This is a genomic window from Chitinimonas viridis, assembly GCF_030409555.1.
Classification (GTDB): domain Bacteria; phylum Pseudomonadota; class Gammaproteobacteria; order Burkholderiales; family Chitinimonadaceae; genus Chitinimonas; species Chitinimonas viridis.
The window spans coordinates 108542-163127 of sequence record NZ_JAUFPU010000002.1 but is presented as its reverse complement, the minus strand read 5'-3'; the positions used below and the strand labels follow the sequence as shown (position 1 = coordinate 163127).

The 54586-nt window shown below is 61.8% G+C and carries 59 protein-coding genes and 1 tRNA gene (2 of these 60 cut by a window edge); 25 read left to right on the top strand and 35 right to left on the bottom strand.

The window, feature by feature from the left end; translation table 11 throughout:
- Together QWZ03_RS02280 and cysK are read right to left on the bottom strand one after the other, a co-directional pair.
- A protein-coding gene (locus tag QWZ03_RS02280) for a hypothetical protein (RefSeq protein ID WP_290331245.1) crosses the window boundary here: on the bottom strand, positions 1 to 453 show its 5' portion. 489 nt of this gene lie to the left of the window's left edge; 453 of the gene's 942 nt are visible here — the first part of the coding sequence; the start codon lies at positions 451 to 453; its stop codon lies beyond the left edge, outside the window.
- A 195-nt stretch (positions 454 to 648) separates the two neighbouring features.
- A complete protein-coding gene (gene cysK, locus QWZ03_RS02275; RefSeq protein ID WP_290331244.1) occupies positions 649 to 1578 on the bottom strand; it encodes a cysteine synthase A in 930 nt (309 codons plus the stop codon).
- 237 nt (positions 1579 to 1815) lie between these two features.
- On the opposite strand from cysK, the gene QWZ03_RS02270 reads away from it, so the two are divergent.
- From QWZ03_RS02270 to QWZ03_RS02250, 5 genes are read left to right on the top strand one after another with little or no spacing between them, the layout of a single operon-like run.
- The gene (locus tag QWZ03_RS02270; RefSeq protein ID WP_290331243.1) at positions 1816 to 3039 is read left to right on the top strand and encodes a multifunctional CCA addition/repair protein; all 1224 of its coding nucleotides are present in this window, start codon (positions 1816 to 1818) and stop codon (positions 3037 to 3039) included.
- A 52-nt stretch (positions 3040 to 3091) separates the two neighbouring features.
- Positions 3092 to 3436, top strand: coding sequence for a phage holin family protein (locus QWZ03_RS02265; RefSeq protein ID WP_290331242.1), 345 nt, complete (start codon positions 3092 to 3094; stop codon positions 3434 to 3436).
- 4 nt (positions 3437 to 3440) lie between these two features.
- The gene (locus QWZ03_RS02260) at positions 3441 to 3818 is read left to right on the top strand and encodes a tautomerase family protein (protein ID WP_284194514.1); all 378 of its coding nucleotides are present in this window, start codon (positions 3441 to 3443) and stop codon (positions 3816 to 3818) included.
- 17 nt (positions 3819 to 3835) lie between these two features.
- On the top strand, positions 3836 to 4978 hold the full coding sequence (locus tag QWZ03_RS02255; protein ID WP_290331241.1) for a 2-methylaconitate cis-trans isomerase PrpF family protein: 1143 nt from the start codon (positions 3836 to 3838) through the stop codon (positions 4976 to 4978).
- A 13-nt stretch (positions 4979 to 4991) separates the two neighbouring features.
- Positions 4992 to 5933: a 2-hydroxyacid dehydrogenase gene (locus QWZ03_RS02250; protein WP_290331240.1), complete on the top strand. Its 942-nt coding sequence runs from the start codon at positions 4992 to 4994 to the stop codon at positions 5931 to 5933.
- Positions 5934 to 6070: 137 nt separating this feature from the next.
- Here the strand turns inward: QWZ03_RS02250 and QWZ03_RS02245 are convergent, their stop codons facing one another.
- Together QWZ03_RS02245 and QWZ03_RS02240 are read right to left on the bottom strand one after the other, a co-directional pair.
- Complete coding sequence (locus QWZ03_RS02245) at positions 6071 to 6640, bottom strand: glycine zipper 2TM domain-containing protein (protein WP_290331239.1); 570 nt, start codon at positions 6638 to 6640, stop codon at positions 6071 to 6073.
- A 211-nt stretch (positions 6641 to 6851) separates the two neighbouring features.
- Positions 6852 to 8366 carry a helicase HerA-like domain-containing protein gene (locus QWZ03_RS02240; protein ID WP_290331238.1) on the bottom strand — a complete coding sequence of 505 codons (1515 nt, stop codon included), beginning with the start codon at positions 8364 to 8366 and terminating at the stop codon, positions 6852 to 6854.
- A 187-nt stretch (positions 8367 to 8553) separates the two neighbouring features.
- Here QWZ03_RS02240 and QWZ03_RS02235 point away from each other — a divergent pair, with 187 nt between their 5' ends.
- Entirely contained in the window at positions 8554 to 9381 is an 828-nt protein-coding gene (locus tag QWZ03_RS02235; protein ID WP_284194509.1) for a substrate-binding periplasmic protein, read from the top strand.
- Positions 9382 to 9484: 103 nt separating this feature from the next.
- On the opposite strand, the gene QWZ03_RS02230 is transcribed toward QWZ03_RS02235, so the two are convergent.
- Positions 9485 to 10732, bottom strand: a complete 1248-nt coding sequence (locus tag QWZ03_RS02230; RefSeq protein WP_290331237.1) for a DUF1615 domain-containing protein — start codon at positions 10730 to 10732, stop codon at positions 9485 to 9487.
- Between the two features lie 80 nt (positions 10733 to 10812).
- Between QWZ03_RS02230 and QWZ03_RS02225 the strand changes: the two genes are divergently transcribed.
- The 5 genes from QWZ03_RS02225 (at position 10813) to QWZ03_RS02205 (ending at position 15811) form a co-directional block, all read left to right on the top strand.
- Positions 10813 to 11796 carry a serine/threonine protein kinase gene (locus QWZ03_RS02225; protein ID WP_290331236.1) on the top strand — a complete coding sequence of 328 codons (984 nt, stop codon included), beginning with the start codon at positions 10813 to 10815 and terminating at the stop codon, positions 11794 to 11796.
- A gap of 76 nt (positions 11797 to 11872) precedes the next feature.
- Entirely contained in the window at positions 11873 to 12379 is a 507-nt protein-coding gene (locus QWZ03_RS02220; RefSeq protein WP_290331235.1) for a DUF1993 domain-containing protein, read from the top strand.
- 152 nt (positions 12380 to 12531) lie between these two features.
- A complete protein-coding gene (locus tag QWZ03_RS02215) occupies positions 12532 to 13656 on the top strand; it encodes a sterol desaturase family protein (RefSeq protein WP_290331234.1) in 1125 nt (374 codons plus the stop codon).
- A gap of 208 nt (positions 13657 to 13864) precedes the next feature.
- Positions 13865 to 14566, top strand: a complete 702-nt coding sequence (locus QWZ03_RS02210; protein WP_290331233.1) for a DUF3592 domain-containing protein — start codon at positions 13865 to 13867, stop codon at positions 14564 to 14566.
- Positions 14567 to 14647: 81 nt separating this feature from the next.
- Complete coding sequence (locus tag QWZ03_RS02205; protein ID WP_290331232.1) at positions 14648 to 15811, top strand: AAA family ATPase; 1164 nt, start codon at positions 14648 to 14650, stop codon at positions 15809 to 15811.
- A gap of 64 nt (positions 15812 to 15875) precedes the next feature.
- On the opposite strand, the gene QWZ03_RS02200 is transcribed toward QWZ03_RS02205, so the two are convergent.
- On the bottom strand, positions 15876 to 17426 hold the full coding sequence (locus QWZ03_RS02200) for a thioredoxin family protein (RefSeq protein ID WP_290331231.1): 1551 nt from the start codon (positions 17424 to 17426) through the stop codon (positions 15876 to 15878).
- Between the two features lie 604 nt (positions 17427 to 18030).
- Positions 18031 to 19209 (bottom strand): PilT/PilU family type 4a pilus ATPase, encoded by a 1179-nt coding sequence (locus QWZ03_RS02195; protein WP_290331230.1) that lies wholly within the window; start codon positions 19207 to 19209, stop codon positions 18031 to 18033.
- Between the two features lie 243 nt (positions 19210 to 19452).
- Between QWZ03_RS02195 and QWZ03_RS02190 the strand changes: the two genes are divergently transcribed.
- Positions 19453 to 19980, top strand: a complete 528-nt coding sequence (locus tag QWZ03_RS02190; RefSeq protein WP_284194500.1) for a Crp/Fnr family transcriptional regulator — start codon at positions 19453 to 19455, stop codon at positions 19978 to 19980.
- Here the strand turns inward: QWZ03_RS02190 and QWZ03_RS02185 are convergent.
- A complete protein-coding gene (locus tag QWZ03_RS02185) occupies positions 19977 to 20624 on the bottom strand; it encodes an oxidoreductase (RefSeq protein WP_290331229.1) in 648 nt (215 codons plus the stop codon). The genes QWZ03_RS02190 and QWZ03_RS02185 overlap by 4 nt on opposite strands.
- A 3-nt stretch (positions 20625 to 20627) precedes the next feature.
- Positions 20628 to 21719, bottom strand: coding sequence for a threonine aldolase family protein (locus QWZ03_RS02180; protein WP_290331228.1), 1092 nt, complete (start codon positions 21717 to 21719; stop codon positions 20628 to 20630).
- A gap of 94 nt (positions 21720 to 21813) precedes the next feature.
- On the opposite strand from QWZ03_RS02180, the gene QWZ03_RS02175 reads away from it, so the two are divergent.
- Positions 21814 to 22251 (top strand): DOPA 4,5-dioxygenase family protein, encoded by a 438-nt coding sequence (locus tag QWZ03_RS02175; RefSeq protein ID WP_290331227.1) that lies wholly within the window; start codon positions 21814 to 21816, stop codon positions 22249 to 22251.
- A 143-nt stretch (positions 22252 to 22394) separates the two neighbouring features.
- Positions 22395 to 23234 carry a Tim44 domain-containing protein gene (locus QWZ03_RS02170; protein WP_290331226.1) on the top strand — a complete coding sequence of 280 codons (840 nt, stop codon included), beginning with the start codon at positions 22395 to 22397 and terminating at the stop codon, positions 23232 to 23234.
- 65 nt (positions 23235 to 23299) lie between these two features.
- On the opposite strand, the gene QWZ03_RS02165 is transcribed toward QWZ03_RS02170, so the two are convergent.
- Complete coding sequence (locus tag QWZ03_RS02165; RefSeq protein WP_308446967.1) at positions 23300 to 23533, bottom strand: VF530 family protein; 234 nt, start codon at positions 23531 to 23533, stop codon at positions 23300 to 23302.
- Positions 23530 to 24294, bottom strand: coding sequence for a hypothetical protein (locus QWZ03_RS02160; RefSeq protein WP_290331225.1), 765 nt, complete (start codon positions 24292 to 24294; stop codon positions 23530 to 23532). Before QWZ03_RS02160 ends, QWZ03_RS02165 begins: the two co-directional genes overlap by 4 nt.
- Before the next feature lie 132 nt (positions 24295 to 24426).
- Here QWZ03_RS02160 and QWZ03_RS02155 point away from each other — a divergent pair, with 132 nt between their 5' ends.
- On the top strand, positions 24427 to 25341 hold the full coding sequence (locus tag QWZ03_RS02155; protein ID WP_290331224.1) for a pseudouridine synthase: 915 nt from the start codon (positions 24427 to 24429) through the stop codon (positions 25339 to 25341).
- A gap of 90 nt (positions 25342 to 25431) precedes the next feature.
- Here the strand turns inward: QWZ03_RS02155 and ettA are convergent, their stop codons facing one another.
- From ettA to QWZ03_RS02130, 5 genes are all read right to left on the bottom strand, one after another.
- Entirely contained in the window at positions 25432 to 27096 is a 1665-nt protein-coding gene (gene ettA / locus QWZ03_RS02150; RefSeq protein WP_290331223.1) for an energy-dependent translational throttle protein EttA, read from the bottom strand.
- 415 nt (positions 27097 to 27511) lie between these two features.
- The gene (locus QWZ03_RS02145; protein WP_290331222.1) at positions 27512 to 28276 is read right to left on the bottom strand and encodes a hypothetical protein; all 765 of its coding nucleotides are present in this window, start codon (positions 28274 to 28276) and stop codon (positions 27512 to 27514) included.
- A gap of 28 nt (positions 28277 to 28304) precedes the next feature.
- The gene (locus QWZ03_RS02140; RefSeq protein ID WP_290331221.1) at positions 28305 to 29063 is read right to left on the bottom strand and encodes a hypothetical protein; all 759 of its coding nucleotides are present in this window, start codon (positions 29061 to 29063) and stop codon (positions 28305 to 28307) included.
- Positions 29064 to 29192: 129 nt separating this feature from the next.
- Positions 29193 to 29441 (bottom strand): YfhL family 4Fe-4S dicluster ferredoxin, encoded by a 249-nt coding sequence (locus QWZ03_RS02135; protein ID WP_290331220.1) that lies wholly within the window; start codon positions 29439 to 29441, stop codon positions 29193 to 29195.
- A gap of 171 nt (positions 29442 to 29612) precedes the next feature.
- Positions 29613 to 30380, bottom strand: a complete 768-nt coding sequence (locus tag QWZ03_RS02130) for a c-type cytochrome (RefSeq protein ID WP_290331219.1) — start codon at positions 30378 to 30380, stop codon at positions 29613 to 29615.
- A gap of 224 nt (positions 30381 to 30604) precedes the next feature.
- Here QWZ03_RS02130 and QWZ03_RS02125 point away from each other — a divergent pair.
- A tRNA-Arg gene (locus QWZ03_RS02125) sits at positions 30605 to 30681 on the top strand.
- A gap of 58 nt (positions 30682 to 30739) precedes the next feature.
- On the opposite strand, the gene QWZ03_RS02120 is transcribed toward QWZ03_RS02125, so the two are convergent.
- From QWZ03_RS02120 to cyaY, 5 genes are all read right to left on the bottom strand, one after another.
- Positions 30740 to 31450 carry a Type 1 glutamine amidotransferase-like domain-containing protein gene (locus QWZ03_RS02120; RefSeq protein ID WP_290331218.1) on the bottom strand — a complete coding sequence of 237 codons (711 nt, stop codon included), beginning with the start codon at positions 31448 to 31450 and terminating at the stop codon, positions 30740 to 30742.
- Positions 31451 to 31456: 6 nt separating this feature from the next.
- Positions 31457 to 31909, bottom strand: coding sequence for a large conductance mechanosensitive channel protein MscL (mscL, locus tag QWZ03_RS02115; protein ID WP_290331217.1), 453 nt, complete (start codon positions 31907 to 31909; stop codon positions 31457 to 31459).
- A 132-nt stretch (positions 31910 to 32041) separates the two neighbouring features.
- Positions 32042 to 32959, bottom strand: coding sequence for a porin (locus QWZ03_RS02110; protein WP_290331216.1), 918 nt, complete (start codon positions 32957 to 32959; stop codon positions 32042 to 32044).
- A 422-nt stretch (positions 32960 to 33381) separates the two neighbouring features.
- Entirely contained in the window at positions 33382 to 33822 is a 441-nt protein-coding gene (locus tag QWZ03_RS02105; protein ID WP_290331215.1) for a YqaA family protein, read from the bottom strand.
- A complete protein-coding gene (cyaY, locus tag QWZ03_RS02100) occupies positions 33823 to 34134 on the bottom strand; it encodes an iron donor protein CyaY (protein ID WP_290331214.1) in 312 nt (103 codons plus the stop codon).
- 26 nt (positions 34135 to 34160) lie between these two features.
- Here cyaY and lptM point away from each other — a divergent pair, with 26 nt between their 5' ends.
- Positions 34161 to 34307, top strand: coding sequence for an LPS translocon maturation chaperone LptM (gene lptM, locus QWZ03_RS20945; protein WP_373322326.1), 147 nt, complete (start codon positions 34161 to 34163; stop codon positions 34305 to 34307).
- A 95-nt stretch (positions 34308 to 34402) separates the two neighbouring features.
- Here the strand turns inward: lptM and QWZ03_RS02095 are convergent, their stop codons facing one another.
- From QWZ03_RS02095 to QWZ03_RS02050, 10 genes are all read right to left on the bottom strand, one after another.
- Positions 34403 to 36664, bottom strand: coding sequence for an arginine/lysine/ornithine decarboxylase (locus QWZ03_RS02095; protein WP_284194482.1), 2262 nt, complete (start codon positions 36662 to 36664; stop codon positions 34403 to 34405).
- A gap of 173 nt (positions 36665 to 36837) precedes the next feature.
- Positions 36838 to 37446 (bottom strand): glutathione S-transferase, encoded by a 609-nt coding sequence (locus QWZ03_RS02090; protein ID WP_290331213.1) that lies wholly within the window; start codon positions 37444 to 37446, stop codon positions 36838 to 36840.
- 309 nt (positions 37447 to 37755) lie between these two features.
- The gene (locus QWZ03_RS02085) at positions 37756 to 38529 is read right to left on the bottom strand and encodes a heme ABC transporter ATP-binding protein (RefSeq protein ID WP_290331212.1); all 774 of its coding nucleotides are present in this window, start codon (positions 38527 to 38529) and stop codon (positions 37756 to 37758) included.
- Between the two features lie 108 nt (positions 38530 to 38637).
- On the bottom strand, positions 38638 to 39852 hold the full coding sequence (gene glcF, locus QWZ03_RS02080; RefSeq protein WP_290331211.1) for a glycolate oxidase subunit GlcF: 1215 nt from the start codon (positions 39850 to 39852) through the stop codon (positions 38638 to 38640).
- The gene (gene glcE / locus QWZ03_RS02075) at positions 39852 to 40895 is read right to left on the bottom strand and encodes a glycolate oxidase subunit GlcE (protein WP_290331210.1); all 1044 of its coding nucleotides are present in this window, start codon (positions 40893 to 40895) and stop codon (positions 39852 to 39854) included. Before glcE ends, glcF begins: the two co-directional genes overlap by 1 nt.
- Entirely contained in the window at positions 40895 to 42343 is a 1449-nt protein-coding gene (locus tag QWZ03_RS02070; protein WP_290331209.1) for an FAD-linked oxidase C-terminal domain-containing protein, read from the bottom strand. Before QWZ03_RS02070 ends, glcE begins: the two co-directional genes overlap by 1 nt.
- A gap of 173 nt (positions 42344 to 42516) precedes the next feature.
- A complete protein-coding gene (locus QWZ03_RS02065; protein WP_290331208.1) occupies positions 42517 to 43005 on the bottom strand; it encodes a hypothetical protein in 489 nt (162 codons plus the stop codon).
- Between the two features lie 131 nt (positions 43006 to 43136).
- Positions 43137 to 43886, bottom strand: a complete 750-nt coding sequence (locus tag QWZ03_RS02060) for a UDP-2,3-diacylglucosamine diphosphatase (RefSeq protein WP_290331207.1) — start codon at positions 43884 to 43886, stop codon at positions 43137 to 43139.
- A gap of 67 nt (positions 43887 to 43953) precedes the next feature.
- A complete protein-coding gene (locus QWZ03_RS02055) occupies positions 43954 to 44448 on the bottom strand; it encodes a peptidylprolyl isomerase (protein WP_284194474.1) in 495 nt (164 codons plus the stop codon).
- Positions 44449 to 44470: 22 nt separating this feature from the next.
- Entirely contained in the window at positions 44471 to 45103 is a 633-nt protein-coding gene (locus QWZ03_RS02050) for a peptidylprolyl isomerase (protein WP_290331206.1), read from the bottom strand.
- Positions 45104 to 45365: 262 nt separating this feature from the next.
- Here QWZ03_RS02050 and coq7 point away from each other — a divergent pair, with 262 nt between their 5' ends.
- The gene (gene coq7, locus QWZ03_RS02045; RefSeq protein ID WP_284194472.1) at positions 45366 to 45983 is read left to right on the top strand and encodes a 2-polyprenyl-3-methyl-6-methoxy-1,4-benzoquinone monooxygenase; all 618 of its coding nucleotides are present in this window, start codon (positions 45366 to 45368) and stop codon (positions 45981 to 45983) included.
- 113 nt (positions 45984 to 46096) lie between these two features.
- Complete coding sequence (locus QWZ03_RS02040) at positions 46097 to 47377, top strand: MFS transporter (RefSeq protein ID WP_290331205.1); 1281 nt, start codon at positions 46097 to 46099, stop codon at positions 47375 to 47377.
- Here QWZ03_RS02040 and QWZ03_RS02035 read toward each other — a convergent pair.
- Positions 47374 to 47790, bottom strand: coding sequence for an OsmC family protein (locus QWZ03_RS02035; protein ID WP_290331204.1), 417 nt, complete (start codon positions 47788 to 47790; stop codon positions 47374 to 47376). The two genes, QWZ03_RS02040 and QWZ03_RS02035, sit on opposite strands and share 4 nt — an antisense overlap.
- 547 nt (positions 47791 to 48337) lie before the next feature.
- Between QWZ03_RS02035 and rplM the strand changes: the two genes are divergently transcribed.
- From rplM to erpA, 6 genes are all read left to right on the top strand, one after another.
- The gene (rplM, locus tag QWZ03_RS02030; protein WP_284194469.1) at positions 48338 to 48766 is read left to right on the top strand and encodes a 50S ribosomal protein L13; all 429 of its coding nucleotides are present in this window, start codon (positions 48338 to 48340) and stop codon (positions 48764 to 48766) included.
- 26 nt (positions 48767 to 48792) lie between these two features.
- Positions 48793 to 49185 carry a 30S ribosomal protein S9 gene (gene rpsI / locus QWZ03_RS02025; protein WP_284194468.1) on the top strand — a complete coding sequence of 131 codons (393 nt, stop codon included), beginning with the start codon at positions 48793 to 48795 and terminating at the stop codon, positions 49183 to 49185.
- Between the two features lie 169 nt (positions 49186 to 49354).
- Positions 49355 to 50383: an N-acetyl-gamma-glutamyl-phosphate reductase gene (gene argC, locus QWZ03_RS02020; protein WP_284194467.1), complete on the top strand. Its 1029-nt coding sequence runs from the start codon at positions 49355 to 49357 to the stop codon at positions 50381 to 50383.
- Positions 50384 to 50391: 8 nt separating this feature from the next.
- A complete protein-coding gene (locus QWZ03_RS02015) occupies positions 50392 to 51114 on the top strand; it encodes a DUF6776 family protein (RefSeq protein ID WP_290331203.1) in 723 nt (240 codons plus the stop codon).
- A 4-nt stretch (positions 51115 to 51118) separates the two neighbouring features.
- On the top strand, positions 51119 to 51535 hold the full coding sequence (locus QWZ03_RS02010) for a bactofilin family protein (protein WP_290331202.1): 417 nt from the start codon (positions 51119 to 51121) through the stop codon (positions 51533 to 51535).
- A gap of 292 nt (positions 51536 to 51827) precedes the next feature.
- On the top strand, positions 51828 to 52178 hold the full coding sequence (gene erpA / locus QWZ03_RS02005; protein ID WP_284194464.1) for an iron-sulfur cluster insertion protein ErpA: 351 nt from the start codon (positions 51828 to 51830) through the stop codon (positions 52176 to 52178).
- A gap of 91 nt (positions 52179 to 52269) precedes the next feature.
- Here the strand turns inward: erpA and QWZ03_RS02000 are convergent, their stop codons facing one another.
- The 3 genes from QWZ03_RS02000 to QWZ03_RS01990 form a co-directional block, all read right to left on the bottom strand.
- Positions 52270 to 53037: a 3-hydroxyacyl-CoA dehydrogenase gene (locus QWZ03_RS02000; RefSeq protein ID WP_290331201.1), complete on the bottom strand. Its 768-nt coding sequence runs from the start codon at positions 53035 to 53037 to the stop codon at positions 52270 to 52272.
- 112 nt (positions 53038 to 53149) lie between these two features.
- Positions 53150 to 53683 carry an SRPBCC family protein gene (locus tag QWZ03_RS01995; protein WP_290331199.1) on the bottom strand — a complete coding sequence of 178 codons (534 nt, stop codon included), beginning with the start codon at positions 53681 to 53683 and terminating at the stop codon, positions 53150 to 53152.
- Between the two features lie 109 nt (positions 53684 to 53792).
- Positions 53793 to 54586 carry the 3' portion of an ATP-binding protein gene (locus QWZ03_RS01990; RefSeq protein ID WP_290331198.1) on the bottom strand. Its footprint extends 529 nt past the window's final position, so the window shows 794 of its 1323 coding nt (coding positions 530-1323); the start codon falls outside the window, past its right edge; the stop codon is at positions 53793 to 53795.

Below are 54586 nucleotides of genomic sequence, written 5' to 3'. Positions count from 1 at the left end.
TACGGTCTGTCCCTTCAGATAGGGGTTGTCGGCCTGCAGTGCGGTCTTGGCCCACACCACGGTGAAGTTGGTCCAGACATTGGTGACAGTCCAGTCGGACAGTGACTTGGTGGCAACATCGCTGAGGCCACCATATTCCACGCCGTCCACCATCCGGGTAGAAGCCTGGATATGCTCGGAGAAAGTGTCGGAAAGCTGGTAGACCTGCTTGCTGCAACGACTTTGCGAGGCCAGGGTCAGGGTGGCTGGGTCATAGACAAAGCTCAGGCTGACCGGGTCCCACTTGAAACGCAGGCTGTAATTACCGTAGCCGGGTACGTGGAGATTGTTGACCTGCAGGCTGTCCTTGCCCGCAAACTGCACTGCGGCGCCGGTACTGTCGATGGCGATGTCGGCAGCCGCAGTCAGACTGGTGGCCAGGCAAAGTACTGCGGTTATCTTGTTGAACTGCATACGGCATCCTCCTTATTAGATGAGGCACGTATCTTAGCCTTATGTCGTCATCATTGGAGGCGCATTGAAGTGTGAATATGACACTTAACTGGCGCAAGCAACAAAGCTGTTTGTGGCTACATTGATGCGGTTTTCAGCCTGTGGATAAGTTACTGGGGTGGCGGCATGGACCTCCCTTGCCGCCACGACTTTCCATCAGTCGGTCAGTCCCTGGAACAGGGCGGTCGACAGATAACGTTCGCCAAAGGACGGGATGATCACCACAATCAGCTTGCCGGCATGCTCTGGCCTGGCGGCCACCTGCAGGGCGGCCCAGACGGCGGCGCCGGAGCTGATGCCGACCAGCAGGCCTTCTTCAGTGGCCATGCGCCGCGCGGTGGCAAAGGCATGCTCGTTGGCCACGCGGATGACTTCGTCGTAGCTGCTGGTATTGAGTACGGCCGGTACAAACCCTGCGCCTATGCCCTGTATGGGGTGGGGCCCCTTGGCGCCGCCGCTCAGTACCGGGCTGGCATCGGGTTCCACTGCAATGGCCTTGAAACCGGGCTTGCGGCCCTTGATGACCTCGGCCACGCCAGTAATGGTGCCGCCGGTGCCCACGCCTGATACCAGGATATCGACCTGGCCATCCGTATCGTTCCAGATTTCCTCAGCCGTGGTTTCGCGATGGATCTTGGGGTTGGCAGGGTTCTCGAACTGCTGTGGCATATACCAGCCATTGCTTTCGGCCAGTTCCCTGGCCTTGTTGACAGCACCGGTCATGCCTTCCGGCCCCGGCGTCAGCACCAGCTCGGCACCATAGCCACGCAGCAGGGCACGCCGCTCCTTGGACATGGTTTCGGGCATGGTCAGCACACAGCGGTAGCCCCGGGCAGCGCACACCATGGCCAGGCCTATGCCGGTGTTGCCCGATGTAGGCTCCACCAGCGTGGCGCCCGGCTTGAGTGCGCCGCTGGCCTCGGCGGTGTTGACCATGCTGACGGCGATACGGTCCTTCACACTGTGCGAGGGATTGAAGAACTCCAGTTTGGCGACCACACGTGCCCCCAGGCCTTGGGTGACACGGTTGAGCTGCACCAGCGGGGTGTGGCCTATCAGTTGGGTAATATCGTGGGCAATGCGCATGGAGGACTCCTGTAGGGGTAAGTGGCGGCCACTTGATGATCGGGCGGGCGCCTGCCTGGTGCGTGATTTTAGGCCAGCGACCGGGCAGGGATACAATAAGCTTGCAAGCCAGTTGGCGCGCTTGGGGAGGAATGCGCTTGCGTGTTGTTTACCATGGCTGCGCTGTAGATGGATATGCCAGTTGTATCAATGCTTTACTGCTGCCTGGGTGCAGCACTTGCCTGAATGAGAAGCACCATGAAGATATATACCGTGGGTGGCGCAGTGCGCGACCAGATGCTGGGTTTACCGGTCAAGGATCGCGATTACGTGGTCGTAGGCGCCACCCCTGACGAGATGCTGGCGCAGGGCTACAAGCCGGTGGGCAAGGATTTCCCGGTGTTTCTGCATCCCACGAGCCATGCCGAGTACGCGTTGGCCCGCACTGAACGCAAGTCCGGCCACGGCTACAAGGGCTTTACCGTGTATGCCGCAGCCGATGTGACGCTGGAGGATGACCTGGCCCGGCGCGACCTGACCATCAACGCCATGGCCGAGGACGAGGATGGCGAGCTGGTGGACCCCTATGGCGGCCAGGATGACCTGGCCCGCAGGCTGCTTAGGCATGTGGGGCCGGCTTTTGTGGAGGACCCGGTACGGATACTGCGGCTGGCCCGCTTTGCGGCGCGCTTCGGTTTTGAAGTGGCACCCGAGACCATGAAGCTGTGCCGCGAGATGGTTACCATGGGCGAAGTGGATCATCTGGTGCCTGAGCGGGTGTGGGCCGAGATGGCCAAGGGCCTGATGGAGGCGCAGCCATCGCGGATGCTGATGGTGTTGCGTGAGTGCGGTGCATTGGCGAGGCTGATGCCAGCACTGGACGCCTTGTTTGGCGTACCCCAGCCTGCCCAGTGGCACCCAGAGATCGATACCGGCGACCATGCCATGCGGGTGCTGGACTACGCTGCCAGCCAGGGCTGGCCGCTGGATACCCGCTATGCCGCCCTTTGCCACGACCTGGGCAAGGGCACGACGCCCGAGGCGGAATGGCCCCGCCATATCGGGCATGAGGAGCGGGGAGTGGCCCTGGTGGAGCAGCTGTCGGAACGCCTGCGCGCACCCAATGATTGCCGGGATCTGGCTTTGATGGTGTGCCGCGAGCATGGCCTGGTGCACAAGGCCCAGGAACTGCGCCCCGCCACCGTGATGGAACTGCTGGCCCGTTGCGATGCCCTACGCAAACCGGAGCGCTTTGCCCGTATGCTGGATGCTTGCGTGGCAGATGCCCGTGGCCGACCCACCTTCGAGACGGCAGCCTACCCCCAGCATGCCTACCTGCTGGCTTGCCGCGATGCCGCCGCCGCTGTGGATGCAGGCGCTTTGGCGGCAGCCACCGAGGACAAGGCGCAGATACCAGAGGTGGTACGACAGGCGCGTATTGCCGCCATAGCCGAACTGCGAAAATCGGCCGAGGCAGCTTGACGGCGAGCGGCGCCGCCTGAATAAAAACGTATGGGAGAGGGAGGAGTAGACGATGAAGCTGCTGGCGGTTTGGGTAATCAATGCGCTTAGTCTGTTGCTGGTAGCGTATCTGCTGCCTGGCATCAAGGTAGACAGCTTTCTGTCGGCACTCTGGATTGCGCTGGTACTGGGGTTGGTCAACCTGCTGATACGGCCGGTACTGCTTTTGCTGACGCTGCCGGTCAACTTTCTGACCCTGGGCTTGTTCACCCTGGTGATCAACGGTTTTTGCTTCTGGCTGGTGGCCGAGGTGCTGAAGAGTTTCGCCGTTAGCAGCTTTGCCATGGCCATAGTCGGCGCTGTGGTGTACAGCGTGTTCTGCTGGCTGGCAACGCGGCTGTTCTTTGAGAAGGACTGACAGCATGCCCGTGCTGACCATCAGCAGTCTGCCGGTCGAGGCCGATATCCCCGGCATCCTGGCCGAGCTGAACCAGGAACTGGCCGCCGTGTTTCAATGCGAGCCACAGCATGTCTGGTCCTGCTGGCATGTGCTGCAGCCGGGCCATTATGCGGTCGGTGGGCAGGTGGCGCAGTCGCAGCCGGTGGATAGCCATTCTCCGCTGGTGCGGCTGCTGGCCTTCGAGGGCCGGCCTGCCGAGACCAGGGAGGCCGCCATGCGGCTGACCGCTGCATGCTTGGAGCGCGCATTGTCGCTGGCGCCCGGCAATGTCTTTGTCGAGTATGTCGAAGGTCGTGCCGGCTATATCCTCGATGGTGGCAACATCGTCGAGCACCGTTGATCCTTGCGGGAACCACCATGCCACTCCATCGCCTACCCGCCACGCTGATGCGGGGCGGCACCTCCAAGGGGGTGTTCATTCGTGCGGATGCCTTGCCTGCCGATATCACACTGCGCGACCGCCTGCTCAGCCGGTTGATAGGTAGCCCCGACCCCTATGGCCGGCAGATCGATGGCCTGGGAACCGGGATATCGTCCACCAGCAAGGTGGCGCTGATCAGTACCTCTCGCCAGCCAGGTTGTGATGTGGACTATCTGTTCGGCCACATCGCAGTGGATAGCGGGGAGATAGACTGGTCGGGTAGTTGCGGCAACCTGTCGGCCGCTGTCGCGCCGTTTGCCTTGTTGGAGGGGCTGGTGGCGGGGCCGCATGATGGTGTGGCCACGGTACGTATCTGGCAGGTAAACACCGGCAAGGTGATCGTGGCCGAGGTGGCAATGCGAGATGGCCTGCCATGCCAGGAGGGGGATTTCGGCATGGATGGCGTTGCCTTTACCGGGGCGCCGCAGCAGTTGGTGTTTCTGGACCCGGCCGGCGGGGCATCGGGCGCTTTGTTTCCCACCGGCCGTCGTATCGACAAGCTGAGATTGAACCCGCAGCGCGAGATCGACGCCACGCTCATCGACGCTGGCAACCCCCTGGTGATACTGCGGGCTGCCGATTTGGGGCTGACCGGCCTGGAGCAGCCGCAGGACGTCAACACCGATGCCAGCCTGCTGGCGCAGCTGGAGTCGCTGCGCGCCCAGGCTGCCGTGGCCATGGGGCTGGCGGCAACGCCCGCCCAGGCCAGCCGTGAACGACCCAGCAATCCCAAGCTGTGCTGGATCGCCCCGCCGGCCGGGTTTACCGCCGCCGATGGCAGGGTGTTTGAGGCCAGCCAGCTGGATCTGCTGGCCCGTATTGTTTCCATGGGCAAGCTGCACCACGGCTTCACCGGCACCGGCACCATAGCGCTGGCAGCGGCAGCGGCCTTGCCCGGCACGCTGGTCAGTGACTTGCTGGGCCAGCCCTTGATATCTCGCCCCTTGTGCTTTGGTCACCCCAGTGGGGCGAACCAGATAGTCACCGTGCTGGACGGTGAACAGGTGGTGGCCTCCCGCCTGACCCGCAGCGCCCGCGTATTGATGCGCGGCGAGGCCTGGGTGCCACTGACTGATTGAACTGGATACCTATATGACTGCTGCAAACCCCTTGTTTTATCTGCATACCCCGAATAACGGCGAACGCTGGCAAGCCTTGTTTGCGGCCGAGCTACCGGATTTCGATGTTGTTGCGGCGCCTGCCGAGGTCGACCCGGCCCGCGTACAGTACCTTGCCACCTGGCGACCACCCGAAGGCCTGTTTGGTCGCTTTGCCAACTTGCGCGCCGTGTTCGCCCTGGGGGCGGGCATAGACCGCTTTCTGCAGCGCAGCGACCTGGCCCCTGGGGTGGCGCTGGTGCGGTTGACCGATGCCGGCATGGCGCAGCAGATGTGCGAATACGTGCTGGCCGGGGTGTTGCGCTACCAGCGCGACCTGGATCGTTATGCCCGCCAGCAGGCGGACGCACAATGGCAGCCGCTACCGGGCAGGGCCGCAGCCGACCTGCGTGTGACGGTGCTGGGCCTGGGCGAGATCGGTGGTGCAGTCGCCCGTACCCTGGCCTTGCTGGGCTATGCGGTGGCCGGTTGGAGCCGCAGCCCGCGCGAGCTGGCAGGTGTGCGCTGCCTGCATGGCTGGGACACCCTGCCCACCCTGCTGGCCGCAACCGATGTGCTGGTCAACCTGCTGCCCAACACCCCCGAAACCCATGGTCTGCTCAACCATGAGCGCCTGGCCGGCTTACCCAAGGGCGCTGCCCTGATCAATGCCGGGCGCGGCGAGCAGCTGGAAGAATCGGCACTGCTGGCCTTGCTGGATGCAGGCCATCTGCGAGGGGCACAGCTTGATGTATTGGGCCAGGAGCCACCCGGCAAGGAACACCCGTTCTGGCACCACCCGGCTATCGTGCTGACGCCGCATATTGCGGCCGCCACGCTGCCTGGCCCATCGGCCCGCCAGGTGGCCGGCAAGTTGCGCGCACTGTTGCGTGGTGAGACGGTGCCCGGCCTGGTGGAACGCGAGCGCGCATACTGAGAGTCTGCTACGGACTTCAGTCAGGGCTGGGCGGTGAGGGCCGGGTGGGCGCCAAGTTAACCCCGGCGCTCCACACGCAAAAAAAGGGGCGCACAAGGCGCCCCGAGCAGGGAGTTACAGAGAAATCAATCGGTGTATCAGTTGCGTACAACGGCTGCGGTGACAGGCGGGGCCGTGACGGCGCTGAGCATCAGTTGGCCATCCTCTACCGGGATACGGTTGCTGGTGGGCGGCTGCGCCATCCGGATCACCGCCAGTTTGTCGTCCAGGCGGTATTGCACGTCGTAGCCGCGCAGCTTGTCTTCGGTACGCAGCACGGTCTTGCAGCGTTGCTCGCTATGGCTGACGTGGTCTTTTTCCTGCATGTTCTTCTGTATGCGATTACCGGCGTAGCCACCGCCCAGCACGCCGATCACGGTGGCGGCTTTCTTGCCATTGCCTCCGCCTACCTGGCTACCTAGCGCGCCACCCAGCACACCGCCGATGACGGTGCCGGCAATCCGGTGTTCATCCTTGACCTTGGCCTGGCGACTGACCTGCACCTGCTGGCAAACCTGCACGGGCACCTTGACGGTCTCGTGTACTGCAGCGACCTGGACGACGTCAGCGTAATCCGGTCCCTTGATTGCCTGGTAGCCGGCGGCGGCGCCCAGTGACAGCGCAGCGGTGCCGCCGATGACTATCCCGGTGAGCATGGATTTGTTCATCCCGCATTGCTCCATCACTTTGGCTGATGGGGGCATTGTGACCATGGCTGGCTGAATGCAAGCTGAACTGATTATGACAAATGAAACAAGGCGATAGGGATATCGCCTTGTATTGATTGAGATTGCTTGAGATCTACGTTGTGGGCTGGGTTGTTATACACAGAGTGGCCGCGGGGGCGCAGGCAAGCACCGGTCGCGGGCAAGGCAAGGTTTAACGCTTGCGCCCACCGACGATGGAGCCCAGCACACCACGCAGTATCTGCCTGCCGACCTCGTTCGCCATGGTGCGTGCCATGCTCTTGGCCGCGCTCTGTACTACTCCATCATGCTGGCCGCCACGCGGGCCGGTACGGCCAAACAGGAAAGCGCCTAATCCATCAAGCAGGCCACCGCCCTCTGTTTCGGCAGGTGCAGCCTGGCTGGGCGACCCCGGCTTGGCCGGCGCGGCGCCATCCTTGCTGCCGCGTAGCTTCTCGTAGGCCGATTCCCTGTCCTCAGCAGCTTCATAATGGCCAGCCAGTAACGAGTTGGCGATCAGGGCCTGGCGCTCTGCCGGGCTCAGTGGGCCGAGCCGGCAGGCCGGCGGCACCACGAAGGCGCGCTCGACCACACTGGGGCTGCCCTTGGCGTCCAGGAACGACACCAGCGCCTCGCCTACACCCAGTTCCATGATGGCCGCTTCGGCATTGAAGGCCGGGTTGGCACGCAGGGTTTCTGCGGCCACCTTGACGGCCTTCTGGTCGCGCGGGGTAAAAGCACGCAAGGCATGCTGCACCCGGTTGCCCAGCTGACCCAGCACGGTCTCGGGTATGTCCAGCGGGTTCTGGGTGACAAAGTACACGCCCACCCCCTTGGAGCGTATCAACCTGACCACCTGTTCTACCTTCTCGACCAGGGCGGGCGGTGCATCGCTGAATAGCAGGTGAGCCTCGTCGAAAAAGAACACCAGCTTGGGTTTATCGAGATCGCCGGCCTCGGGTAACTGCTCGAACAGTTCGGACAGCAGCCACAGCAGGAAGGTGGAATACAGCTTGGGCGCATTGGTGAGCTTATCGGCAGCCAGGATGTTGACGACACCATGACCCTGGCCATCGGTCTGCATCAGGTCGGCGATATCGAGCATGGGCTCACCAAAGAACTTGTCGCCGCCCTGGGTCTCCAGTGTCAGCAAGCCGCGCTGGATGGCCCCCACGCTGGCGGCCGAGATATTGCCGTATTCGGTGGTGAATTGTTTGGCGTTCTCACCCACGTACTGCACCATGGCGCGCAGGTCTTTCAGATCTATCAGCAGCAGGCTGTTGTCGTCGGCAATCTTGAAAATCAGCTGCAGCACACCGGCTTGCACCTCGTTGAGGTTGAGCAGGCGGCCCAGCAGCAACGGCCCCATGTCCGAGATGGTGGCGCGCACCGGGTGGCCGGCCTCGCCATAGACATCCCACAACATGGCAGGGCAGGCGGCGTAGTCCAGCTGCATTTCCAGCTGCGCCAGCCGGGCTGACAGCTTGGGGTTGTCGCTGCCGGCGGCGGCAATACCGGCCAGATCGCCCTTCACATCGGCCATGAATACCGGCACACCTGCCCGCGAGAAACCCTCTGCCATGCGCTGCAGGGTCACCGTCTTGCCGGTCCCGGTGGCGCCGGTAATCAGGCCATGGCGGTTGGCCAGGGCGGGCAGTATCTCAATGGGCGTGGGGCCGGCTTTGGCGATCAGCAGGGCTGCGGTCATGGGATGTCCTGTAGAAAAGTATGTGCAGGGGGCAAGCATGCCCGCCTGGGCAATTACACTACCACGCCACCCCGACGGCAAGCCATGTCGATGGCCCGGGCTGGCGTATGCGACGCTGGGGCGAAAAAATCATGAACAGGCTCTAAACTGCAAGGCAACTGCCCCAGCATGCCGAGGTTGCATTGTTATGACCGGTCGTTACCTGCCACGCGTTGACACCAGGGCAACGGTGCACAGTCTGTGCCTGCTCGCAGGCCTGTTGCTGGCGGCCATGCCAGCCCTTGCTGCGGATGAACCTTGCAAGCAGTTGCTGATCTCGGGCAACCCCGAATACCCACCCTATCTGTGGCGCGACCCGGCTGACGAGAGCCGCCTGATAGGCGCCAATGCCGAAATGATGCAGCTGCTGAGCAAGGAAATTGGCGTGCCGGTGAGCGTCAAATATGCCGGCCCCTGGGGCCGTGTGCAGGAGGAAACCCGTCATGGCAAGGTGGACATGATCGCCGGCGCCTTCTTTACCCTGCCCAGGCTGGAGTACATGGACTACTTTCAGCCGCCCATCGCCACCACCCGCACCGTGATCTGGACCCAGGACACCAAGGGTATCAAGTACCGCAAGTGGTCGGACCTGAGCAGGCTCAAGGGTATTACCGTCATCAACAACAGCTTTGGCGAAGCCTTCGATACCTATGCCAAGAAGCACCTGGATATCTACAAGGTAGCCAGCGTGGAGAGCGCACTCAAGATGCTGGGGCTGGGGCGGGCCGATTACGTCATCTACGAGGAAGCCCCCGGCCTTGCCTATGCCGCCAAGCTTGGGGTGCGCGGGCTCAAGGCGGCGACTGTGCCCATCACCAATGAAGATCTGTTCCTGACCCTGTCGCACAAGTCGGTCTGCAATACCGGCGAGATGCGCGGGCGCATTGCGCGCGCCATGCACAAGCTGGCACAGGACAAGGTGATGGAGGAATTGCTGGCACGCAATATCCAGTTGTGGCGCAAGCAGGCTGACTAGCGGGCCGCTGCCGGGAACAGGCCTATCGGCGAGACACTTAGGGCAATAGTCCGCACCAGCTTGAGCTGCCAGGGGGAATGCAGCCCAAGCACTGTGCCGCTCTTCAGCTAGCGACCTTGGCCAAACAGCGCTGGTATCGCCAATCCACACGCTTGGCAAACCACTCGGTGGTCAGCTTGCGGGTGATCTTGGGGCTCGATAGCCGTATCTGTGGTGAGATGGCACGGGGCAGGGGTTTGCTGGCGGCATTGTCCGCCAGGGCAAACAAGCGCTGGTAAAGGGGGCTCTGGCCGAAGTTGCTGGTTTTTTCCAGCAGCAGGTCGCGCTCTATCTCGGCTGGGCTGAGTTTGAGCTTGCCGGCCAGGGGGCGGATGGCTTCCAGCGTGCTGCTGGGCTGTTTGCTGGGGCGGCCAGCACTGTAGCGCAGCAGGTCGCCGTCCAGGTCTATCTTACGCTTGCTGAGCTTGGCGACGGCTGCCTGGAAAGCCGCATTGCGGCTGGAATAGCGGCCGGCGTTATAGTCGGCGAAACGGAAGAACAAGGTATCGTAAGGCGCCTGGTAGTGCAGCAGGTTGGCAATGCCGAAGTAGATGCCGCCACGGCGGGTAAATACTTCACGGCGCATACTTTCCCTGACCGGGTAAGGATAAGGCCAGGCGCGGGCGTGGCTGGTGGCAAAGTCGATGCTGACCTGCATGGGGCCGCCGGTGCGTACCGGATTCTGGCTGCTGAGCGAGACGCCGAAACTCTCGGCTTCGGCCGACATTTCCTCATACAGCAGATTCATCTCGCGCTCGGTGCGGAGTTTGTCTATGCGACTGCGAAAACTCTGGCCGTTGCTGGACTTGACCTTGAGTGCGGCGGTCACCAAGGGCATGGGGATGCCTTTTTCGTCGGCCTTCAGTTCTATCTGCTTCCACACCATCTTGCCCAGCCCGGGCACCACCGGGTCGGCCTCCCAGCTGGATTCCTGCTCAATGACCGAGGTGGCGGAGCAGAAATACTCGGCGGTATAGGGTATGCGCAGGGCTTCGAAGGCGGCAAAGATATCGTTGCTCCAGCCGGCCCTGTCCTTGATCTTGTCCGGCATCAGCCGGTTCAGCAGGGCGCGGCCCTGCTTGGGGTTGCTCCAGGCTGGTGCCGTGGCGGCCGGCGCGGTGGGTGCCACCACATCGGGCCTTGCCGGCGGCGGTGGCGGCATAGGCGGAGCCTGGGCAATGGCTGGCTCGTTGCTGACAGCCGGCTGTGCCGTCACGACGGGGGCCGGCGCTTGCTGGGGATCGAGGGTGCTGGCGCAGGCGGCCAGCAAGAGGCTGGACAGCAGGGCGGTATAGAGACGCAAAGTGGACACGTTGGCTGCTAGCTAAAGATAAATGCAGGCGCATCCTACGATATGCCAGCGTCGGCGGCGAGCCTGCGTACAATGGCGGTATGTCGCTACCCCCTCCTTACGAAACCCTGACTCCCGATTGCCTGCTGACGGCGGTGGAGAATCTGGGCCTGCCTGCCAGTGGCAGCCTGCTGGCGCTCAATAGCTATGAGAACCGTGTCTACCAACTGGGCATGGACGATGCGCCGCCGCTGGTGGTGAAGTTCTACCGGCCAGCCCGCTGGACCGACGCCCAGATCATCGAAGAACATGACTTCGTGGCAGCGCTGGCAGCCGAGGAGATTCCGGTAGTAGCGCCCATGCAGATCAATGGCCAGACCCTGCACCATCATGCGGGTTTTCGCTTTGCCGTGTTTCCCCGTCGTGGTGGCCGTACGCCAGAGCTGGATGATGCGGCCGTGCTCGAGTGGATAGGCCGGTTCATGGGGCGTATCCATGCCATGGGCGCGACCCGGCCTTTTACAAGCCGGCCGACAGTGGATATCGCCAGCTTTGGTGATGAATCCGTGGCCTGGTTGCTGGCCAGCGATTTCATTCCGCAAGACTTGCGCGAGGATTACCAGGCGCTGACCCGCCAGGCGCTGGATGGCGTGCGCCGCTGTTACGATAGGGCTGGGGCAGTGGCAAGCCTGCGCCTGCATGGCGATTGCCACGCCGGCAATATCCTGTGGACCGACGCCGGCCCGCATTTTGTGGACTTTGACGACGCCCGCATGGGCCCGGCCATACAGGATCTCTGGATGTTGCTGTCGGGCGAGCGACAGGATCAAGTCAGGCAACTGGCCGACGTACTGGCGGGTTATGAAGACTTTTGTGACTTCAACCAGCGCGAGCTGCATCTGATCGAGGCACTGCGTACCTTGCGCCTGCTGCACTACAGTGCCTGGCTGGCCCGCCGCTGGGACGACCCGGCCTTTCCTGCGGCCTTTCCCTGGTTTGGCACGGCGCACTACTGGAGCCAGCGCATGCTGGAGTTGCGCGAACAGGTAGCGCAGATGGAAGAACCGCCGCTATGGCCTGTTTGAACGGTGGGCTTGATGTTTGAGCATCCGGCGCCACTTACTGGCTAGCTGACTCTTACCCACCCACCGGAGCCTTGCCGTGAGCCTGTCCATGTACCAAGCGTCTATCCCCGTCTTTATCCGCATGCTGGGCAATCTGTCAGCGATACTGGACAAGGGGGCCAAGCACGCAGAAGCAAAGCAGTTCGACCCCAGTGTCCTGGTCAACAGCCGCCTGGCACCCGATATGTTCCCGCTGGCGAGACAGATACAGATCGCCACCGATGGCGCCAAGGGCTGTGCGGCGCGTCTGGCCGGCATTGATATTCCGGTGTTCGAAGACACCGAGACCACCATCGACGAACTACAGGCGCGGATAGCCAAGACCGTGGCCTTTTTGCAAAGCGTCAGTGCAGCGCAGATCGATGGCACCGAAGAAAAGCTGGTTACCCTCAAACTACGTGGCCGCGAGGCTCAGTTTGCCGGGCAGGCCTATCTGCTGAACTTCGTGCTGCCCAATTTCTATTTTCACGTCACCACCACCTACGCCATCCTGCGCCATAACGGCGTAGAGATCGGTAAGCCAGACTACCTGGGATCGTACTGACAAATAGCTGGCTGGGCACCCTCCGGTACCCAGCCTGCGTGGTCTGCCGCCTGCGGGAACGACAGAGCCGGGGCGGAGCAATCACCGGGTTTGCCCGGTGATCGTCATTGCTACCGTTTCCAGACGTAGCCGGTTTTGGCATAGTCGCGGCCATGCTAAAACATATCAACCAGTTGGCTGAATCCCACGGGCAGCTACAAAAGGGCCGTGGCCTAGTATCCGGTGTCGTGGCCCTGTGCCTGGGCATACTGTGTTTCCTGGGCGTGCTGGCCTTCCACTTCCCTGCCTACCTCACCACCCCCGAACTACGCCAGAACTACGATGTGGGCACCATACGGCAGATCATGTTCTGGGCCATGGTGGTAGCAGGCGGGATATCGCTGGCCAACATCGTGTTGGGCCGGGTGCGCTGGCTCTCTGCCTGGGCCTTTGGCTTTGTGGTGCTTACCGCCTTGCTGGGTGGTCACAAGGTACCGGTCAGGGACTTTGCCGACCACACGCCCTATATCGGTCTGGACTGGTTCATTCTCGATCTGCTGGGCTCCAGCCTGATCTTCATCTTTATCGAGAAGCTGTTCCCGCTGCGGCGCGACCAGCCGGTGTTCCGGCCTGAGTGGCAGACGGATTTTCACCATTTCATCGTCAACCACATGGTGGTGGGCTTTGTGCTGCTGGCCACCAACCTGCTGGTACACAAGCTGTTTGGCTGGGCTACCTTCAGCACGGTACAGGATGCCGTCAAGGATCTGCCCTTCGTGGTCGAGCTGTTCCTGATCGTGCTGGTGGCCGATCTGATGCAGTACTGGACCCACCGCGCCTACCATGAAGTCCCCTGGCTCTGGCGCCTGCATGCGGTACACCACAGCGTCAAGAGCATGGACTGGCTGGCGGGATCGCGCCAGCACATACTGGAGCTGCTGATCACCCGCACGCTGGTGCTGGGCCCCATCTTTGTGCTGGGCTTCAGCAAGGAGGTCATCGACGCCTATATCGTCATCGTGGGCTTCCAGGCGGTGTTCAACCACGCCAATGTCAGTGTGCGGCTGGGGCCGCTGCGTTATCTGATCGTCACGCCCAACTTCCATCACTGGCACCACAGCCAGGATCAGGAAGCGCTGGATCGCAACTATGCAGCGCATTTTGCCTTTATCGACTACCTGTTCGGCACGGCGGTCAAGAGCGACCGGCCCTGGCCCAGCGAGTATGGTGTGCTCGGAGATTACGTACCCAACGGCTTCTGGCAGCAGTTCAAGTTTCCCTTTACCTGGAAAGGTTGAGCGCCTTATATCAACTCAATTCATTCGTGAGTGGGCGGGTTGGAGCAGGCGCCAGGGCAGCCTTAAGCAGCAGGCTCATCCCTGATTGCGCGCACTCCGCCCTCGGTACCGCCAGCATTGCCTGCGGTTGTTGGCACCATGCGACCTATCCGGCTGTATCGCCTTTCACCCACTATGCTTCAGCTAGACAGGTTGGCTAGGCTGGCATATGGCACAAACCCTCAAGCGTTCCTGGTGGCAGCGTTTCTGGCGCGGAATGGCGCCCGGCATCCTGATGTCCTGCTGCTTTGTCTTGTTGGGGCTGGCTGCATTGGGGGTGTCGTTCTATCCCATCGTCCAGCATCTACGGGCCCAGCACTGGCAACCCGTACCGGGGGTCTTGCAGGCGCTCGACTACATCAAGGCCGAGGGTAGAACCGGCAGGGCAGATCTATATCGGCTGGAAGGCAGCTACCGCTATCGCTGGCAGGGGCGGGACTATGGTGGCAGCCGTATCAGCTTCAGCCTGGTCAGCGACAATCTGGACGACGGGTTTCGCGAGCGCATTGCTGCGCGCCTGGGGCCGGCGGGCAGCCCCATCACCGTGCTGGTCAACCCTGCGCGGCCCACTGAATCTGTTGTCGTAGCCGATATACGCTGGCTGGAGTTCGGCCTGACCTTGCTGGGGTCCGCCATGTTTGGCCTACCGGGGGCTGTATTGTTGCGTGCCATGCTGCACAAGGGGCCGGCCTGGGTGCTGCCGCCGGGGCAGGTATCGTGGCCCCTGGTGCTGGGTTTGCTGGCGACGGCACCGCTATGGTTGCTGCTGGCCTGGCTGCTCTGGCGGGATGACCACCCGGTCTGGGCATTGTTGTGCACCTTGCCGGTGATGCTGGCACTAAATGGGCTTAGGGTAGGCATGCGGCGTTGAGCATTGCGGCTGCGCCATGGAACTAGGCGAGGGTTGCTGCGATCCACTACCATCCCTTCCTCCTCCTGCCTATCGCATCGCATGCTGACTACGCTAGCCATCTCCAACTATCGCTCCCTGCGCAACCTGGTGTTGCCGCTAGGGCCGTTGAATGTGATCACCGGCGCCAATGGCAGCGGCAAATCCAGCATCTATCGTGCCCTGCGCCTGTTGGCCGAAACGGCACAGGGGCGTGTGATACCGGCACTGGCGCGGGAGGGGGGCTTGCAATCGACCTTGTGGGCTGGGCCGGAGACCATTACCCGTGCCATGCGGCAGGGGGATCAGGCCGTAGAGGGGACAGTACGCAAGGATCCCATCCGGCTGCGGTTGGGCTTTGCCGGAGAGAACCTGGGCTACCTGATAGAGCTAGGCCTGCCCATACCGCGCGATACCGCCTTCAGGCTGGACCCTGAAATCAAGAGCGAGCAGATATGGACCGGGCCGTTTCTGCGGCGGGCGTCGCAGTGGGTGGACAGGCAGGGGGCCTTGGTCCGGTCCAAGGATGAATCCGGCAACTGGCAGGTCATCAGCACCCAGCTCTCCAGCTTCGACAGCATGCTGATGCAGCTGGCCGACCCACGCCATGCGCCTGAAATGCTGCAATTGCGGGAACAGGTGCGGGGCTGGCGCTTCTATGACCATTTTCGTACCGATGCCGATGCACCGGCGCGGATTCCGCAGATAGGGACGCATACCCCGGTCCTGAGTGACGATGGTCGTGATCTGGCAGCGGCCATGCAGACCATATTGGAGATAGGAGATGCCGAGGGGCTGGCGCAAGCGGTGGATGATGCTTTTCCCGGCGCGACCATCTCGGTGGGCAATCACGACAGCCGATTCGAGCTAAGCATGCAGCAGCATGGCCTGCTGCGGCCCCTGCGCATGGCCGAGCTATCGGATGGCACCCTGCGTTATCTGCTGTGGGTGGCGGCGCTGTTGACGCCCAGACCGTCAGCGCTGCTGGTGCTCAACGAGCCTGAATCCAGCCTGCATCCCGACCTGCTGCCCGCGCTCGGACGCCTGATCGCCAAGGCGGCCAAGCACTCGCAGATCATCGTGGTCACGCATGCCAGCCGCCTGATCGCCACCTTGGAGCGCCAGGCCGGCTGCCAGTCCATTGCCCTGGAGAAGTCACTTGGGGAAACCCAGGTGTGTGGCCTGCATGAACTGGAAAGGCCGCCCTGGCAATGGGCGGCCAAATAGGGGGAGCACCTGAGGAGGGGCCGGTTTGCCTGCTGTCCGTACAGCCGGCAAACCAGGCAGCCTATCAAGCCTTGGCAGGCTTGAGCAGGCCATGGCAGACAGCTTTTTGCGGATCCTTGCCCGGCAGTTTGCCGCAGATCCCTTCCAGCTGTGTCAATACCCGTTTGACACTGGCCTGGTGGGCTTGGTCCTTGTTCCAGGCATGGATCTTACCGACCAGCTTCTCCAGTGAGCGACGGTTGCGCTCATAGAAAGCGTTCTTGGTGCCGGCTACCTCGGTCAGGATGCTGGTGGCGGCTTTTTCTATCCGCACTTCGTCCTGGGGAGCCAGTTCGACCAGGCCGCTGACGTAGCTGACACCCCATTGCAGACGGGTAGCCGGGCCTTCTGAGGCGTTGTAGGCCTTTTCATACCAATCCACCGCCGTGGCCTTGTCTCCACGCTTCTTGGCATTGCTGGCCAGGCTTAGCATGAAGTAATAGGGTGAGTGCGAACGCTTGAGTTCGGCGTTCAGTAGCTTGTCCGAGTCATCCAGCAGACCGGCGCTGCTCAGGGTATAGGCCGCCGTGTTGATGACCGCCTGGCGCTCATAGCCATTGGTGGTGCCGGCATCGGCCTGGGCTACGCGCTTCTTCACCTCGCTCAGCAGTGGCTCGGGCAGGTTACCCTTGGGGCTGAGCAGGCGGGCCAGCGCAACCTGGGCCGTCACGGCGCCCAGCTTGTCATTGGCCGACAGGCTGGCATCGCCGGCCAGGCTTTGCAGCGATTTGTTCCAGCTGGCCAGGAGTGTGGCTTGCTCGGGCGTGCCGCTTGCCGTGAGCAGCTCAATGATCTCGCCTGCGTAGTTCACCAGCACATCAAAGTTGGCGCGTGACTGCTTGGGGTCGGCCAATACCTTGTTCAGCGCCAGCAACGCGGCAGCCTTGTCGATAGGTGGGGCCTTCTCGGCGTTGGCTGCTGCCGCCAGGGCCTTGAGCTGCAGGCGGGCGGCAGTGGGGCCTTCACTGGCAGGGACGGATTGCGCCAGCTTGAGCAAGGTGGCGGGCAATTTGTCTTCTGCGATCAGCTGCGCCTGGTCAGTATCCCAGGAGTAATCGGCCAGCAGCTTCCAGTCATCACTGCCCAGCTTGCTTCCCTTGAGTGCGGCGGCCAGGGTCTGCTTGACCGGCCGTGCATTGCCCAGGGCCATCTCCAGCGTATTCAGATACCGCTCGAAGTCCACCTCGCCTGGCAGACGGGTGATCTCGGTGCCGTCAGGCTTGAACAGTATCATGGTGGGGTAGCCGCGAACCTTGTACTGCGCACCCAGCTTTTGCGCCCCGGGTTGGTCGCCATCAAGGTAGACCGGGATGAACTGACGGGTGCGATCGATAAAGGCCTGCTGGTTGAAGATGGTGGCCTTGACCTGATTGCAAGGCGGGCACCATACCGCACCCCAGTACAGAAACAGCGGCTTGCCGGTAGCACGCGCCTGGGCAAAGGCGGCGGTGACATCACCCTGCTGCCAGGCGATGCCGGGAGGCAGCTTGTGATCGGCGTTGGCGGGCGGTGTGGCGGCGTAGGCACTGCTGCCAGCGATCAACAGGGCAGCGATCAGGGTGAGGCGGCGCTTCATGGGCGTCCTTATGCAGAATGGTGTGATGCAATCCTACCTATGTTTCCGCCAGGAATAAACGCTACGCCGTGCCTAGGGCTGATTCGTGGGTTGCAAGTCACAACTTGGGGGCATGAGTGGGCTCAATGGGCGATGGCCTGCGAGCGGGGGTAGGGGTGGGGCTCAATCAAGGGGGTGCCACTGCTTGAGCTGCCTCATACGGTAAGCACCCGGGTTTCCCGGGAGCCTGTACCAAGGGTAGTGACCCTGTAGCGCTTGTGAGTTCATCGCAGGCGCCCTCGAGCGTAGCGAGGTTCCCCGCCGGCGGGCGGGGGTAGGGGTGGGGCTCAATCAAGGGGGTGCCACTGCTTGAGCTGCCTCATACGGTAAGCACCCAGGTTTCCCCGGGGGGCTGTACCAAGGGTAGCGACCCTGTAGCGCTTGTGAGTTCATCGCAGGCGCCCTCGAGCGTAGCGAGGTTCCCCGCCGGCGGGCGGGGGTAGGGGTGGGGCTCAATCAAGGGAGTGCCGCTGCTTGAGCTTGCCCATAAGGTAAGCACCCGGGTTTCCCGGGGGCCTGTACCAAGGGTAGTGAACCTGTACCGCGTGTTAGCCCCACAAGGTACTCAAACGACAGCCAGCCCATCGTCGTCCTCTGGCGCTTGCTCTGCCACCAGGCTCAGGTGATCCAGCCCATCGGTGACCTTGCCACCGTCGTTGGCCTTGCTCTCCAGCTTGATCTTGAGCCGTAGCTCGTTGACGGAATCGGCGTTGCGCAACGCTTCCTCCATGGTGATCTTGCCGTTCTCATACAGGTCGAAAAGGGCCTGGTCGAAGGTCTGCATCCCCAATTCCTTGGACTTGGCCATGACGGCCTTGATACCGCCTACGTCGCCCTTGAAGATCAGGTCGGCCACCAGGGGGGTGTTGAGCATGATCTCGATGGCCGCCACCCGACCCTTGCCATCGCGGGTGGGAATCAGCCGCTGCGAGACAAAGCCCTTCATGTTCAGCGACAGATCCATATACAGCTGCGGGTGCCTCTCCTCCGGGAAGAAGTTGATGATGCGCTCTATGGCCTGATTGGAGGAGTTGGCATGCAGCGTGCCCATGGCCAGGTGGCCGGTTTCGGCAAAGGCCATGGCGTATTCCATGGTTTCGCGGTCGCGTATCTCACCGATCAGGATGACATCAGGCGCCTGGCGCAAGGTGTTCTTGAGCGCAGCGAACCAGCCCTTGGTATCGCGCCCCACCTCGCGGTGGGTAATCAGGGAGTTCTTGGCCTTGTGCACATACTCGACTGGATCCTCGATGGTGATGATGTGGCCGAAACTATTTTCATTGCGGTAGTCGATCATGGCGGCAAGGGTGGTGGACTTGCCCGAGCCGGTACCGCCTATCAGCAGTATCAGGCCACGCTTGGACATCATCACGTCCTTGAGTATGGGGGGCAGCCCCATCTCGTCGAAGTTCGGTATCTTGGTGGTGATGGTCCGTAGCACCATGCCCACCTGTTCCTGCTGCACAAACACATTGACCCGGAAGCGGCCGATATCGGGCGGCGCAATGGCGAAGTTGCATTCCTGCTCGCGCTCGAACTCGCTGCGCTGCGCCTCATTCATGATGGCGTAGGCCAGGGCGCGGCTATGCACACCGGTGAGCTTCTGGCCGCCGACTGGGGTCATCTTGCCGTTGATCTTCATGGCGGGCGGAAAGTCGTCCGAGATGAACAGGTCGGAGGCGTTCTTGGTCAGCATGGCCCGCAGCAGGTCGTGCATGTATTTTTGGGCGAGTTCAGGGGTCATGGCATAGCCTCGGGCCGGCGCGAACGTTAGGGCAGGTGAGGATTCTCGGCGCATGGTTGTTGCCGTGCGGCCAAGGTTCCGGAATGGCCGCATCCGTTGTTGCCGCCACAACACAGGTACGGGGCTGGGTGGGGGCATTCGACGTGATGGGACCTTCAATGGCTATAGTGAATCTGCGGCCTGACTACAAGCCGCATGGCTGCCGCCTGTAAGAGCCTGTGTTGCCTCAAGGAGACCAACGCCATGGTGAACCGCGTATCGCCCACCGTCCCAGCCAATGACTACGAGTTGGCGGGGGCCGGCAACGAGTATCTGGCCGAACTGCGCAATGAGTTCGGGCAATCCACCCTGCTGAAGATTTTTGATGTCGCCGCCATCGAAATACTGGCGGACTACATGCAGATATACCGGGTCTCGGCCGGCAAGCGATTGCTGAAGGAAGGGGAGCGCAGCGACTTTGCCCTGCTGATACTGTCGGGGGCCGTGAGCGTAGTGAAGTCGCACGAGGACGGCAGCCAGCATCAGATTGCCATGGTGATGCCGGGACGGCTGATAGGGGAGATGTCCTTGATAGACGGCGAGCCCCGGTTTGCCAGCTGCGTGGCCGCCACCAATACCTTGATCGCAGTGTTGAGCCGCCGATCCCTGCTGGACCTGCTGGATGAACACCCCAAGCTGGGGTCCTTGCTGCTGATGCGCCTGACGGCCTTGGTTAGCCATCGCCTACGGCTTACCAGCGCCAAGCTGGTCGAGAAAATGGCGGCAGCCTAGCCCGGTTGCTGCCGCGCCAATTGCCGTATCTCGGCCGATTCGATGATGCGTACGCCCGTGCCAAGCTGCTTGGCACAGGCATGCATGGCCAAGGCGACATCCGCACCGGCTATGGGCTTGAGGCGGGATGGCAGCAAGCCGCCCAGGCTGGCGGCAATCTTCTCGCCCAGGCGGAACTCGGGCCGCTCGCCTATCAGCACCGAAGGACGGAACAGGCTGAGCCTGGGGTAGCCCAGGGCTTGCAAGCCGGCTTCCATCTCCCCTTTAACCCGGTTGTAGAAGACCCGTGAGCCGGCATTGGCTCCCAGTGAACTGACCACCAAGCAATGCTGTGCGCCCCGCTCGCGCGCCAGGCGGGCTATGGCCAGGACGTAGTCCAGGTCAACCCGGCGGAAGGCAGCTTGCGTACCGGCGGTCTTGATGGTGGTGCCCAGGGCGCAAAACACGGTGTCGATCCGGGGCAGCGTGATGGCATCCAATTGTTCATAGTCCACCAGCATTTCGACCAGCTTGCCCTCGGTGAGCCCAGTGGGGCGGCGCACCAGGGCATGCACCTGGCCATAGGTCGGGTCGTGCGCCAGCAACTTTGCCAGATGGCGGCCTATCAGGCCGGTGGCACCTGCAATCAGGGTGGTTTGCTGCATGGTTCAGCCTTGCGCGAGTTGGGCAAACAGGGGAATCAGTGTCGCGTTGTCGATCTCCAGCAGGCGATCGCCCACATACAGCTCGGTATAGCTCCAGCCTGGCACGTCGGTGGGACGCATGCGGTTGACCAGCCAGATACCGCTGTCCTTGGCGATGGCATCGCGCCTGTCCTGCAGGACTTCGGGTTCGGCATCAAAGTACAGATGCAGCATATTGGTATGCGGCGTGGCAGGGTTCACCCGCAGGCCAGGCAAGCCTGCCAGCCCCTGTGCCAACGAGCATGTCCGTTGGTAGAGGGCATCCATCAGGGCCAGCCTGGCATCCAACTGCATGGCGGCCGAGGCTATCATGGGGCTCTGGTGCACCAGGGTGCCGCCCAGGCGACGCTGCCATAGCCTGGCCTGCGCCACGAAACCTGCATCACCGGCCAGTACGGCACCGGCTATGCCACCCAAGCCTTTATAGGTAGAGACATAGACCGAATCGAAGCCGGCTGCGATATCGGCATAGCTTTTGCCATAGTAGGCACGGCTTTCCCACAGGCGGGCGCCATCCATATGCAGCGGCAACTGCCGCTGCCGGGCCAGGGCCTGCAGTGCCATCAACTCATCCCAGGCCGGTAGCTGGCCACCGGCCTCGCGTATGGGTAGCTCTACCAGCAGACAGGCCAGGGCTTGCTTTACGTCAGCCAAGTCGGCTGCGGTCATGGGGCGCAGGCGGTCGCCTACCGGTACGGCATGCAGCCTTAGCAAGGCGGCATGGGCTTGTTCCTCGTGCAGGGCCAGGTGGCTGGTCGGGTGCAGGCCGATACGCGGCAGGCCGGCCTGTTCTGCCCATATCTGGGCGGCGATCAACTGTGCCATCACGCCGCTGGGCATGAAGACGGCCGCGGGCTTGCCCAGCAGGCCGGCAATCTTCTGCTCGAAGTGCTCGATCAGTTCACCGCTGCCGTAGTTGTCGTGCTCTACCTGGTGGGCCTCGCACCAGTCTGCCAGCGCGCGGAACTGCTCGGCCGGGCTGGGGCTATGGAATCCGTTGATGTGGTGGCGACATTGCTGTTGCAGCAGCTTGCGTTCGTCGGGCGTCAAGGGCATGGGTGGCGGGCCAGGGTGCGAAGCTGGCAGTTTGCCTGATTTCGACCCGCACTGTCGTGCGACAATCGGGCAGCCTTGTTATCGTGATACGCACATGTCCACCACCCTCAAGCCTGCGCCTGTGCAGGTACTGACAACGATATTCCACTACCACGCCCATGTGTATTACGACGCCGCCACGCGTGAGCAGGCCTTGCTGCTGCGTGAACGGGTGGCGCAGCGTTTCGCGGTGGATATGGGGTGTTTGTTTGAGCAGGCCGTGGGGCCGCATCCCTGCGCCCAGTATGAAATCGGCTTCGAACAGGCCTTGTTCGGCAGCCTGGTGCCCTGGTTGATGCTGAACCGCTTGGGGTTGCCGGTGCTGGTGCACCCCAACACCGATGCTGAACTGGCTGACCATGTGGACCACACCTTGTGGTTGGGTGGGCCACTGGCCTTGCGGACAGACAACCTGGCCGTATCGTTGCAGGCACAAGGGCAGTCGGCGCCAAGACCGGTCGTGATCAACACTGCACCGTCGCAGGAGAATTAAGTCGGGGCTGAACTTATCGGTTCAGGATACGGTCTGACTTGTCCAATCGGCATTGCGCCACCATCTTGGTATGAGGACGGGTATCATTCCTTCTCGCCACGCTGGGCGTGGTCACTCAATCTAGTCGAGGAGTTTGCAGCGAAATGAAGTCACTATTGGTAGCCCTGTTCGCATTCTTTGTGAGCTTTACCGTGCTGGTACCGGAAGCCGAGGCCAAGCGCTTTGGCGGCGGCCGTTCGTCCGGCATGCAGCGCAATACGGCGCCACAGAAGGACGCAACACCCCAGCGCCAAGGTCAGGGACAGCAAGCTGCGCCGACCACCCCCAAGCGCAACTGGATGGGCCCGATTGCCGGCCTGGCAGCAGGCCTGGGTCTGGCGGCACTGTTCTCCCACCTGGGCATGGGTGAAGGCATGGCCAACTTCGCCATGATTCTGTTGCTGGCTGCAGTGGCCTTCTTTGTCATCCGCTTCCTGATGCGACGCATGCGTCCAGCTACGGCCACCCCTGCGCAGTTTGCTGGCGCAGCCGGCGCTGCAGCGCCCATCCCGGCGCCTATGGCTTTCCAGGGCCAGCAGCAATACGCCAGCGTGACACCCAGCAGCAGTATGCCGGCCGACTTTGATCGCGAAGCCTTTGTCCGTGTGGCCAAGCTGAACTTCGTCCGCCTGCAGGCCGCTTATGATGCAGCCGATCTGGACGATATCCGCGAGTTCACCTCGCCGGAGATGTTCGCCGAGATCAAGCTGCAGATCAGCGAGCGCAAGGGTGCCGCCAACCACACCGATGTGGTGGAAGTGAATGCCGATGTGATCGATTACGCCCAGGAAGGCCGCCGCGATATCGCCAGCGTGCGTTTTTATGGTCTGATTCGTGAGAGCCAGGATGGCGCTGCCGAGCGCTTCGATGAAACCTGGCACCTCAGCCGCAACAACGATGGCCGTCAGGGCTGGGTAGTGGCGGGTATACAGCAGAACAGCTGATCAGAGGATAGTAAGCCATAAAAAATGGGGAGCTGAACGCTCCCCATTTTTTTGGCTAGCTGACGCTAGGCCGTGGGCTTGGGCTGGCTGCGGGCGTACTTTGCATACAGCGTCTCGACCTTCTCTCGCGCCCACGGGGTGCGGCGCAAAAAGGTCAGGCTGGACTTGATATTGGGATCGACCAGAAAGCAGCGTATGGCAATCCTGCGTCCCAGCTCCTCCCAGCCATAGTGTGCGACCAGCGCGTTCAGCATGGCTTCCAGAGTGATGCCGTGGCCGGGGTTGTTGGCTTGTGTCATGAGCTCTTGCCTTGGTTGAGTGCGGCCTGTGCCTGCTGCAGCCATTGCTTGTTCAGCGACTTGGCATGGCTGTGCCAGTGCCGGCTGTCTTGTACGATTTCCTGATAGAGATGGCTGGCACGCGCTTGGTCGGCGGGATGGTCATGGCCGCTCAGCCAGTCTGCGTAGCGGCACTTGGGTTCCGGGTCGCTAGCCACGACTAGGGCTGCTTCAAAGGCATCGCGAGCCGATTCCTGGCCTAGTGCGGCCAGCGTACGCGCATGCAGCAAGGCTGGGGCAGGTTGGCGGCGGCTGTCGGGCTGGGCCTCGAACAGGGTTTGCAGGCTGGCGGCCGCCGGCGCATATAGCGCATTGTCGAACTGGGCGCGGGCCAGGCCTGCCAGTACGGCAGGATCACGGGCAAAGGGGCCTTGGGCGGCCTCCTGATAGTGCTGCAGTGCCTCGGCTACGGCACCCGTCTCCATCAGGGCGGCTGCCAGCCGCAGGCGCTTGTCCAGTGTAGGTGTCAGGTCGAATGCCTGGCGGGCCTCGCGCAGCTCGCGGTTGGGGTCGACCAGCTGCTTGATGACTTTTTTGGCAACCCGGCCACCACGGCTGTAGCGCAGTTCCGGCAGGTAGATGGCGAAGAAGTAAACAATGCTGCCCAGTAGCGGGAACATGAACAGTATCATCAGCCAGTACATGTTCTGACGGTTGCGTACGGCATGGATGCCGAAGTACAGGGCGACGATGAAGTGCAGCCCTAGGCCGAGTATCGGCATGGTAAGTCCTCTTGCTGGAATGCATGAATCTGATTTGGCTGGGCATTTTACCTGCCCTGGGCGTGCGGCGGGCTACTTGCGCATTTGGGTTTGCCGGTTAGACTGCCGCCTTCTTCAGCGAGGAAGCAATACTTGAAAGCGCCTTTACCCTTACGCGATGGAGTGGCCCCCAGCTATCTCTGGCTGCCTGCCGGGCAGTGGCCGGACTTGCTCAGCTTTCTGGTGCAGCGTTTTCCGCATGTGGCGGAAACCGTGCTGCGTGGGCGCCTGGAGCGGGGGGAGCTGGTGGATGAGGCGGGCAAGGCACTGGCATGCAGTAGCGCCTACCGGCCCGGTAGCCGTATCTGGTATTACCGCGAAGTACCTGCGGAGACACCTGTCCCCTTCGAGGAGGTGATCCTGCATCGCGACGCGCGCCTGCTGGTGGTGGACAAGCCACATTTCCTATCGGCCATCCCGGCTGGCCGCCATCTGCGCGAAACCCTGCTGACCCGATTGCGCGACAAGCTGGACCTCCCCGAGCTGACTCCGGTACATAGGCTAGACCGGGAAACCGCCGGGGTGATGCTGTTCTGCCTGCACCCTCCCAGCCGTGGCGCCTATCAGAAGTTATTCGAGGCCCGGCAGGTGGAAAAGGTCTACGAGGCCATCGCGCCATTCCGCCCTGATCTGGCACTGCCCAGGGTGCATCGCAGCAGGCTGGAGGAGGGCGAGGGCTTCTTTGCCATGCGCGAGGTGGAGGGCGACGCCAATAGCGAAACCCGCATCAGCCTGATTGGGCGCCTGGGGGAACTGGGCCACTACCGGCTTGAACCCCATACCGGCAAGAAGCACCAGTTGCGGGCGCATATGGCGGCCCTGGGCATACCCATACTGCATGACCCGTGGTATCCAGTGCTGACCGAGGGCAAGGGAGATGATTTCAGCCAGCCGCTCAAGCTGCTGGCGCGGGAGATTCGATTCGTGGATCCCTATGATGGGCGTCACCATAGTTACCGTAGCATTCGCAGCCTGACTGAGGACAAGCCACAGCCGGCTACTGTTTGAGCCGCGTGGCTGCCTTGGCTGGCGTCGTGCACTGAAAAACCAACACCCCGCTTGTGGCGGGGTGTTGGTCTGTTCACGTGGTACGGCCGATCAGCGGCTGATGGGCTTGTAGCGTATGCGCTTGGGCTTGGCGCCTTCCTCACCCAGCCTGCGTTTCTTGTCGGCTTCGTATTCCTGGTAGTTGCCGTCGAAGAAGGTCCACTTGGAATCGCCTTCGCAAGCCAGGATATGGGTGGCAATACGATCCAGGAACCAGCGGTCGTGCGAGATCACCATGACCGAGCCGGCGAATTCCAGCAGGGCGTCTTCCAGTGCGCGCAGGGTTTCCACGTCGAGATCGTTGGACGGTTCATCGAGCAGCAGGACATTGCCGCCAGCGATGAGTGTCTTGGCCAGGTGCAGGCGGCCGCGTTCGCCGCCGGACAGGTTGCCGACAATCTTCTGCTGATCGCCACCCTTGAAGTTGAAGCGGCCCAGATAGGCGCGGCTAGGGGTTTCGTACTTGCCGACCTGCAGGATGTCGCGGCCTTCAGCCACTTCATCGAACACGGTCTTGTCGTTGCCCAGGGCGCCACGGCTCTGGTCCACATAGGCCATCTTGACGGTAGGGCCGATCTTCACGCTACCGCTATCGGGCTGTTCCTGCCCTGCCAGCATGCGGAACAGAGTGGATTTACCGGCACCGTTGGGGCCGATGATGCCGACGATGGCACCAGGCGGCACCTTGAAGCTCAGGTCATCGATCAGCAGGCGATCACCGAAGGCCTTGCTGACGTTCTCGAACTCGATCACTTCATTGCCCAGGCGTTCGGCGATGGGGATGAAGATTTCCTGGGTTTCGTTGCGCTTCTGGTATTCCTGCGAGTTCAGCTCTTCAAAGCGGGCGATACGGGCCTTGGACTTGGCTTGGCGCGCCTTGGGATTCTGCCGTACCCATTCCAGTTCCTTGTTCAGGGCCTTCTGGCGGGCCGATTCCTGCGACTCTTCCTGCTTGAGGCGCGCTTCTTTCTGCTCCAGCCAGCTGGAGTAGTTGCCTTTCCAGGGAATGCCGTGGCCACGGTCCAATTCCAGTATCCACTCGGCAGCATTGTCGAGGAAATAGCGATCATGGGTAACGGCCACTACGGTGCCGGGGAAGCGCACCAGGAACTGCTCCAGCCAATCCACCGACTCGGCATCAAGGTGGTTGGTCGGTTCATCCAGCAGCAGCATGTCGGGCTTGGACATCAGCAGCTTGCACAGCGCCACGCGGCGTTTTTCGCCACCGGACAGCTTGTCGATATTGGCATCCCAGGGCGGCAGGCGCAGGGCGTCGGCGGCGATCTCCATCTGGGTTTCGAGATCCTGGCCGGCTGTCGAAAGTATGGCCTCGCAACGGGCCTGCTCTTCGGCCAGCTTGTCGAAGTCGGCATCCGGCTCGGCATAGGCGGCATAGACGGCCTCCAGCCTTTGCTTGGCCTCGAAGATCTCGCCCATGCCGGATTCCACCTCTTCGCGCACGGTCTTGGTCGCGTCCAGCAGCGGTTCCTGGGCCAGGTAGCCGATCTTGATGCCAGGCAGGTGTTGTACTTCGCCCTCGAATTCCTTGTCCGCGCCCGCCATGATCTTGAGCACGGTGGACTTGCCCGAGCCATTCAGGCCCAGCAGGCCTATCTTGGCGCCAGGGAAGAAGCTGAGGGAGATGTCCTTGATGATTTGCCGCTTGGGCGGTACGACCTTGCTCACGCGGAGCATGGACATTACATATTGGGCCATGAGGAATCCAGTTGGGTGCTATGCAGAAAGTGGCGCAATTCTAGCAAACCCATGGCAAGGCCGCGCTGACTTAGCGCTGGTCATGAACTTAATTCGTTGAACGATTGAGGCTCATCCAGCGCGCGGGCAGGGGATAGTCTAGGAATCCAGGCTGCGCTGACGTCCGGCTGCTGCTCTGTCCATCGCCGACCGGCCATCCCTTGCGTTCATGCCAGGCGCTTAGAGCCTGTTCATAGCCTTTTCGCCGTGCCGTTCGCCGGCAAGGCTGCGAACCCGAAGGGCTGAGCTGGAAAACGGCCATTCACTGCGTTGTGGCGCTTGGCAATAACTTGTTATTGCCTGCGCACCACGCCTTGTGCCTGGCCATTTTCCAGATCAGCGACATGGCGAAAAGACTTTGAACAGGCTCTTACAGTCAGCTGCGTTGGCGGGCGGCCCGGAGCAGCGCATCGGCGGGGTCCAGTACCTGGTTTAGCGGGCGCTGGGGTTCCCGCACGGTGGCTGGGCTGGCTCCCTCAAGTAGTTCACGTGTCAGCTGCTCCAGCCCGGCCAGGGGGCGCCAGCGTTCGCCCTGCGCTTCTTCCGGCCAGATGCGGTTGCCATCGAAAACCAGGGCCAGCTGCGGCGTAGCGTGGGCATCGCCCTGGGGTGCCAGGCCATGTGCCAGGCGGCCTGGCCCCAGCCGCCCAATGACGCGCTGATAGGCCCGCAGGGCATCGCTGCAGCGGATAAAGCCAAAGCCCGCGGCCAGACGGCGGTACTGGTGCGCCAGGGCGGGCCAGTCATCGAATAATTGCTGTATGGCGGCCTCACGCCGATCAAAAGGCAGGCTGGGCTGGGTGGCAATGCCGGCCAGCAGGCGGAGCGGGGGCGGTAGACCGATGCCGCTAGTGCGGCAAACCTTGCCGAGGTTGCCGGCCAGTGCGGGCAGGGTGGCACGCAGATTGGCAGCGACCTCTTCCAGGTCCAGACGTCCGTCACTGTCGGGTGACACACCCCACAGCCCATAGTCGGCGGGGCCATGCTGCAAGGCTGGGTCCGGCACGGCTGGATGGGCGGCCATGGCCTGGCCCAGCCAGGCCTCAAATCCAGGTGCGGGTTCTCGACTGAGCAGGGGGTAGGGCTGGTGCTTGTCCGCGCCGGGCGAGTTGGCAACAGGGTGGATATAGGGCGGCTGCATTACGTCAGCTCACATAATTGCCGCAAGGTCATGGTGCTGCCGCGCTGCGGGATTCAATGGGCACCAGACTATTGTCATCGGCGTCTGTCGTGTCTTCGCTGGCTTGGTCGTCGGTGGCGGTGGCGGAAGTACCGGCTTTGCTGGAGACCGCCGCCATCAGGCTATTGAACAAGGCTTCTTCATCCTTGGCATAGCGCTGGGCGGCCTCGGCCAGTTCCCAGGCAAACTCGGCTTCGGTCTTGACGGGGCGCCAGCCTTCCGGCCCCTGCTCGGCGGTCTCGACCTTGAAACCGTTGTAGCTGACCGACAGGGGCGGGGCTGGGTGATCGCGGCGGTAGCGCTCGACAACGGCCTTGGCATGGCGCGGATCCTTGGCGTTGTCCGTGAAATGCTGGGCTGCGGCGGCAAAGGCTCCGGCACGGGTGACTTCCGCGCCCGACAGTACCAGGCTGATCTGATTGGCCAGTTGGTGCTCGGCCTCCAGCATGGCGTGGAAGGCTGCAGCGCGATGGTCATCGCGCAGCACTATGCCTTTGGCGCCGCCTTCCATCCGTAGGTCGGGCGGCACCCGTATACCGTACTGGCGCAGCTTGGCGGGCAGGGTGGCAGTCAGGTCGGCTGCGGCTTGGGCGGGGTCTGGCAGGCTGAGACTGCCCAGCCTGCTGGCCTGGGTGGCAAGTTGGCCGGCCAGCTCGCCGGCAAAGCCTTGGTGCTGCGCTGGCGGGGCGACTGGTGGTCGGTTGGCAGGCGGTTGGTTGGCAGGGGGGGCTGCTATAGGACTGACCATGATTTCCTCCTGTATTTTCCTATACAGGAAGCAAACCTTGGGCCATCAATGCATTACAGCCCCTAGGGGGCTGTATCAAGCACGGCATCCGGTGGGGCTGCATGGCCCCTGGCGCTACCCTGGCGGCAATCAGGCCTGGGTGATCAGCAGGTACTTCTGCTGCAGCGCTTCCTGGCTTTCCTTGCGGTCTGGGTCCAACGGGATGCAGTCTACCGGGCAGACTTGCTGGCACTGCGGCTCGTCGAAGTGTCCCACGCATTCCGTGCACAGGTCAGGGTTGATCTCATAGATCTCCACCCCTTGCGAAATGGCATGGTTGGGGCATTCCGGCTCGCATACATCGCAGTTGATGCATTCATCGGTAATCATCAGTGCCATGGTAGGGTCTCGGATAGGGCAGTCGGGGGCGGATTGTATCACTGCCCCCATGACAGACATTAGAGCCTGTTTCTTTAAGTAAATTCCTGGCCGACAGTCGGTTATGCATCGGGTCGGCAAATGCAAAGCGGCGCACCCGCAGGTGCGCCGCTCTATGCACAACGTCCTTGCTTACTTGGACGCGTTGATCAGGTACTCGGCTGCCGCGTGGAATTCCTCATCGGAACCACTATAGCCACCCTTGGCGGGCATGGCGCCCTTGCCCGCAGTCGCAATCTTGATGGCGGCTTCGCTGCCGTCCTTCAAGCGGGGCGCCCAGGCGGCCTTGTCGCCGATCTTGGGCGCGCCGGCAACACCCGCATCATGGCAGGCCATGCAGACGCTGCTATAGATTTCCTTGCCCTTGGTGGCAGGGTCTACCTTACCGCCCGCGGCCACGGCGCCTGCGCCAGCAATCGCGGGCTCAGTGAACTTGCCGCCAACGGCATTGCCCATATAGGCAACAGCGCGCGCTACTTCATCATCGGTCAGGTCGGCCGCACCGCCCTTGGCAGGCATGGCGCCCAGGCCCTTGTTGGCATGCTCGACCAGCTTGGCAAAACCTTGGGCGATACGTGGCGCCCAGGCGGCGGTATCGGCAAACTTGGGGGCACCAGCCAAACCTGCACCGTGGCAGGACAGGCACACATTTTCATATACCGCTTTGCCGTTACGGCTGCCGGGTGGGCCGGATTCGTCCAGCTTGGCAACACCGACAGGCTGTATGCGTGCGATCACCGCTTCGTTGGTCATGGTCGGACCGCCAGCATCAACCTGCATGCCACTGTTGGCCAGCTTGGCGATCAGGACCAGGAACAAGACCAGGCCGACAATCGACAGCAGGACAATGATGATCAGGGACTTTGCCGAGAAATTTTCTCCGGCGTGCGCTTCGCTCATGCTGCCATCCTTTTTTATGCGCTGTATTAAACCAGTACGGGAAAAACCCCGCGATTATAGCGGGGATTGTGGCCGCTCACCAATCCTGGCGCTGCACCGTCGGCGGCATGCCACAGCATTGCCGCGCTCTGGCGGAGATCAGTGCGGGAAAAAATACGCTGTACCCACTTCTGCCGGCTGGACGCTGAACGCCAAAACCGCTATTCTTGCCGGCCTCTCAGCGTGCGTCCGTAGCTCAGTTGGATAGAGTGTCAGTTTCCGAAGCTGAAGGTCCCTGGTTCGATCCCAGGCGGGCGCGCCAACAGATACAGCAAAAAGCCAGCTAAATGCTGGCTTTTCTGTTTTCTGCACGCCCTATTCTAGGCCTGCATGCCCCCCAGGTAGCGAGTGGGCAGGGCGATCTCTTGCAGGCTGCCATCGGCTTTCCGCTGCAGGCGCCATGCTTGTGCCAGGGGGCGTGATGACACGGCCGTGTGAAATTGCTCGTCAATGAAGTGCAGCGCGGCACCGTCATCGGCTGCCCAGCTGTCGGGCATGCTGCCGCTGGCTACCTTGTCCTGCAGGGTGGGACGACGCAAGGCCTCGCCATCGTAATGCGGACAGGCGCCACCCGGTAACCAGCCCAGGCCTTGCAGTGCAGTCAGCGGGCCGGGGATAGAATCTGTCAGCCCCTGCTGGAACCAGCAGATCATGCCGGCGCTGATCCCGCCTATGACCGTGCCTTGCTCATAGGCGCGCCGCAGCAGGATATCGACTCCCCAGGTGCGCCATAGGGCCAGCATGGATAGCGTATTGCCGCCACCTACGAAGATGGCGTCCTGCGCAAGCAGAAAGCTCTGCAGGTCTGCCGTGTGGGGCTGGAACAGGGATAGGTGGCTGGCGACGCAGGGGTAGCCAGCATGGGCGCGATAGAACTTCAGTTGGTAGCTGTCGGCATCGCCGCTGGCCGTGGGCAGAAAGCAGATACGCGGCTGTGCCTTTCCGGTGGCCGCCAGGAAGTACTGATCCAGTAGTGGGGATGGCTCCATGGAAAAACCACCGCCGCCCAGCACGATCAACTGCCTTGCCATCCAGCATCAACCCAGTTGCGAGGTGCAGCAGGGGCAGCGCGTTGCCTTGAGTGGAATGGCGCTGTAGCAGTAGCTGCATTCCTTGCTGCTGGCCTCTGCAGGCGCGGGCACCTCTTCGCGCTTGAGTTTGTTGAGGGTGCGTATCAGCAGGAAGACAGCAAAGGCGACGATAGTGAAGCTGATGACAGCGTTGAAGAAGACGCCCAGATTGACGGTCACTGCACCGGCATCCTGTGCGGCCTTGAGCGACTCATAGGGGCCGGCGGCCTTGGTGCCCTCTTTCAGCAGGATAAACAGGTTGGAAAAATCGACATTGCCCAGCACATAGCCTATGGGGGGCATGATCACGTCTTTGACCAGTGAATCGACGATTTTGCCAAAGGCGCCGCCGATAATGACGCCAACGGCCAAATCGACGACATTGCCACGCATGGCAAATTCCTTGAATTCCTTGAGCATGGTGATCCCTCGGTGTTGAAGTGCTTACCCTAGGCGAGGCAGCGTTCTGGCGTCAAGCGCGGTGGGTGACGATGGTGGAAATGAAAACAGGCAGCCTAGGCTGCCTGTTTGCTCATGCCAGCACGTGAGTGCTTAGAACGAGTGGGCCAAGCCGACGATGAAGCTGTTGTCGTTCTTGGTACCAACGTAGTTGTTGGTGTACTCGGTCAGGATGGTGGTGCGCTTGGACAGGCTGTAGTAGAAGCCAGCGGTCACTTGATCCTTGGTGTTGCGATCTTCGTCATAAATGATGCCGCCCAGTTGGACCGAAGCATTGCCCATGGCGTAGCCGACCAGCAGCAGAACATCATCGTTCTTGCCAGCAGCGTCGTCGGTGTGTTGCACGGCACCGCCCAGGTTCAGATCGCCGATGTTGGCCGAAGCGCCAACCATGTAGGCCTTGTTGGCCTTCACGCCGCTGGGCTTGTTGTTGTTCAGAGCGCCAAACACAGCAAAACCTTGGCCGGAGTACTTCAGCGAGGCGCTGACTTCGTTCGAGGCGTTCTTGCCAGCGGTCTTGTCTTCACCGAAGCTGTTGTTCACGGCAACGCTGATCGGGCCGAACTCGCCGTCGTAACGGATCGAGTTGCTGGCGCGGTAGTTGCTCATCGAAGTGTTGGTCAGGCCCAGCGACTCGTTGAAGTAGAAGGGGTCCAGTTCTTCGGTAGCCAGGGTGTAGGGGGTCTTGCCGCGACCCAGACCCACGCTGCCGAAGTCACCCTTCAGGCCAACCCAGGCTTCGCGCGAACCGAAGCTGCTGGCGGGGGCGCTGTCCGGGCCAATGCCGGTTTCGACTTTGAAGAAGGCCTTCATGCCGCCGCCCAGGTCTTCTTGACCCTTGAAGCCGATGCGCGAGGAAATGTTGGAGACCTTCAGTTGGTCGGTACCAGCGGTGGTGATGTTCAGGCCCAGGTTGACTTGACCATACAAAACCACTTCGTTGTCGGCAGCCAGGGCTGCAGGGGCGGCCACAGCAGCGGCAACGGCCAGAGCGATGAATTTCTTGTTCATTGCGTCTTCCTTATCAAGGTTGGAAAAACGGTGTTGCAAAAGATGCTCGCTACTTGCGAAGCGAATACATTACGGGCGAATGATAGGCGGCACGCACTTGTGTAAGCAATGCGGTGCTATCAAGGCTGGCAGAATGGGTTTATCGCTGTTTGATGATGCACAACATTTAATGTATTGATTTATATGGGTTTGTTGGTGATGTTGTGAATTATTCCTAGGTTGCGGCAATGCAACACAAAACCCGGCTATTGGGGAAATCCTGTCTGCGGGATTTGCGCCCAACATAAGGCTGTGGCACTCGCGGTTAAAGAAGTTGCCTAAAAAATGAACAGTTTTGCGCTCTCATCAGCCTGCTTGGCTGGCCCGTGGGCTTATATTTATTAAGCAATATGGGTATCGTGAACAACGCATTTGGCTGGGTTTTATATGAAGGGTAGAACGATCAGCAGATAACGCAGTGTCTTGCCCAGCAGAATGTAAAGAGCGCTGCGCATCGGGGGAAGGCGCAGCCAGCCCGCTGCCAGGCAGAGTGCGTCGCCTATTAAGGGTAGCCAGGCCAACAACAGGGAAGTGCTGCCATGGCGCTGCAGCCAGCACAGGGCGCGAGGCGACAATTTGGCGGTCAATGCATCACTACCCTTGTGGGACAGTCGCAGGCCAAGCCAGAAGCTGGTCAGGCTCCCCAGGGTATTGCCCAGCGATGCCACGGCCAGGGCGCTCCAGGCGGTGTCGGGCCTGGCTTGCAGCCAGAGCAGTAGCGCCAGTTCGGAATTGCCGGGCAGCAAGGTGGCAGACAGCAGGGCTGATATAAAGATACCGGCCAGGCCGTAGCTGGCCGGCAAGGGATCTAACCAGTCCAGCACCTAGAAATGTGGCCTGCGCGCGGCATGGGCCAGTACCATGTCGGCCAATTGGGTGAACAGCTCGCCCTCATCGCGGGTGCTGCGCCAGTGGCCGTCCTGATAGCGGTAATGAAAGCCACCGGAGCGGGCCGCCAGCCAGATTTCCTGATTGGCCGCGTGACGGTTGACCACAATCTTGGCGCCATCATCGAATTCGATCTCCAGCACATTGCCATTGCGGTTGAGATCCACATCGAACTCGCCATCGTCCAGGCCGTTTTCTATCCGATCGAATATCTGGTCGCTGGCGTTGAGAAATTCACTCTCGTTCATTGGCTTGCCCGGTTTGCGTTGTTAGTATGGCTATTTTACCCCCTACCCGTGCTGCCATGCGCCTCCTCTTGTCCTGCCTGATTGCTGCCACCTGTTTGCTGACTGCCTGCGGCTACAAGGGCCCCTTGTTCCTGCCGGATTCGTCGCAGGCGACCCAGCCGAAAGCGCCATGACCATCCTGCCTGGTGCGGCATGAAAAACGCCGCATCCCGGGATGCGGCGTTTGGTTTGGCAATTGCTTGATGCCTACGCTTACCTCGCGCCGGGCTTACTCGTCGATGACGCAGTCCACATAGTACTCGCCGCTGACCTCGTCCTTGATCAGGCCATGGATGTCGGTCTCGAAGCCAGGGAAGCGCTCGTTGAAGGCGCGGGCGAAACGCAGGTAGTCAACGATGGTCTTGTTGAAGCGCTCGCCGGGGATCAGCAAGGGAATGCCCGGTGGGTAGGGTGTCAGCAGGATGGCAGTGATACGGCCTTCCAGCGCATCCAGCGATACGCGCTCGATCTCGCGATGGGCCATCTTGCTGAAGGCCTTGGAAGGCTTGAGCGCCGGCACCATATCGCTCAGGTACATCTCGGTGGTGAGGCGTGCCACATCGTTATCGCGGTATACCTCATGGATCTGCTGGCACAGGTCGCGCAGGCCCACACGCTCGTAGCGTGGGTGTTTGCCCACAAATTCGGGCAGCGCACGCCAGAGCGGCTGGTTCTTGTCGTAATCATCCTTGAACTGCTGTAATGCGGTGACCAGGGTATTCCAGCGGCCCTTGGTGATGCCGATCGTAAACATGATGAAGAAGCTGTAAAGGCCGGTCTTCTCCACGATCACTCCATGCTCGGACAGGTACTTGGTGACGATGGCCGCGGGGATGCCGCTATCGGCAAAGTCGCCGCCTACATCCAGGCCGGGGGTAATAATGGTGGCCTTGATCGGATCCAGCATGTTGAAGCCATCAGCCAGGGCGCCAAAGCCGTGCCAGCGCTCGTCAGCCTTCAATACCCAGTCCTCGCGGGTGCCTACGCCTTCGTCTGCCAGGTATTCCGGCCCCCAGACCTTGAACCACCAGCTCTCGCCGTACTCGGCATCGACCTTGCGCATGGCGCGGCGGAAATCCAGTGCCTCGGCGATGGATTCCTCGACCAGGGCGGTGCCGCCGGGTGCTTCCATCATGGCGGCTGCTACGTCGCAGCTGGCGATGATGGAATACTGCGGCGAGGTGGAGGTATGCATCAGATAGGCTTCATTGAAGCGATGCCTGTCCAGTTGGCGGGTCTCGGACTCCTGCACCAGGATTTGCGAGGCCTGGCTCAGACCTGCCAGTAACTTGTGGGTGGACTGGGTGGCAAACACCATGGCGTCCTTGGAGCGGGGGCGATCGCGGCCGATGGCGTGCATATTGCGGTAGAACTCGTGGAAGGCGGCGTGGGGTAGCCAGGCCTCGTCGAAGTGTAGGGTGTCTATGGTTTCGCCCAGCACATCCTTGATCATTTCTACGTTGTAGAGCACACCATCATAGGTGGATTGGGTGATGGTCAGGATGCGCGGCTTGTTGTCCGGACGCTTGGCCAGCGCCTCGCGGGCAAACGGGTTGGCCTCGATCTTCTTCTGTATGGTCTCGGGCTGGAATTCGGACAGCGGGATGGGGCCGATGATGCCGAAGTGATTGCGGGTCGGCATCAGGAATACCGGAATGGCGCCGCACATCATGATGGAGTGCAGGATGGACTTGTGGCAGTTGCGATCCACCACCACGATGTCGCCCGGTGCCACCGTGGCGTGCCAGACCATCTTGTTGGAGGTGGAGGTGCCGTTGGTGACAAAGAACAGATGATCAGAGCCGAAGATACGGGCGGCATTGCGCTCGCTGGCGGCTACCGGGCCGGTATGGTCGAGCAGCTGGCCCAACTCATCGACCGAGTTGCAGACATCGGCGCGCAGCATGTTTTCACCGAAGAACTGGTGGAACATCTGGCCTACCGGGCTCTTGAGGAAGGCCACGCCGCCGGAGTGACCGGGACAATGCCAGCTGTAGGAGCCATCCTGGGCGTAATGCAGCAGCGCGCGGAAGAATGGCGGGGCCAGCGAGTCTAGGTAGGTCTTGGCCTCGCGCACGATGCTACGTGCCACAAACTCCGGCGTGTCCTCGAACATATGGATGAAGCCATGCAGTTCCCGCAGGACGTCGTTGGGGATATGCCGGCTGGTACGGGTTTCGCCATACAGAAAGATGGGGATATCGGCATTCTTGAAGCGTATCTCTTCCACGAAGGCGCGCAGGTTCTTGATGGCGGCGGTTTCCTCACCGACTTCGCCGCCGATGAACTCCTCATCGTCTATGGACAGGATAAAGCAGGAGGCGCGGCTTTGCTGCTGGGCAAAGCCGGTCAGGTCGCCATAGCTGGTGGCGCCCATGACCTCGAAACCTTCGGCTTCGATGGCGCTGGCCAATGCACGGATGCCGAAGCCGCTGGAGTTCTCGGCGCGGAAGTCTTCGTCGATGATGACGACGGGAAAGCGGAATTTCATCGGGGAGTACTCCGGTACGGCCATGGCCGTAGCTTGTCATTCAATCACGACGCGCTTATGACGCATCGCCAGGAAAAGCGCAAGGCCGTATCCGGCTGGATACGGCCCTGTTGGGTGCAAGGCAGATTCTAAGCCTTGACGCCCGTCATGGGTATGGCAGTTTCAAGCATTCATCAGGCCGGCGGAACCGTGTCGGCAAAAGCCGGCCGCTGGGCCAGCTTGTCGGCCAGCCGGGCCAAGTTGGCATAGGATTCGCGCCAGGTGATGTCGGCAAAGCGCAGGTCCAGGTAGCCCAGGCAGACACCTACGGCAATATCCGCCAGCGTGTAGCTCTCGCCGTTGCACCAGGGCCGTTCCCCCAGGTCTTCCGACAGGGCGGCCAGGCCGCGCGCCATCTTGAGCTGCTGGCGATTGATCCAGTCCTCACTCTGCTGCCGGGCAGGCCGTTTGCGCTCCAGGAAGATGGCGGCGGCGGCATCGCAGATGCCATCAGCCAGTGCCTCCCAGCGCTTGACCTGAATGGCTTGGCGATAATCGCTGGGTATCAGTCGCGACACCGGCGACACATGGTCCAGGTAGTCCACGATGACCCGAGAGTCGTACAGGCTGGAGCCGTCATCCAACACCAGCACAGGCACCTTGCCCAGCGGGTTGACGTTGGGCACCTGGGTGTTGGCATCCCAGGGGATATCCACCGTCAGCGGGCACTCGATGCGTTTTTCCTGCAGGACGATGCGTACCTTGCGAGCAAAAGGGCTGGTGAGCGAGGCAATCAGCTTCATGGTTTGAAACCAGTCGAATGGGTTGAAGGCCTGTAGGCGGCCGGGTCATGCTTCATTGCAACGCCGGGGAGTCGTAACGCCAGCGGTGTTGGTGGATCGCACCGCGCCGCAGGCGTGGACCATGATGGCGGCCGTGACGAGATGATCGGGGCCGATGAGGTCGAGACGATTTTTACTGCTTATGCTGCGCTGCGCAATCCTGTTTCGAATTTCTGCCGTATTTGTGGTTTTCCACCCATGACTATGCGCAGGTACGTCGCGAAAAAACGACGTAGCCAGCAGTGGGGTGATTGGCCTTGGCATGGCCGATTACCCCGGCGGCAGGCCGAACCAGATACGCCCCGCCATGGCTTGGGCAGGTAGCTGGAAGACCAGGGTGAGCCGCTCTGGCGTAAGCGCTTGCGATGGCGGCCCGGCAGTGATCAGACGGCCTTCCTGTAGCAGCCAAGCCTGGTCTGCATAATGCAGTGCCAGGTTGACATCATGCAGGCTGGCAACCACTGCCAGGGGCAGCTTGCGCGCCAGTTCATGCAGGCCGGCCAGCAGCGTGTGCTGGTGGCGAGGATCCAGGCTGGCGGTAGGCTCGTCCAGCAGCAGCAAGGCAGGGCCTTGGGCGGCGGCAGCACAGGCTTGTACCAGGACGCGTGCTAGCTGTACCCGTTGCCGCTCTCCGCCCGACAGGTGCACATAGCGGCGTTCTGCCAGGGCATCTGCATCGGTAAGCCGCAGCACGCTGTCTATCAGTCCTTCCAGTTCGGCGACAGGAATGTCGGGGAAGGGCGTACTGCCCAGCCTGGCCACTTCGCGGACACTGAAATCGAACTCCAGCGTACTTGACTGGGGCAGCAGGGCGCGACGGCGCGACAGGGTGCTGGCGTGGGTGCGGAACAGCGGCAGTCCATCGAACTCGCAGCTCCCGGCTGTCGGGGTCAGTTCGCCAGCCGCCACTGCCAGCAGGCTGGATTTACCCGCCCCATTGGGGCCTAGCAGCGCAGTCAGCTGGCCGAGTGGGGCCGTGGCACTGACTTTTTCCAGCACTTGGCGGCCATCGCGTTCGAGGCTGAGTTGGGAGAGGATGAGCATGGCGGGCGGCTGGCGCCCTTGCCAGCAAGTCGAATCAGGTTGCTTTTACTGTATAGGTGGGGTGGGGGCGCGGCAAGCCGCGGCCTCCAAACGGTCAGCCCCGGGGTATCAGCTCAGCCGCTCGGCGATCAGCTCTATCCAGTGCCGTATGGGGGTGCGGGTACCGGCTTGCAGGTGTGTCTGGCAGCCGATATTGGCTGTGGCTATCTGGCTGGGCTGGCCGGCTTGTAGTTTGGCCAGCTTGTCGCTGCGCAACTGGCTGGCGATATCTGCCTGCAATATCGAATAGCTGCCGGCAGAGCCGCAACACAGGTTGGCATCGGCTATCGGTAGCAGCACATAGCCCAGCCGCACCAGCATGGCCTCCGCCGATGTTTTCTTATGCAGACCGTGCTGCAGGCTGCAAGGAGCGTGGAACACCAACCTAGGGTCGGCGGGGGGCTGGAGTTGCGGCAGCAACTGGTCGAGATGCTGTAACACCAGGTCGGAGATATCCAGCGCGCTGGCCGAAACCCGCGCTGCGGCTGCGGCGTGCGCCATGTCGCCCGCCAGCAACTGACCATACTCCACGACACTGGCGCCACAGCCACTGGCGGTATAGACGACGCCCGCCGCGCCCTGGGCCAGAGCATGGTCTGCCTGGGCCACCATACGCCGCATGTCGGCCAGGCCGTCGGCGGCATCATTCAGATGCCAGGCCAGCGCCCCACAGCAGCCCGATAGTGCCTGCAGGTCGATACCGCAGGCTGCCAATACCCGCGCCGCAGCGGCATTGATGGCGGGTGCCAGGGCGGGTTGCACGCATCCCTCCAGCATAAGCCAGCGTGGCCTGCCGGCTCGGGGGGGGGGACGGCGGGTGTCGCCCAGCCTTGGAATGCTGGCCAGGCGCTTGGGCAGCAGCGGTCGGCTCAGGCGCCCCAGCATGACCAGACCGCCAAACAAGGGGCGGTTGCGCAACACCCGCTTGAGCAGGCTGCGCTTGAAGCCCTCCAGCAGGGGCCGCCCCAGCTGTGCCTCCAGGGCATGCCGGCCTATGTCGGCCAGCCGGTGGTACGCCACCCCCGATGGACAGGTGGTTTCACAGGCGCGGCAGCTTAGGCAGCGATCCAGATGTTGCTGCGTGCTGCGGCTGGCAGGCTGCCCCTCCAGCAGTTGCTTGATCAGGTAGATGCGGCCGCGTGGGCTGTCCAGCTCGTTGCCGCTCAGTTGGTAGGTCGGGCAGGTGGCCAGGCAAAAGCCGCAATGCACGCAGCGTCGCAGGATGGCATCGGCTTCCTGCCCCTCGGTGGTGCTGATGTAGTGTGCGGTGAGCTGGGTCTGCATCAATCCCCCTGCCTGCGATTCAATATCTGCCGGGGGTCGAGCGCGCGGCGGATGCGAGCCTCCAGCGCCAGCAAGGTGGGATTGCGTGGCGCCGTTGGCCAGCCAGCCTGGCTGCGTTGTAGCAGCGCGTGCCCCCCGGCACCGCGGGCGCTGGTGCTGATGGCCTGGGCGGCGGCCAAGGGGGCGCTGAGCCAGCGGCGGCCGCCAGCCCAGTCGATCAGCTGGGGGTAGTCCGCCAGCAGCGGTGGGCAGGTCTGCGGTAAGGACAAGCGCCAAAGACCCTGCTCGGCACTGGGCGGTGCAAAGCTATCCAGCTGCATGGCCTGCAGCCGGGCAAACCAATGGCGTTCGACGTCAGGCTCGCCCCCCAGTTGCTGCTGTGCCGTCGCCACGGCGGCGGCATTGCCGGATAGCCGTATCCGCAGCAGGCCGCCTTGCCAGGCCGCTCCGGACAGCGGCCAGGGCGCCGCACAGAGCCGATTGGCCAACGCGATGGCGTCGGCTTGCGGCAGCTCGAATACCCGCACGGTTTCGACTTCAGGCAGGGGGAGTACCTTGAGATGGGCCTCGGTGATGAGTCCTAGTGTACCGTTGGCGCCTACCATCAAACGGGCCAGGTCAAAGCCGGCGACGTTTTTCATGACTCGACCACCAAAGCGCAGCAACTCACCCTGACCATTGAGTATCTCCACCCCCAGTAGCTGGTCGCGCATGGCACCGGCCCAAGGCCGGCGCGGGCCGCTCCAGCCGGTGGCCAGTGCGCCGCCCAGGGTGGCATGGCCACCGAAATCCGGCGGTTCGGCGGCCAGCATCTGTCCCTGGCTTGCCAGTACCGCCTGTATTTCGGCCAGCCGTGTACCGGCACGAGCGCTGATGACCCGCTCTGCCGGTGCGTAGTCGATGATGCCTGCATGGCTGCCCACATGGAGGGCCTCGCCTTGCTGGGGGGCATGCCAGCCCTGTTTGCTACCGGCACCGACAATGCGCACGGGTACGGACATGGCGTGGGCTTGGCGCAGTTGCGCCTGCAGATCGGTAAGCATCAGAAGCGGGGGAGTTCGGGGTGGGGAAGCTGGCCCCGGTGCACATGCATGCGGCCATACTCGGCACAGCGATGCAGCGTGGGGATCAGCTTGCCGGGATTGAGCAGGCCCAGGGGATCGAAGGCAGCCTTGATGGCGCTGAATTGACCCAGTTCGGCAGCGTTGAACTGGGCGCACATGCCGTCCAGCTTTTCTATGCCGACACCGTGCTCGCCTGTGATGGCGCCACCTTCGCTGACACACAGAGCGGCAATATCGGTGCCGAACTGCTCGGCCCTGGCCAACTCCCCGGCTCGGTTGGCATCGAACAGGATCAAGGGGTGGAGATTGCCATCGCCGGCATGGAAGACATTGATGCAGGCCAACCCATATTGCGCGCTCAAGCTTGCGATACCCGCCAGTACCCGCCCGACTGCGGCGCGGGGAATGCTGCCATCCATGCAGTAATAATCGGGCGCCAGTTTGGCGGCCGCCGGAAAGGCGGCCTTGCGGCCTGCCCAGAGCTGTTGCCGTTCCGCCTCCGAGTCTGAGACCCGTAGCTCGCAGGCACCCGCTGCGCGCAGGACACGGCTCATCTGGACGATATCCGCCTCTACTTCCTCTGGCGTGCCATCGGCCTCGCACAGCAGGAGGGCGGCGACATCGGTGGGGTAGCCGGCCTGGAGAAAGTCTTCCACTGCCCTTACCGTGGCGCCATCCATCATTTCCAGCGCGGCGGGCGTGGCGCCGCTGCCAACCAGCTGGGCCACGGCATCGGCTGCATGGCCCACCTCGGCGAAGCTGGCCAGAATGACGCGGGCCAGTTGCGGCTTGGGTAGTAGGCGGACTGTCACCTCGGTCACCACCGCCAATAGTCCCTCGCTGCCGGTCAGCAAGGCGAGCAGGTCGTAGCCGTTGCAATCCAGGGTGCCTCCCAGCTCCAGCAATTCGCCCTCCATGGTGACGGCGCGCAGCCCCAGCAGGTTGTGCACGGTCAGGCCGTACTTGAGGCAATGAATGCCGCCAGCGTTCTCCGCCACATTGCCACCGATGGTGCAGGCAATCTGGCTGGAGGGGTCTGGTGCGTAATACAGGCCATAGTGGCCGGCCGCTTCGGAGATGGCCTGGTTGCGTACGCCGGGCTGTACCCGCGCATAGCGGGCCAGGGGATCCAGGTAAAGCAGACGGCGCATGCGCGACATGCCCAGTAGCAGGCAGCCAGCCGTCGGCGTGGCGCCGCCTGACAAGCCCGTGCCGGCACCACGGGCGACTACCGGTATGCGGTGGGCGTGAGCCAGTTGCAGTACGGCAATGACATCTTCTTCGCTGCCAGGCAGAGCAACAGCCATCGGCAAGGCGCGGTAGGCCGACAGGGCATCGCATTCGAATGCGCGCAGGCGTTCAACATCCAGGACCAGCGCTTCGGCGGGGAGGGTATGACGCAATGCGCTGAGGAATGCCTCGGACATGGGGAGCCTGACTGTCGTAGTGCTCTCATTTAAGAGCGCTACAGGCCTGGCTACCAATAGGGAATACCCGCACCGTTCTGTGTAATCAAGGCCTTAACTGTTTTTTGGTGGCTTCCGGCCATGAAAAAGCCACGGCATGCCGTGGCTTGATCGGTTTGCGCAGAGGGTAGCGCTTAGCTGGACTCTGCCATCTTGTCTCGCGCTTGCTGGAAGGCGCTGACTGCGGCGGCGGCAAAGCGGTTGCTGGCAAAGTTGGCTACCTGGCGGGTGGCCTTGGACATGGAGTCGAAAGCGCAGCTGCTGACGCAGACCGCCTTCTTCAGTGGGGCATTGACGGCTTCGGGTTGTGTACCCAGGCTGACCAACAGGGCGCGCTGTTGCTCGGCCCAGTTGCGTTCCACCAACTGCATGGCGTCGGTCAGGGCCGAGACCTGTGCCACAAACAGGGCGCAGCTCAGGTGCAGGCTTTGATCCAGGTGCTGCTCCAGTTGCCGTGCGGGTTCTTGCGAGGCGTTGATGGCACGCATCCAGTCCCGGCAACCGTCGAACTGGGTACTCAGCAGGCGTTCGAAATTGCGATTGGCAATGTCGGCACCTTCGTTAAGGAACTCGAATTGTTGCTCCAGGCGGGGTAGGGCCCAGGCAGCGGTTGGCGCGTTCATAGGGAGATAAATCCTGATAATTCAGTCTTGTGGACAGATGTTGCGCTGCAATAATGTGCTGAGTCTATGCCGCCTGAGCAGGAAGTCAATCGGCTAAGTAAGTGGAGTGTGCAGTAGCGTAGTGCTGGCAATCAGGCCCAGGTCGCGTCCTGATTGATGCCGACCAGGGTTGGGCCGGTCATATCGAGCCGCAGATAGCCCCCTTTGCCAGCGTACCAATCTGGCAACACCCAGCGTTGCCTAAGACCGTGCTGCACCTCATGCTGGTGCCGGGCGGGACGGTGGGTATGGCCATGCAGCAGATGGGCGCCAGGGTATTTGGCCAGCAGGGCCGCAACGGCAAAGTCGTTCACATCCATGATGTCGCTGGCCTTTTGCTGCTTGGCCAACTGGCTGGCTGCCCGTATGCGGCTGATCTCAGCCTTGCGTTCGGCCAGCGTGCGGGCCAGGAAGGCGGCTTGCCAGGCAGATTGACGAACCAGGGCGCGGAACTGCTGGTAGGGCAGGTCATCGGTGCACAGGGCATCGCCGTGGCTGAGCAACCAAGGCCGGCCAAATGCCGTAATCAGTGTGGGGTCGGCCAGCAAGGTCGCACCGGCCGCCTTGGCGTATTGCTCGCCCAGCAGGAAATCACGGTTGCCATGCATGAGATGGACGGCCACCCCAGCCTGGCTCACCGCATGCAGGGCGGCGGCGATGCGCTGGTTGAGGGGGTCGTCGTCGTCATCGCCGGCCCAGTACTCGAAGATATCCCCCAGCAGGTAAAGCGCTTGCGCCTGTCGCGCCGGACCTGCCAGAAAGGCCATGAAGGCGGCTTCGGTAGCCGGATCGCTATCGGACAGGTGCAGATCAGAGGCAAACAGCAAGGGTAGAGGATTCATTCGGGCGGGCAACGTAAAACGGCGCGGAAGCGTCCGCGCCGTATTCTGGCAGAAAGTGCCGGCCGTATCAGGCCAGCTCGGCCTTTTCGATGACCACGTCTTCGACGGGTACATCCTGGTACATGCTCTTGTTGCCGGTCTTGACCGCCTTGATGGCGTCAACGACATCGGCGCCTTCCACTACTTTGCCGAACACGCAGTAGCCGAAGCCTTGCGCGGTGGGCGAGGTGTAGTTGAGGAAGTTGTTATTGCTGACGTTAATGAAGAACTGGGCACTGGCCGAGTGCGGATCGGGGGTACGGGCCATGGCCACGGTGTACTTGTCGTTCTTCAGGCCATTGGCGGCCTCGTTCTCGATTTGCTCGCGCGTGGGCTTTTGCTTCAGGCCAGCCTCGAAACCGCCGCCCTGTATCATGAAGTCATTGATGACGCGGTGGAAGATGGTGCCGTCATAGTGGCCGGACTTCACGTACTCGACGAAGTTGGCAACGGTCTTGGGGGCCTTGGCTTCATCGAGTTCGATGCCAATGAGGCCGTGGTTGGTGTGCAGATTGACGCGCATGGCGGTGTCCTTTCAGGAGTGTTTACTGCTTGGCCGGGTCGGCGGCGGGCGTGAGTGCCGGGGGCACTGCCGGAGCCGGTTTGGCGATACGGGTATCGGGTATCTGCTTGGCAGACTTGACGATGATGGGTTTGACCGGCACGTCGCGCATGCCGTTGGTCATGCTGGTCGGCTCGGCAGCAATCTTTTCGACGACATCCATGCCGGCGATCACCTTGCCGAACACGGCATAGCCCCATCCGCGAGGGGATTCTTCGCGGTAGTCGAGCTGGACATTCTCGCCGACGTTGACATAGAACTGGGCGCTGGCCGAGTGCGGGTCCATGGTACGTGCCATGGCCAGCGTGCCGATGGCATTGGAGAGGCCGTTCTTGGCTTCATTTTCGATAGGCTTGCTGGTGGGTTTTTCCCGCATGTCCGGGGTAAATCCGCCGCCCTGGACCACGAAGCCAGGAATCACGCGATGGAAGATCGTGCCGTTGTAATGGCCTTTCTTGACGTAGGCCAGGAAGTTGGCCACCGACTTGGGGGCTTTATCCTGGAACAGCTCTACATCGATATCACCCTGGTTGGTGGTGAAGCGCACCAGCGGGTTGGCCGCCAAGGCGGCGGGAGCAGCCAATACAAGCGCGAATGCGAGCAGTAGTTTCTTCATGGATACGGTATCTCGGAAGAAGGGTGAGTTGATGGCAGCGGCCGGACAAACCCAGCGCGCTGCGATGTGTAGTCCGGAATGGTAGCACACCCAGCCAGCTGCTCTCAGCAGGTGGCGGGCTGCGCTATCCGTCGCTACCAGGCAAGGCCGGTTATACCGATGCAGGTGCTGGCAGGGAGGTGCTCGAGGATCACGACAATGATGAAATAAATCATGCCAGGCCCTAGAATTGCCGGCCTTAAGCCATTAGCGGGAGTAGACCATGGACAAGCTGATTACCGAATTCGATCGCGCCCTGCGCACCGTGTTCGCACCGGCGGCCAGTCTGCGTCCGCATCCTGATGCAAAGATTGCCGAAGCCCAGCTGAGCGCCGAGGACAAGCGTCATGCCGCAGGCCTGATGCGCGTCAATCATTGCGGCGAGGTCTGTGCGCAGGCGCTCTACCAGGGCCAGGCACTGACTGCGCGCGATCCCAAGGCCCGTGAGGCATTGCGCCAGGCCGCCCACGAGGAAGTGGAGCACCTGGCCTGGACCGAGCAGCGCATCGCAGAGTTGGGTGGGCGCCAGAGCGTGCTGAACCCGCTGTGGTATGCCGGCTCCTTGGCCATGGGGGTGGCGGCCGGACTGGTGGGCGATCGCTGGAACCTGGGTTTTCTGGCTGAAACGGAACGCCAGGTGGGTGAGCATCTGGCCAGCCACCTGGGCAGCCTGCCCCAGGCCGATGAGCGCAGCCGTGCCATAGTCAGCCAGATGCATGCCGACGAGACGGCGCACGCCGAGATGGCGGTGGCGCTTGGCGCGGCCGAGCTACCACCACCGGCCAAGGCGGCCATGCGAGCCATGTCTCGGGTGATGACCAGCTTGTCCTATCGGGTCTGATCCCCCGCCTGTCTCCGCTGCCGACCCGGTCTCAATCCCGGCTGAATAAATAGACATGCCAAGCGGGCATAGGCCTTGCCCTGAGCTATCTTGGCTATAAGAATAAGATTTTTATGATATTCCCCATTCGTTTTGACGGACTATGGCGGCATCGCGATTTTGTGCGGCTATGGCTGGCTCAAGGTATCTCGGACTTCGGTTCCTATATATCCCGGCTGGCTTTGCCGCTGACCGCCGCCGTGCTGTTGCATGCCACACCCATGGAAATGGGGGTGTTGATGGCCATCGAGGTGCTGCCCTTTGCCTTGTTCAGCCTGCACGGCGGGGTGCTGATAGACCGGGTGCGCCGGATGCCGCTGATGCTGGGGCGCGATGCCCTGTGCGCGCTGGCCTTGCTGATCGTGCCGCTGGCTGCCTGGGGTGGCTGGCTCTCCATGCCGGTGCTGTGGGTGGTGGGCTTTCTCTGCATGACGGCCGAGGTGATTGGTGGGTCGGCCCACCAGAGCTATGTCGCCATGCTGGTTGGCAAGGACAGGTTGGTGGAGGCTCACAGCAAGTTCACCGCGACATCATCCACCGCGCAGCTGACCGCACCGGGCCTGGCGGGTCTGCTGATACAGTGGCTGACGGCACCGTTCGCCATCCTGTTTACGGCCGGCAGTTTCGTCATCTCTGCCTTGGTACTGCGGACGGTCAAAACGCCTGAACAGGCGCCGGTGTCGGCAGGCAATACGTCGGTGTGGCAGGAGATCAAGGCGGGTATCGATCTGGTCCGGCACACGCCGGTGCTGCGCGCCTTTGCCATACAGACAACCTTGTGGCAGTTGCTAAACCATATGCTGGGTGCCGTGCTGGTGCTGTTTGCCACCCGCAATCTGGGGCTGGATGCCGGTGATATGGGCGTCAGCTATATGCTGGGTGGCCTGGGGAGTTTGGCGGCCGCCTTGATGGCGGACAGACTGGGCAGGCGCTTTGGCATAGGCCCGACGGTAGGCATGGGCTTTGCCGCCACCGCCCTGGCCTGGCTGGGTTTCGCGCTGATTGTGCAAGGCTGGGGGCCGGCCATGCTGTGGTTCAGTCTGTGCCAGGCGCTGTTTGCCTGCGGTGCGACCTTGTTTTCCATCAACTATCTGGCTGCCCGTGCCGCCGTGACACCAGATGCCCTGCTGGGGCGCATGATTGCCACCATGCGCTTTGTCACGGTGGCGCCCGCGCCCCTGGGAGCATTGGCAGGCGGGATGCTGGCTACCGCGCTGGGTTTGCGAGGTGCTATCTACGTGATCGCCGCCATGGGTCTGGTACTGGCCTGGCATGCCCTGTACCGGTCGCCGGCCCGCTTGCTGCTGGTGCTGCCCAAGCGGACCGAGGAGGCGCCCACCCAGGGTGGGCTTTAGACTTCGACTATCTCGAAGTCGTGGGTGATCTCGGCGGTCTTGCCCAGCATGATGGAGGCAGAGCAATACTTCTCGGCTGACAGGTCGATGGCGCGCTTGACCTGGTCTGCCTTGAGGGCGCGGCCCTTGACGATGAAGTGCATATGGATGCGAGTGAAGACCTTGGGTTCGGTGTCTGCCCGCTCTGCCTGCAGTTCCACCTCGCAATCCACTACGTCGGCCCGGCTTTTTTTCAGGATGGTGATCACATCGAAGGCCGTGCAGCCGCCCGTGCCCATCAGCAACATCTCCATGGGCCGAAAGCCCAGGTTCTTGCCGCCAGCGGCAGGGGCGCCATCCATCAGTACGGAATGGCCTGATTCGCTTTGCGCCAGAAAGCTGACGTTCTCTATCCACTTGATGCGGGCTTGCATGGACTGTTCCTTGTTAGCGGTAGTTGGGGGTCTTTTTTGACGCGATGCGCAAGCGGACCAGGGGTGTTGCGGTCTCTGGAGTTACAGAAGCGTAGCAAAAGTGCGGAATTAGTGCATTTCCTCTAATTTTTCTTTGTAACTTTATTTCTAATTGCTTGATTTATGGCGCACCGCACAAAAAACGACTTGCATAAAAAGTAAGCTTCGCGTAGTATTCGATCTGCATTGAGGCTGTACACGCAATGTGTGTGCTTTGATGTTGTCTCCTCCATCCTCCTTCTTTGGTGGAATTAGCGCGCAAGCCCAACTGGCTTGCGCTTTTTTTTGCCCCTGCTGGTAACATATACGGCTTGGGCAGGCACCGGGTGGGAATGGCAGTAGATGGCGGCAAGAGCCTGTATATCAAGCTATCAGCCGCGTTTCGCCGGGCGTGGCTGCAATGTGTGGCGCAGGCCCCAACTATCATCTGTGTTCGGTTTGACAGCGCTTTGTTTTATCACATAGAATGCGCGACTTTCCGTAAATCGAACGAATCTGGAAGAGCCGTATGAAAACCTTCTCCGCCAAGCCGCATGAGGTACAGCGTGACTGGTTCGTGGTCGACGCCACCGACAAAGTACTCGGTCGTCTCGCCGCTGAAATCGCTCACCGCCTGCGTGGCAAGCACAAAGCTATCTATACCCCCCACGTTGATACCGGTGACTTCATTGTCGTCGTCAACGCTGGCAAACTGCGCGTGACCGGCGACAAGGCACAGCAGAAAACCTATTTCCGTCACTCGGGCTACCCGGGCGGCATTTACGAGCGTTCCTTCACCGAAATGCAGGAACGTTTCCCCGAGCGCGTGCTCGAGAAGGCCGTGAAGGGCATGCTGCCCAAGGGTCCGCTCGGCTACGCCATGATCAAGAAGCTCAAGGTCTACGCTAGCGCAGAGCACCCGCACGTTGCGCAACAGCCTAAAGTCCTCGAGATCTAACTTAATCAGATACAAGGACTGACAAAATGGTTGGTAAGTATTACTACGGCACTGGCCGTCGCAAGAGCTCGGTTGCTCGCGTGTTCCTGGCCAAGGGCACCGGCAAGATCGTCGTCAACGGCAAGCCGCTGGATCAGTATTTCTCGCGCGAGACCGGCCGCATGGTCGTTCGTCAGCCGCTGGTGCTGACCGAGAACCTGGAAGCTTTCGACATCCTGGTGAACGTTGTTGGTGGTGGCGAAACCGGCCAAGCCGGCGCCCTGCGCCATGGCATCACCCGCGCCCTGATCGAATTCGACGCTGCGCTGAAGCCCACGCTGTCGAAGGCTGGTCTGGTGACCCGTGATGCACGTGAAGTTGAACGTAAGAAGGTCGGTCTGCGTAAGGCCCGCCGCGCCAAGCAGTTCTCGAAGCGCTAAGCTGTACGCGATTCGACGCGAAGATTCGTTCGAGTACGCCGGCGCAAGCCGGGAAAAAGCCGCCAGGTTCACTGGCGGCTTTTTCTTTGGCTATCGTATCTATCCGGCATATTGCGGAATCGTTGTATGATCGCGCTTCCCTGGTTTCTAAGTGGCATTGGATACAAGCATGATCAAAGTGGGCATAGTGGGTGGGACAGGCTACACCGGTGTAGAGTTGATGCGGCTGTTGGCCCGTCATGACGGTGTGCAATTGCAGGCGATCACGTCGCGCAAGGAAGCCGGCATGCCGGTGGCTGAGATGTATCCCAGCCTGCGCGGCCATGTAGATATCGCTTTCTCCACACCTGCCGATGCCAGCCTGGACCAGTGCGATGTGGTCTTCTTCGCGACGCCCAACGGCATCGCCATGGGGGAGGCAGAGGCCTTGCTGGCCGCTGGCGTCAAGGTCATCGACCTGGCAGCGGATTTCCGCATCAAGGACGTGGCCGAGTGGGAAAAATGGTATGGCATGAGCCATGCGTCGCCAGCCTTGGTGGGTGAAGCCGTTTATGGCTTGCCCGAGATCAACCGCGAGCAGATACGCCAGGCGCGCCTGGTGGCCAATCCGGGTTGCTATCCCACGGCGGTGCAACTGGGGTTCCTGCCCCTGATCGAAGCGGGCGCGGTGGATGTGACCAGCCTGATTGCCGACAGCAAGTCGGGTGTTTCCGGCGCAGGCCGCAAGGCCGAGGTGCACACGCTGATGTGCGAGGCCGGCGATAACTTCAAGGCCTATGGCGTAGGTGGCCATCGCCATCTGCCTGAAATCAAACAGGGCTTGGCGCGTGCCGCAGGCGGCCCGGTGGGCCTGACTTTCGTACCCCATCTGACGCCCATGATACGGGGCATACATGCCACCCTATATGCACGCCTGACCCGCGATATCGATGTGCAGGCGCTGTACCAGCAGCGCTATGCCGGCGAGCGTTTTGTCGATGTGATGCCGGCCGGCAGTACGCCGGAAACCCGCTCGGTGCGTGGCGCCAACACCTGCCGCATGGCGGTCTATCGTCCCCAGGGCGGCGATACGGTCGTCGTGTTGTCTGTGATCGATAACCTGGTCAAGGGAGCTGCCGGCCAGGCAGTACAGAATATGAACCTGATGTTCGGTTTGCCCGAAGGTCAGGGGCTTGATGTCGTCCCCTTGCTACCCTAGGCCGTAGCATGATAGGGCGCTGGAAACGTCGCGGTAACCATCTGGCTACCGCCAAATTGGCCGTCAAGCGGCATTTACCCTGGTATGCCCAGTTCGGCCTGGCTATTGTGCTGGTCTGCATGTTGGCGGGCATGGGAATTGCTGTGTATCGCTATGGCGAGCAGGAGGGGCGCCGCGACCCCAGTGCCTTGCTGGCGGTGCAAGGCGCGTCGCAGCAAAGCGGCCGCTTGCAGGCCGAGCTGCAGGCCAATCGGCAAAAGCTGATGACGCTGGAGCAGCAACTGCGGTTGGAAATGGCGACGCGCGAGACCTTGTCGCGCCAGTTGGGCCAGTTGCAGAATGACAATAGCGGGCTGCGTGAGCAGATCGCTTTCTACGAATCGCTTTTGACCAAGACAGACCGCGCCCCGGCGCTGGCCATAGATCAGCTCAGGGTAGAGGCGCTGACACCGGGACAGTACCGCCTGCGGGCCATCTTGGTACAGGGCCAATCCAGCCAGGAGCCCTTCAAGGGTGAGGTGGATTTTCAACTGGTGGTGGAGCGCGCCGGCCGGCGCGTTACCATGACCTGGCCTGAGCGCCGTATACCATTGAATGTTTCGCGCTATACCCGGCTGGAGAAGGAAACCGACCTCGGGGTCGATGCCAAGCTCAAGCAGGTGGAAATGCGTGTGTACGCGGTGGGTGACAGCCGCGTCAAACTCTCTCGCAGCTATGATGTGAAAGGATAGAGCCGTGTTCGGTAACAACAAGCAGAAAGCCACCAACCGTATCGACAGCCTGATAGGCCTGGAGACCCGTATCGACGGCAATATGACATTCTCCGGTGGCTTGCGGGTAGATGGCGAAGTGCACGGCGATGTGACCGCTGCGGCCAACGACAAGCAAAGCACCCTGGTGGTGAGCGAGAAGGCCAGGGTCAAGGGTACGGTGCGGGTAGGGCATCTGGTGCTCAACGGCACGGTAGAGGGGCCTATCTATGCCGCCCACTATCTTGAGCTGCAGTCCAAGTGCCGGGTGGTGGGCGATGTCTACTACCAGACGTTGGAAATGCACCCGGGGGCGGTGGTGTCCGGTCAGTTGATACATCTGGCAGGCAAGGACCAGCCGGTGGCCATGCTGTCCTCGCCAGTTGAAACTGTGCTGGATTGACCCCATCTAATGGGGTGTGATGAGAGCACGCTTGCCCGTGCTCCCGGAAATGTCACTGTCCGTACCACCAAGGTGGGCAGCTGTTGCCTGCCGGTGCCTATACTTGATGGGCGATGCGGCTTATATGCCGGTGTCGGGTATGGATAGGAGATGGCGTTTCTGGCGGCGCCTTGGCGGTTGGGGTGCCAGCATGACGGCAACGCAGTTAAGACCATGATGCAGCAAGGGTTAACAAGCGGGCCAGAAGCGCGGATAATCGCGGCTAAATAATTGAATCGTCTGGAGTACCATCATGAATGCACCCGCAGAGATTGCCACCCCCTTTGTCTTTACCGACAACGCTGCCGCCAAGGTGGCCGACCTGATTGCCGAAGAAGGCAACCCCGACCTGAAGCTGCGCGTGTTTGTAACAGGCGGCGGTTGCTCGGGCTTCCAGTACGGCTTCACTTTTGACGAGATCGCCAATGAGGACGACTCGGCCTACACCAAGAATGGCGTGACCCTGTTGATTGATCCGATGAGCTACCAGTATCTGGTCGGTGCCGAAATCGACTATGTGGAAAGCATCGAAGGTTCGCAGTTCACCATCAAGAACCCGAATGCTTCGTCCACCTGTGGCTGCGGCTCGTCTTTCTCGGCCTGATCAAGCCGGCAGGACAAGCAAAACGCCCCGCTAGGGGCGTTTTGCTTGGGTGTTTACTTAGAGCGGCTAACAAAATCCAGCGTAGCGGCTCTTACTTGGGCTGCATGCGCAGGGCGCCATCCAGCCGTATCACCTCGCCATTGAGCATGGGATTGCTCACGATGGCGGCCACCAACTGGGCGTATTCATCCGGTTCGCCCATGCGCGAGGGGAAGGGCACGCCAGCGCCCAGGCTGTCCTGCACTTCCTGTGGCAGGCTGGCCATCATGGGGGTCTTGAAAATGCCGGGTGCAATGGTCATGACGCGTATGCCGTAGCGGGCCAGTTCGCGCGCGGCGGGTAGGGTTAGGCCCACAATGCCGGCCTTGGAGGCGGTGTATGCGCACTGGCCGATCTGGCCGTCAAAGGCGGCAACCGATGCGGTATTGATAATGACGCCGCGCTCGGCACTGCTGTGCGCCGGCTGCTTGCTCATGGCCTCTGCCGCCAGGCGCAACAGGTTGAAACTGCCGACCAGGTTGACGTCTATCACGCGCTTGAAGCTATCCAGGGCATGGGCGGCTTCCTTGCCGACGACCTTCTCGCCATGCACGATGCCGGCACAGTTCACCAGCACATCCAGCTTGCCGAAGCGCTCGCCAGCCAGCGCGACGGCGGCCCTGCAACTGGCTTCGTCGGCCACATCGGCACGGGCAAACAGGGCGTTGGCACCCAGTTCCTCGGCCAGCGCCAGGCCGGCAGCCTCATTGCGGTCGACGATGACGGCACGCCCGCCACCTGCCACTGCCATGCGTACCACTGCGGCGCCCAGTCCCGACGCGCCGCCGGTTACCAGAAATACACTGTCCTTGATCTGCATTACTACTGTCTCCTATGGGTATGGAGGGCGTAGGCCGCTGGCCTCGCCCTTGGCATCAGCACGCCTGCGCCGGGGTACAGGCGCGGCGAGCTACGCCGATAGGGCAGGGGGCTTACCCCTGCTTCTCGACGATTTCCTTGAGATTGCTGAGGCCGGCTTCGAAGTCTGGGCCCACCATCTGATCCATGAACAGACCGAAGTAGCGATTGACCGGGTTATTGCCCATATCGCCCTCATTGGTCCAGGTGACTTTGGTGCCTGTTCCGGCAGGCTCCAGCCTCAATACGCCGGTGGAACTCATGCCAAAGTCAGGAAAACTGAGCCGATAGGTCAGCTGCTTGTTGGTATCTACGGCGGTAAAGGTCATGTTGCCATTGCCTTCGGTTGCGCTTTGCCAGCGCCAGGCGGCATCCACGCCCTGTTCAGGCCCGGCGTAATCAATCTGCATGGCCGGGTCACGCCGATTCCAGACCGACCAGTTCTTCCAGGCTCGAGGCTTGTCTAGGTGGGGAAAGATGCGTTCGGCCGGTGCATTGATGACCAGGCTGCGAGAGATGGCGAAATGGCTGGGCAATAGCAAGCCGATCACCAGCAGCAAGGCGACCAGCCCCGCCACGACAAAGACGAAACGCTTCAATAGCTTCACGGAGGGCTCCCGCAGGGTTTGGGGTGCGGGGAATATAGCGCAAACCGGGATGGGCTGTAGATAACAACGTTGGCAGGGTTTTGTTAGCGGTGCTCATTGGAACAGGCGCTCAGGTCTGCTGTTGGCAAGCAGGCAGGCTCAGCTCGGCCAGCAGGCCGCCGTCGGGATGATTGCTCAGCTTGAGCTGTCCGCCGTGCTGGCGCGCAATGCGCTCGACTATGGCCAGGCCCAGGCCGCTGCCGCCGTCTGCACGGCGAGCGCAGTCCAGGCGCTGGAATGGCTTTAGGGCCATTTCCAGCTGCTGAGGGGGGATGCCAGGACCATGGTCGCGCACGCTGAAGCAGAGCTGGGCATCGTGATAGGCCACGCAAAGGCTGAGGGGGGGACTGCCGTAGCGACAGGCATTGTCGATCAGATTGCTCAAGGCACGGCTCAACGCCAGCGGGCGCAGTGCCAGCAGGGGGAGCTCGTCGGCCAGATCCAGCTCTATGGCGCAGCCACTGCGGTGATAGCGGGCCACCAGGTTGCGCGCCAGGTCGGCAGGGTCGCTGACCACGGGCGATTCGCTGCCGCTGCCACGGGCAAAATCGATGAACTGACCGAGGATACGTTCGATATCTTCGATGTCTTCCTGCATGCCGCCCTGCAGGCTGTCGTCGCGCATCATCTCCACACCCAGCTTCAGCCTGGCCAATGGGGTGCGCAGATCATGCGATATCCCGGCCAGCATCACGCCGCGCTCACGCTCGTTGGCGTCCAGGTCCGACAGCATGCGATTGAAGCTGGCCGACAGTTCCTTGACTTCCAGCGGGCCGGTTTCCGGCAGGGGCGCAGGCTGCTCGCCCCGTCCCAGTTGGGCTGCCGCCTGCCGCAGTTCACGCAGCGGGCGATTGATGCGCCAGG

What these genes read in the sequence shown, in the direction of transcription:
- cysK (WP_290331244.1), bottom strand. Translation starts at nt 1,578, where the DNA reads ATGCGCATTGCCCACGATATTACCCAACTGATAGGCCACACCCCGCTG.
- QWZ03_RS02110 (WP_290331216.1), bottom strand. Translation starts at nt 32,959, where the DNA reads ATGAACAAGAAATTCATCGCTCTGGCCGTTGCCGCTGCTGTGGCCGCC.
- QWZ03_RS02120 (WP_290331218.1), bottom strand. Translation starts at nt 31,450, where the DNA reads ATGGCAAGGCAGTTGATCGTGCTGGGCGGCGGTGGTTTTTCCATGGAG.
- glcF (WP_290331211.1), bottom strand. Translation starts at nt 39,852, where the DNA reads ATGCAGACCCAGCTCACCGCACACTACATCAGCACCACCGAGGGGCAG.
- QWZ03_RS02170 (WP_290331226.1), top strand. Translation starts at nt 22,395, where the DNA reads ATGAAGTCACTATTGGTAGCCCTGTTCGCATTCTTTGTGAGCTTTACC.
- QWZ03_RS02190 (WP_284194500.1), top strand. Translation starts at nt 19,453, where the DNA reads ATGGTGAACCGCGTATCGCCCACCGTCCCAGCCAATGACTACGAGTTG.
- QWZ03_RS02095 (WP_284194482.1), bottom strand. Translation starts at nt 36,664, where the DNA reads ATGAAATTCCGCTTTCCCGTCGTCATCATCGACGAAGACTTCCGCGCC.
- QWZ03_RS02175 (WP_290331227.1), top strand. Translation starts at nt 21,814, where the DNA reads ATGTCCACCACCCTCAAGCCTGCGCCTGTGCAGGTACTGACAACGATA.
- QWZ03_RS02270 (WP_290331243.1), top strand. Translation starts at nt 1,816, where the DNA reads ATGAAGATATATACCGTGGGTGGCGCAGTGCGCGACCAGATGCTGGGT.
- QWZ03_RS02085 (WP_290331212.1), bottom strand. Translation starts at nt 38,529, where the DNA reads ATGCTCATCCTCTCCCAACTCAGCCTCGAACGCGATGGCCGCCAAGTG.
- QWZ03_RS02250 (WP_290331240.1), top strand. Translation starts at nt 4,992, where the DNA reads ATGACTGCTGCAAACCCCTTGTTTTATCTGCATACCCCGAATAACGGC.
- QWZ03_RS02180 (WP_290331228.1), bottom strand. Translation starts at nt 21,719, where the DNA reads ATGCCCTTGACGCCCGACGAACGCAAGCTGCTGCAACAGCAATGTCGC.
- QWZ03_RS02265 (WP_290331242.1), top strand. Translation starts at nt 3,092, where the DNA reads ATGAAGCTGCTGGCGGTTTGGGTAATCAATGCGCTTAGTCTGTTGCTG.
- QWZ03_RS02140 (WP_290331221.1), bottom strand. Translation starts at nt 29,063, where the DNA reads ATGGTCAGTCCTATAGCAGCCCCCCCTGCCAACCAACCGCCTGCCAAC.
- QWZ03_RS02185 (WP_290331229.1), bottom strand. Translation starts at nt 20,624, where the DNA reads ATGCAGCAAACCACCCTGATTGCAGGTGCCACCGGCCTGATAGGCCGC.
- lptM (WP_373322326.1), top strand. Translation starts at nt 34,161, where the DNA reads ATGGCTATTTTACCCCCTACCCGTGCTGCCATGCGCCTCCTCTTGTCC.
- cyaY (WP_290331214.1), bottom strand. Translation starts at nt 34,134, where the DNA reads ATGAACGAGAGTGAATTTCTCAACGCCAGCGACCAGATATTCGATCGG.
- argC (WP_284194467.1), top strand. Translation starts at nt 49,355, where the DNA reads ATGATCAAAGTGGGCATAGTGGGTGGGACAGGCTACACCGGTGTAGAG.
- QWZ03_RS02235 (WP_284194509.1), top strand. Translation starts at nt 8,554, where the DNA reads ATGACCGGTCGTTACCTGCCACGCGTTGACACCAGGGCAACGGTGCAC.
- QWZ03_RS02015 (WP_290331203.1), top strand. Translation starts at nt 50,392, where the DNA reads ATGATAGGGCGCTGGAAACGTCGCGGTAACCATCTGGCTACCGCCAAA.
- QWZ03_RS02210 (WP_290331233.1), top strand. Translation starts at nt 13,865, where the DNA reads ATGGCACAAACCCTCAAGCGTTCCTGGTGGCAGCGTTTCTGGCGCGGA.
- QWZ03_RS02040 (WP_290331205.1), top strand. Translation starts at nt 46,097, where the DNA reads ATGATATTCCCCATTCGTTTTGACGGACTATGGCGGCATCGCGATTTT.
- QWZ03_RS02215 (WP_290331234.1), top strand. Translation starts at nt 12,532, where the DNA reads ATGCTAAAACATATCAACCAGTTGGCTGAATCCCACGGGCAGCTACAA.
- QWZ03_RS02000 (WP_290331201.1), bottom strand. Translation starts at nt 53,037, where the DNA reads ATGCAGATCAAGGACAGTGTATTTCTGGTAACCGGCGGCGCGTCGGGA.
- QWZ03_RS02090 (WP_290331213.1), bottom strand. Translation starts at nt 37,446, where the DNA reads ATGAAGCTGATTGCCTCGCTCACCAGCCCTTTTGCTCGCAAGGTACGC.
- QWZ03_RS02050 (WP_290331206.1), bottom strand. Translation starts at nt 45,103, where the DNA reads ATGAAGAAACTACTGCTCGCATTCGCGCTTGTATTGGCTGCTCCCGCC.
- ettA (WP_290331223.1), bottom strand. Translation starts at nt 27,096, where the DNA reads ATGGCCCAATATGTAATGTCCATGCTCCGCGTGAGCAAGGTCGTACCG.
- QWZ03_RS02145 (WP_290331222.1), bottom strand. Translation starts at nt 28,276, where the DNA reads ATGCAGCCGCCCTATATCCACCCTGTTGCCAACTCGCCCGGCGCGGAC.
- QWZ03_RS02070 (WP_290331209.1), bottom strand. Translation starts at nt 42,343, where the DNA reads ATGTCCGAGGCATTCCTCAGCGCATTGCGTCATACCCTCCCCGCCGAA.
- QWZ03_RS02135 (WP_290331220.1), bottom strand. Translation starts at nt 29,441, where the DNA reads ATGGCACTGATGATTACCGATGAATGCATCAACTGCGATGTATGCGAG.
- QWZ03_RS02260 (WP_284194514.1), top strand. Translation starts at nt 3,441, where the DNA reads ATGCCCGTGCTGACCATCAGCAGTCTGCCGGTCGAGGCCGATATCCCC.
- QWZ03_RS02065 (WP_290331208.1), bottom strand. Translation starts at nt 43,005, where the DNA reads ATGAACGCGCCAACCGCTGCCTGGGCCCTACCCCGCCTGGAGCAACAA.
- QWZ03_RS02035 (WP_290331204.1), bottom strand. Translation starts at nt 47,790, where the DNA reads ATGCAAGCCCGCATCAAGTGGATAGAGAACGTCAGCTTTCTGGCGCAA.
- QWZ03_RS02240 (WP_290331238.1), bottom strand. Translation starts at nt 8,366, where the DNA reads ATGACCGCAGCCCTGCTGATCGCCAAAGCCGGCCCCACGCCCATTGAG.
- coq7 (WP_284194472.1), top strand. Translation starts at nt 45,366, where the DNA reads ATGGACAAGCTGATTACCGAATTCGATCGCGCCCTGCGCACCGTGTTC.
- QWZ03_RS02255 (WP_290331241.1), top strand. Translation starts at nt 3,836, where the DNA reads ATGCCACTCCATCGCCTACCCGCCACGCTGATGCGGGGCGGCACCTCC.
- QWZ03_RS02225 (WP_290331236.1), top strand. Translation starts at nt 10,813, where the DNA reads ATGTCGCTACCCCCTCCTTACGAAACCCTGACTCCCGATTGCCTGCTG.
- QWZ03_RS02245 (WP_290331239.1), bottom strand. Translation starts at nt 6,640, where the DNA reads ATGAACAAATCCATGCTCACCGGGATAGTCATCGGCGGCACCGCTGCG.
- mscL (WP_290331217.1), bottom strand. Translation starts at nt 31,909, where the DNA reads ATGCTCAAGGAATTCAAGGAATTTGCCATGCGTGGCAATGTCGTCGAT.
- QWZ03_RS02200 (WP_290331231.1), bottom strand. Translation starts at nt 17,426, where the DNA reads ATGAAGCGCCGCCTCACCCTGATCGCTGCCCTGTTGATCGCTGGCAGC.
- QWZ03_RS02195 (WP_290331230.1), bottom strand. Translation starts at nt 19,209, where the DNA reads ATGACCCCTGAACTCGCCCAAAAATACATGCACGACCTGCTGCGGGCC.
- erpA (WP_284194464.1), top strand. Translation starts at nt 51,828, where the DNA reads ATGAATGCACCCGCAGAGATTGCCACCCCCTTTGTCTTTACCGACAAC.
- QWZ03_RS02160 (WP_290331225.1), bottom strand. Translation starts at nt 24,294, where the DNA reads ATGCCGATACTCGGCCTAGGGCTGCACTTCATCGTCGCCCTGTACTTC.
- QWZ03_RS02055 (WP_284194474.1), bottom strand. Translation starts at nt 44,448, where the DNA reads ATGCGCGTCAATCTGCACACCAACCACGGCCTCATTGGCATCGAACTC.
- rpsI (WP_284194468.1), top strand. Translation starts at nt 48,793, where the DNA reads ATGGTTGGTAAGTATTACTACGGCACTGGCCGTCGCAAGAGCTCGGTT.
- QWZ03_RS02060 (WP_290331207.1), bottom strand. Translation starts at nt 43,886, where the DNA reads ATGAATCCTCTACCCTTGCTGTTTGCCTCTGATCTGCACCTGTCCGAT.
- rplM (WP_284194469.1), top strand. Translation starts at nt 48,338, where the DNA reads ATGAAAACCTTCTCCGCCAAGCCGCATGAGGTACAGCGTGACTGGTTC.
- QWZ03_RS02205 (WP_290331232.1), top strand. Translation starts at nt 14,648, where the DNA reads ATGCTGACTACGCTAGCCATCTCCAACTATCGCTCCCTGCGCAACCTG.
- QWZ03_RS02165 (WP_308446967.1), bottom strand. Translation starts at nt 23,533, where the DNA reads ATGACACAAGCCAACAACCCCGGCCACGGCATCACTCTGGAAGCCATG.
- glcE (WP_290331210.1), bottom strand. Translation starts at nt 40,895, where the DNA reads ATGCTTACCGATCTGCAGGCGCAACTGCGCCAAGCCCACGCCATGTCC.
- QWZ03_RS02130 (WP_290331219.1), bottom strand. Translation starts at nt 30,380, where the DNA reads ATGAGCGAAGCGCACGCCGGAGAAAATTTCTCGGCAAAGTCCCTGATC.